The organism is Pseudoalteromonas sp. CH_XMU1449-3, from assembly GCF_037027245.1.
Taxonomy (GTDB): Bacteria; Pseudomonadota; Gammaproteobacteria; order Enterobacterales; family Alteromonadaceae; genus Pseudoalteromonas; species Pseudoalteromonas shioyasakiensis.
Genome location: NZ_JAYMDY010000020.1, coordinates 1 through 57,671, shown reverse-complemented (window position 1 = coordinate 57,671; position 57,671 = coordinate 1). Strand labels below are relative to the sequence as shown.

At 41.7% G+C, this 57,671-nt stretch carries 55 protein-coding genes (1 of these 55 running past the window's edge); 31 read left to right on the top strand and 24 right to left on the bottom strand.

Annotated elements, in window-relative coordinates; genetic code table 11:
- Both WA256_RS18525 and WA256_RS18520 read left to right on the top strand, forming a co-directional pair.
- A protein-coding gene (locus tag WA256_RS18525) for a methyl-accepting chemotaxis protein (protein WP_063529457.1) crosses the window boundary here: on the top strand, positions 1-502 show its 3' end. 1,094 nt of this gene lie to the left of the window's left edge; the window shows 502 of its 1,596 coding nt (coding positions 1,095-1,596); its start codon lies beyond the left edge, outside the window; it ends in the stop codon at positions 500-502.
- Between the two features lie 66 nt (positions 503-568).
- The gene (locus tag WA256_RS18520) at positions 569-1,021 is read left to right on the top strand and encodes a hypothetical protein (protein ID WP_063529458.1); all 453 of its coding nucleotides are present in this window, start codon (positions 569-571) and stop codon (positions 1,019-1,021) included.
- Here WA256_RS18520 and hemF read toward each other — a convergent pair.
- The 6 genes from hemF to WA256_RS18490 all read right to left on the bottom strand — a co-directional run bounded on the left by hemF (position 1,018) and on the right by WA256_RS18490 (position 5,925).
- A complete protein-coding gene (gene hemF, locus WA256_RS18515) occupies positions 1,018-1,968 on the bottom strand; it encodes an oxygen-dependent coproporphyrinogen oxidase (protein WP_335992808.1) in 951 nt (316 codons plus the stop codon). The genes WA256_RS18520 and hemF overlap by 4 nt on opposite strands.
- A gap of 2 nt (positions 1,969-1,970) precedes the next feature.
- Complete coding sequence (locus WA256_RS18510; RefSeq protein WP_062564610.1) at positions 1,971-2,537, bottom strand: L-threonylcarbamoyladenylate synthase; 567 nt, start codon at positions 2,535-2,537, stop codon at positions 1,971-1,973.
- Positions 2,538-2,571: 34 nt separating this feature from the next.
- A complete protein-coding gene (locus WA256_RS18505; RefSeq protein WP_335992805.1) occupies positions 2,572-3,141 on the bottom strand; it encodes a DNA topoisomerase family protein in 570 nt (189 codons plus the stop codon).
- A 71-nt stretch (positions 3,142-3,212) separates the two neighbouring features.
- Positions 3,213-3,686 (bottom strand): DUF494 family protein, encoded by a 474-nt coding sequence (locus WA256_RS18500; protein WP_054563780.1) that lies wholly within the window; start codon positions 3,684-3,686, stop codon positions 3,213-3,215.
- On the bottom strand, positions 3,679-4,776 hold the full coding sequence (gene dprA, locus WA256_RS18495) for a DNA-processing protein DprA (RefSeq protein WP_332394126.1): 1,098 nt from the start codon (positions 4,774-4,776) through the stop codon (positions 3,679-3,681). The genes WA256_RS18500 and dprA overlap by 8 nt, the downstream gene beginning before the upstream one ends.
- Before the next feature lie 30 nt (positions 4,777-4,806).
- Positions 4,807-5,925, bottom strand: a complete 1,119-nt coding sequence (locus WA256_RS18490; RefSeq protein ID WP_054563778.1) for a LysM peptidoglycan-binding domain-containing protein — start codon at positions 5,923-5,925, stop codon at positions 4,807-4,809.
- Positions 5,926-6,043: 118 nt separating this feature from the next.
- On the opposite strand from WA256_RS18490, the gene def reads away from it, so the two are divergent.
- Genes def through trkA form a run of 4 tightly spaced genes read left to right on the top strand, consistent with a single transcriptional unit; the run spans position 6,044 to position 10,196 of the window.
- Entirely contained in the window at positions 6,044-6,553 is a 510-nt protein-coding gene (def, locus tag WA256_RS18485) for a peptide deformylase (RefSeq protein ID WP_054554770.1), read from the top strand.
- A gap of 21 nt (positions 6,554-6,574) precedes the next feature.
- Positions 6,575-7,528: a methionyl-tRNA formyltransferase gene (fmt, locus tag WA256_RS18480; protein ID WP_055199321.1), complete on the top strand. Its 954-nt coding sequence runs from the start codon at positions 6,575-6,577 to the stop codon at positions 7,526-7,528.
- On the top strand, positions 7,521-8,807 hold the full coding sequence (gene rsmB / locus WA256_RS18475; protein WP_105173815.1) for a 16S rRNA (cytosine(967)-C(5))-methyltransferase RsmB: 1,287 nt from the start codon (positions 7,521-7,523) through the stop codon (positions 8,805-8,807). Before fmt ends, rsmB begins: the two co-directional genes overlap by 8 nt.
- A gap of 12 nt (positions 8,808-8,819) precedes the next feature.
- Complete coding sequence (gene trkA / locus WA256_RS18470; RefSeq protein ID WP_054563775.1) at positions 8,820-10,196, top strand: Trk system potassium transporter TrkA; 1,377 nt, start codon at positions 8,820-8,822, stop codon at positions 10,194-10,196.
- Positions 10,197-10,278: 82 nt separating this feature from the next.
- Here trkA and WA256_RS18465 read toward each other — a convergent pair whose 3' ends face one another.
- The 9 genes from WA256_RS18465 to WA256_RS18425 form a co-directional block, all read right to left on the bottom strand.
- Positions 10,279-10,497, bottom strand: a complete 219-nt coding sequence (locus tag WA256_RS18465) for an EF-hand domain-containing protein (RefSeq protein ID WP_054563774.1) — start codon at positions 10,495-10,497, stop codon at positions 10,279-10,281.
- An 86-nt stretch (positions 10,498-10,583) separates the two neighbouring features.
- Positions 10,584-10,799, bottom strand: a complete 216-nt coding sequence (locus tag WA256_RS18460) for a calmodulin (protein ID WP_335992799.1) — start codon at positions 10,797-10,799, stop codon at positions 10,584-10,586.
- A gap of 140 nt (positions 10,800-10,939) precedes the next feature.
- Entirely contained in the window at positions 10,940-11,152 is a 213-nt protein-coding gene (locus tag WA256_RS18455) for a calmodulin (protein WP_054554776.1), read from the bottom strand.
- 67 nt (positions 11,153-11,219) lie between these two features.
- Positions 11,220-11,429 (bottom strand): calmodulin, encoded by a 210-nt coding sequence (locus WA256_RS18450; protein WP_054563772.1) that lies wholly within the window; start codon positions 11,427-11,429, stop codon positions 11,220-11,222.
- Between the two features lie 469 nt (positions 11,430-11,898).
- Entirely contained in the window at positions 11,899-12,555 is a 657-nt protein-coding gene (locus tag WA256_RS18445; protein WP_332394127.1) for a flagellar brake protein, read from the bottom strand.
- A gap of 38 nt (positions 12,556-12,593) precedes the next feature.
- Complete coding sequence (locus tag WA256_RS18440) at positions 12,594-14,045, bottom strand: TrkH family potassium uptake protein (protein ID WP_054563770.1); 1,452 nt, start codon at positions 14,043-14,045, stop codon at positions 12,594-12,596.
- Positions 14,046-14,140: 95 nt separating this feature from the next.
- The gene (locus WA256_RS18435; protein ID WP_062564605.1) at positions 14,141-14,758 is read right to left on the bottom strand and encodes a YigZ family protein; all 618 of its coding nucleotides are present in this window, start codon (positions 14,756-14,758) and stop codon (positions 14,141-14,143) included.
- A 57-nt stretch (positions 14,759-14,815) separates the two neighbouring features.
- Entirely contained in the window at positions 14,816-16,138 is a 1,323-nt protein-coding gene (pepQ, locus tag WA256_RS18430; RefSeq protein WP_058583681.1) for a Xaa-Pro dipeptidase, read from the bottom strand.
- Positions 16,139-16,231: 93 nt separating this feature from the next.
- Positions 16,232-18,118 (bottom strand): transglycosylase SLT domain-containing protein, encoded by a 1,887-nt coding sequence (locus WA256_RS18425; RefSeq protein ID WP_054563767.1) that lies wholly within the window; start codon positions 18,116-18,118, stop codon positions 16,232-16,234.
- Positions 18,119-18,313: 195 nt separating this feature from the next.
- On the opposite strand from WA256_RS18425, the gene fadB reads away from it, so the two are divergent.
- The 3 genes from fadB (at position 18,314) to tusA (ending at position 22,038) form a co-directional block, all read left to right on the top strand.
- On the top strand, positions 18,314-20,473 hold the full coding sequence (gene fadB / locus WA256_RS18420; RefSeq protein WP_335992798.1) for a fatty acid oxidation complex subunit alpha FadB: 2,160 nt from the start codon (positions 18,314-18,316) through the stop codon (positions 20,471-20,473).
- A 5-nt stretch (positions 20,474-20,478) separates the two neighbouring features.
- Positions 20,479-21,645 carry an acetyl-CoA C-acyltransferase FadA gene (fadA, locus tag WA256_RS18415; protein WP_054554784.1) on the top strand — a complete coding sequence of 389 codons (1,167 nt, stop codon included), beginning with the start codon at positions 20,479-20,481 and terminating at the stop codon, positions 21,643-21,645.
- Between the two features lie 153 nt (positions 21,646-21,798).
- Complete coding sequence (gene tusA / locus WA256_RS18410) at positions 21,799-22,038, top strand: sulfurtransferase TusA (protein WP_054554785.1); 240 nt, start codon at positions 21,799-21,801, stop codon at positions 22,036-22,038.
- Positions 22,039-22,167: 129 nt separating this feature from the next.
- On the opposite strand, the gene WA256_RS18405 is transcribed toward tusA, so the two are convergent.
- From WA256_RS18405 to dnaA, 7 genes are all read right to left on the bottom strand, one after another.
- Positions 22,168-22,617, bottom strand: a complete 450-nt coding sequence (locus WA256_RS18405) for a hypothetical protein (protein WP_135923090.1) — start codon at positions 22,615-22,617, stop codon at positions 22,168-22,170.
- A gap of 61 nt (positions 22,618-22,678) precedes the next feature.
- The gene (gene glyS, locus WA256_RS18400) at positions 22,679-24,748 is read right to left on the bottom strand and encodes a glycine--tRNA ligase subunit beta (RefSeq protein ID WP_335992797.1); all 2,070 of its coding nucleotides are present in this window, start codon (positions 24,746-24,748) and stop codon (positions 22,679-22,681) included.
- 8 nt (positions 24,749-24,756) lie between these two features.
- On the bottom strand, positions 24,757-25,656 hold the full coding sequence (gene glyQ / locus WA256_RS18395; RefSeq protein ID WP_054554789.1) for a glycine--tRNA ligase subunit alpha: 900 nt from the start codon (positions 25,654-25,656) through the stop codon (positions 24,757-24,759).
- A 141-nt stretch (positions 25,657-25,797) separates the two neighbouring features.
- Positions 25,798-28,224: a DNA topoisomerase (ATP-hydrolyzing) subunit B gene (gyrB, locus tag WA256_RS18390; protein ID WP_335992796.1), complete on the bottom strand. Its 2,427-nt coding sequence runs from the start codon at positions 28,222-28,224 to the stop codon at positions 25,798-25,800.
- A 12-nt stretch (positions 28,225-28,236) separates the two neighbouring features.
- Positions 28,237-29,331, bottom strand: a complete 1,095-nt coding sequence (recF, locus tag WA256_RS18385; RefSeq protein WP_335992795.1) for a DNA replication/repair protein RecF — start codon at positions 29,329-29,331, stop codon at positions 28,237-28,239.
- Between the two features lie 6 nt (positions 29,332-29,337).
- Positions 29,338-30,441 carry a DNA polymerase III subunit beta gene (gene dnaN, locus WA256_RS18380; RefSeq protein WP_054563760.1) on the bottom strand — a complete coding sequence of 368 codons (1,104 nt, stop codon included), beginning with the start codon at positions 30,439-30,441 and terminating at the stop codon, positions 29,338-29,340.
- Between the two features lie 13 nt (positions 30,442-30,454).
- Positions 30,455-31,852: a chromosomal replication initiator protein DnaA gene (gene dnaA / locus WA256_RS18375; protein WP_058583674.1), complete on the bottom strand. Its 1,398-nt coding sequence runs from the start codon at positions 31,850-31,852 to the stop codon at positions 30,455-30,457.
- Positions 31,853-32,358: 506 nt separating this feature from the next.
- On the opposite strand from dnaA, the gene rpmH reads away from it, so the two are divergent.
- The 4 genes from rpmH (at position 32,359) to yidC (ending at position 34,964) form a co-directional block, all read left to right on the top strand.
- Positions 32,359-32,493: a 50S ribosomal protein L34 gene (gene rpmH / locus WA256_RS18370; protein WP_008488847.1), complete on the top strand. Its 135-nt coding sequence runs from the start codon at positions 32,359-32,361 to the stop codon at positions 32,491-32,493.
- Between the two features lie 7 nt (positions 32,494-32,500).
- Positions 32,501-32,923 (top strand): ribonuclease P protein component, encoded by a 423-nt coding sequence (rnpA, locus tag WA256_RS18365; protein ID WP_058583673.1) that lies wholly within the window; start codon positions 32,501-32,503, stop codon positions 32,921-32,923.
- A 128-nt stretch (positions 32,924-33,051) separates the two neighbouring features.
- The gene (gene yidD / locus WA256_RS18360) at positions 33,052-33,324 is read left to right on the top strand and encodes a membrane protein insertion efficiency factor YidD (protein WP_054563758.1); all 273 of its coding nucleotides are present in this window, start codon (positions 33,052-33,054) and stop codon (positions 33,322-33,324) included.
- A gap of 8 nt (positions 33,325-33,332) precedes the next feature.
- A complete protein-coding gene (gene yidC / locus WA256_RS18355) occupies positions 33,333-34,964 on the top strand; it encodes a membrane protein insertase YidC (protein WP_335992794.1) in 1,632 nt (543 codons plus the stop codon).
- 57 nt (positions 34,965-35,021) lie between these two features.
- Here the strand turns inward: yidC and WA256_RS18350 are convergent, their stop codons facing one another.
- On the bottom strand, positions 35,022-36,227 hold the full coding sequence (locus WA256_RS18350; protein WP_335992793.1) for a PepSY-associated TM helix domain-containing protein: 1,206 nt from the start codon (positions 36,225-36,227) through the stop codon (positions 35,022-35,024).
- Positions 36,228-36,236: 9 nt separating this feature from the next.
- Positions 36,237-38,384, bottom strand: coding sequence for a TonB-dependent siderophore receptor (locus WA256_RS18345; protein WP_335992792.1), 2,148 nt, complete (start codon positions 38,382-38,384; stop codon positions 36,237-36,239).
- Between the two features lie 209 nt (positions 38,385-38,593).
- On the opposite strand from WA256_RS18345, the gene mnmE reads away from it, so the two are divergent.
- The 18 genes from mnmE to WA256_RS18255 all read left to right on the top strand — a co-directional run bounded on the left by mnmE (position 38,594) and on the right by WA256_RS18255 (position 57,277).
- Entirely contained in the window at positions 38,594-39,958 is a 1,365-nt protein-coding gene (mnmE, locus tag WA256_RS18340) for a tRNA uridine-5-carboxymethylaminomethyl(34) synthesis GTPase MnmE (RefSeq protein WP_335992791.1), read from the top strand.
- Positions 39,959-40,105: 147 nt separating this feature from the next.
- On the top strand, positions 40,106-40,846 hold the full coding sequence (locus tag WA256_RS18335; RefSeq protein WP_335992790.1) for an isocitrate lyase/PEP mutase family protein: 741 nt from the start codon (positions 40,106-40,108) through the stop codon (positions 40,844-40,846).
- Between the two features lie 586 nt (positions 40,847-41,432).
- Positions 41,433-41,882, top strand: coding sequence for an FMN-binding protein MioC (gene mioC, locus WA256_RS18330; protein ID WP_063527284.1), 450 nt, complete (start codon positions 41,433-41,435; stop codon positions 41,880-41,882).
- A gap of 429 nt (positions 41,883-42,311) precedes the next feature.
- The gene (gene mnmG / locus WA256_RS18325) at positions 42,312-44,201 is read left to right on the top strand and encodes a tRNA uridine-5-carboxymethylaminomethyl(34) synthesis enzyme MnmG (RefSeq protein WP_054554801.1); all 1,890 of its coding nucleotides are present in this window, start codon (positions 42,312-42,314) and stop codon (positions 44,199-44,201) included.
- Between the two features lie 15 nt (positions 44,202-44,216).
- Entirely contained in the window at positions 44,217-44,837 is a 621-nt protein-coding gene (rsmG, locus tag WA256_RS18320; protein WP_335992789.1) for a 16S rRNA (guanine(527)-N(7))-methyltransferase RsmG, read from the top strand.
- A 13-nt stretch (positions 44,838-44,850) separates the two neighbouring features.
- A complete protein-coding gene (locus WA256_RS18315; RefSeq protein ID WP_054554803.1) occupies positions 44,851-45,636 on the top strand; it encodes a ParA family protein in 786 nt (261 codons plus the stop codon).
- Positions 45,637-45,656: 20 nt separating this feature from the next.
- Positions 45,657-46,568, top strand: coding sequence for a ParB/RepB/Spo0J family partition protein (locus WA256_RS18310; RefSeq protein ID WP_054554804.1), 912 nt, complete (start codon positions 45,657-45,659; stop codon positions 46,566-46,568).
- 159 nt (positions 46,569-46,727) lie between these two features.
- Positions 46,728-47,108 (top strand): ATP synthase subunit I, encoded by a 381-nt coding sequence (locus WA256_RS18305; RefSeq protein WP_054554805.1) that lies wholly within the window; start codon positions 46,728-46,730, stop codon positions 47,106-47,108.
- Between the two features lie 15 nt (positions 47,109-47,123).
- The gene (gene atpB, locus WA256_RS18300; protein WP_054554806.1) at positions 47,124-47,981 is read left to right on the top strand and encodes a F0F1 ATP synthase subunit A; all 858 of its coding nucleotides are present in this window, start codon (positions 47,124-47,126) and stop codon (positions 47,979-47,981) included.
- 56 nt (positions 47,982-48,037) lie between these two features.
- The gene (gene atpE / locus WA256_RS18295) at positions 48,038-48,271 is read left to right on the top strand and encodes a F0F1 ATP synthase subunit C (protein ID WP_004335261.1); all 234 of its coding nucleotides are present in this window, start codon (positions 48,038-48,040) and stop codon (positions 48,269-48,271) included.
- A 42-nt stretch (positions 48,272-48,313) separates the two neighbouring features.
- Entirely contained in the window at positions 48,314-48,784 is a 471-nt protein-coding gene (gene atpF / locus WA256_RS18290) for a F0F1 ATP synthase subunit B (RefSeq protein WP_054554807.1), read from the top strand.
- Between the two features lie 16 nt (positions 48,785-48,800).
- Positions 48,801-49,334 (top strand): F0F1 ATP synthase subunit delta, encoded by a 534-nt coding sequence (gene atpH, locus WA256_RS18285; RefSeq protein WP_054554808.1) that lies wholly within the window; start codon positions 48,801-48,803, stop codon positions 49,332-49,334.
- A gap of 14 nt (positions 49,335-49,348) precedes the next feature.
- Positions 49,349-50,890, top strand: coding sequence for a F0F1 ATP synthase subunit alpha (gene atpA, locus WA256_RS18280; protein WP_054554809.1), 1,542 nt, complete (start codon positions 49,349-49,351; stop codon positions 50,888-50,890).
- Between the two features lie 59 nt (positions 50,891-50,949).
- On the top strand, positions 50,950-51,810 hold the full coding sequence (gene atpG, locus WA256_RS18275; RefSeq protein WP_054554810.1) for a F0F1 ATP synthase subunit gamma: 861 nt from the start codon (positions 50,950-50,952) through the stop codon (positions 51,808-51,810).
- A 32-nt stretch (positions 51,811-51,842) separates the two neighbouring features.
- Positions 51,843-53,228, top strand: a complete 1,386-nt coding sequence (gene atpD, locus WA256_RS18270; protein WP_054554811.1) for a F0F1 ATP synthase subunit beta — start codon at positions 51,843-51,845, stop codon at positions 53,226-53,228.
- A 13-nt stretch (positions 53,229-53,241) separates the two neighbouring features.
- Entirely contained in the window at positions 53,242-53,664 is a 423-nt protein-coding gene (locus WA256_RS18265) for a F0F1 ATP synthase subunit epsilon (RefSeq protein WP_054554812.1), read from the top strand.
- A gap of 272 nt (positions 53,665-53,936) precedes the next feature.
- Positions 53,937-55,295 carry a bifunctional UDP-N-acetylglucosamine diphosphorylase/glucosamine-1-phosphate N-acetyltransferase GlmU gene (gene glmU / locus WA256_RS18260; protein WP_335992788.1) on the top strand — a complete coding sequence of 453 codons (1,359 nt, stop codon included), beginning with the start codon at positions 53,937-53,939 and terminating at the stop codon, positions 55,293-55,295.
- Between the two features lie 143 nt (positions 55,296-55,438).
- Positions 55,439-57,277: a choice-of-anchor I family protein gene (locus tag WA256_RS18255; protein WP_335992787.1), complete on the top strand. Its 1,839-nt coding sequence runs from the start codon at positions 55,439-55,441 to the stop codon at positions 57,275-57,277.
- Positions 57,278-57,671: the final 394 nt, after the last annotated feature.

Sequence of the window (57,671 nt, the reverse complement as noted above, 5' to 3'; positions counted from 1 at the left end):
GGTGATCAGTAGCATTGCCGAACAAACAAACTTACTTGCACTTAATGCAGCCATTGAGGCGGCTCGTGCTGGTGAAGCTGGCCGAGGCTTTGCTGTGGTAGCCGATGAAGTACGTACTTTAGCGACCCGCACTCATGACTCAACGGATGAAATTCGCCGCACTATCGACAAGCTACAAAGTGAAGCGGCACAAACCGTTAATACCATGAATAACTCTTGCGAAGAAGCAGACGAAAGAGCAGTTCAAGTTAAGCAAGTAGCTAAAGCATTACGTGATATTTCTTCACAAATGAGTGAGATAAACCAACTTAACGTGCAAATTGCTGATGCCACTGAACAGCAAAACCTCGCGGCTGAAGAAATTAACCAGAGCGTTATTGCAATTAGTGACAATGCCGAGCACTCATTAGTCGATGCCCATGAAAACCAAAAAGTCAGCGAAGAGCTGTTGTCGTTAGCTCGTTCTCTTGATGAGCAAGTAAGACGCTTTAAATTAAGCTAAATTGCGCGCTTTTCGTGCAACTGCTAGAGTTGTTATATGCATTTCATAGTAAATAAGGATGTTTAAATGAAATTTTTAACAACTCTTTTAGTCTGTATTGGGGTTATTGCGGCGTTACTATTTACCTATCAGCACAGCGTTAACGATACTGCTGATCAACTAAGCACGATTGATCAATATATTTATCAGGATGATATTCAACAGATTGCTCAATCTCTTCTCAGCCAAGGTAAAACCTCACAAAGCGATAAGTATGAACAAAGTATTGTTGGTGGTTTTGATAAGCTTATTCAGCACCCTGAATATTTTGAGGTGAAACTTGATTTCTATGCCTGTGATATCAGTCAATGCTTAACACAGGTTAGCGCACCTATTGATACAACACCTGATAAGCTAAAAATATTAAAAGCAGAAGTGCTATTTAGTGTATTGGCAGAGCTGCCTAGCAGTGACAGTGTTGCCACCCTCGTAGAGGGTGACAACGCAATGTTGGTTCGAGTGGTTTCAATACTTGATTAAAGCAGCCATTGACGTGCAACTAAATCAGATTCTTTGCTATTTAACCAATCTTGCGGGCGTAAATAGTACTGATATAGCTTAGCTTCTGGGCTATCTGCAGCAGGTACATAGTTATATTCCCAACGAGCTAATGGTGGCATCGACATCAAAATTGATTCAGTACGTCCACCTGTTTGTAAGCCAAATAATGTGCCGCGGTCCCAAACAAGATTAAACTCAACATAACGACCACGACGATACAGTTGGAAATCGCGTTGCTGATCGGTTGTTGGCGTGTCTTTGCGGCGCTCAATTATAGGAAGGTAAGCATCTAAAAAACCATTTCCTACCGCCTGCATAAAGGCAAAGCTTTGTTCAAAGCCAAGCTCATTTAAATCATCAAAGAATAAGCCACCAACACCACGTGTTTCACTGCGGTGTTTTAGATAAAAGTAATCATCACACCAGTTTTTATATTTATCGTAAACCTCTGCACCGAATGGCTGACATAAATCGCTAGCCACCTGATGCCAATGTTGTACATCTTCAAAAACAGGGTAATAAGGAGTTAAATCAAAACCACCACCAAACCACCAAATTGGCTCTTCGCCTTCTTTTTCGGCAATAAAGAAACGGACATTGGCATGGCTAGTTGGAATATGTGGATTATTAGGGTGGATCACTAATGACACACCACATGCATGAAAGCTACGACCAGCGAGCTCTGGACGATGCGCTGTTGCTGATGCTGGCATCGAAGCACCAAACACATGCGAGTAGTTTACCCCACCCTGTTCGATGACATTACCACCTTGGATAACACGCGTACGGCCACCGCCGCCTTCTGCACGTTGCCAATTATCTTCAACGAACTTTGCTTTGCCGTCAGCATTTTCAAGGCCCTGACAAATTGTATCTTGTAAGGCCATTAAATAGGTTTTAACTTGTTCGAGTAGCTCGCTTTGCATGTTTATCCTCTAAATACTTTACCGGTCGCTGCGTCTTTAATCACACTTGGTTGGCTGTTGCCACCTAACGGCTCATCAACATAAAAATCTACTGTGTCTGCAAATTCGCTTTTCGCTTGTGCGATAGTCATTACCGTTTCTTGACCGGTTAAGTTTGCACTTGTTGACACCAACGGCTTACCAAATTGCTGACACAGGGCTTTTACCGTTGGATGATCAGTAACACGTACCGCAATAGTATCAAACTGGCCTGTTAGCCACTTTGGCGTTTCTTTTGCTGCAGGCATCACCCAAGTGATAGCACCTGGCCATTGTGAAAAGATATCAGCACGTTTATCCATCGGGATTTTGGCATCATCTACATACTTTAATAACTGGCCATAATTGTCAGCAATTAAAATTAAGCCTTTTTCTACAGGGCGTTGTTTGATGGCTAAAAGCTTTTCAACCGCAGCTTGGTTATCAGGATCGCAACCAAGACCAAAAACAGCTTCGGTTGGGTAAACAATTACACCGCCTTGCTGCAAAGCGTCAATTGCATTGGCTGGTTGTGCAACAGGATCAGACAAAGAAACTCTCCTAAATAAACAAATTACAAGTGCATTAAGATTCGACTAACTTATGCATACACGACTTCTGCGGACATAGTAACACAACACCTGAAGCTGTTTTCTTTTCAGTCATAATTGGCCACTGACAGGCCGGGCACTCGGTCGCCACAGGTTTGTGATTAAGGGTATATTTACAGCGCGGATAGCCATCACAAGAATAAAAGGTTTTGCCAAACTTATTATTACGCGCAACCAGCTGGCCTTTTTTGCATTTAGGGCAAGCAGGTAATTGAGGGGCATCGTCAGGCTCTTCATCATGAGCAATATAGTGGCACTCAGGATAGCCAGTACACCCAATAAACATGCCGTAGCGGCCATTTTTAATTACCAATGGCTTGCCACACTCTGGGCAGGCACTATCTTCGAGCACCTTTATTTGTTGGCTATCATGATGAGCTAATGGGCGGATGTAATCACACTTAGGGTAACTGGCACAGCCTAAAAACGGCCCTGACTTTGAGTTGCGCATAACCAATTCAGAACCGCATTTAGGGCAAACCTCATACTCTTTTTCGAGTGCATGTTTATCTGCAGAAAAAAGAGAATGGTCGATTTTACTCATAAGATTCCTGTGGGGTTGGCTAATTTTCGCCTAATATACCCAAACTCAACAAAGATACAAGCAAAGTCGAATTAATGTAATACATCGGCTGGCTCGTCAAATATTAAGTCTTCCATTTGTGCGTAAGCTTGCTCTGACCCTGGTACATTAAATAACACCATAAGCACCACCCACTTTAGATCTTCCAAAGAAATAAATGGTTTATCAAGAGCGCAAAGTCTATCTATCACCATTTCGCGGGTTACAGTGTTAATCACACCAATTTGCTCGATAAACATTAAAAAGCCGCGACACTCAACACTTAACATTTGGCATTCACTATCAGTGTAAATACGCATGGCATGTTGTGGTTGGGCATTAAGATACGGGTAGATATCGCTTTGTTGTAAGTCAGCAAGTTGCTCTAGCCAGTCAAGGGCTTTGTAGATTTCAGGTTTATTGAAGCCAGCACGAACTAACTCATCGGTAAGTTCGTTCTCTTCAGTAAAGATTTCAGCTTCACTATGGATATAGTTTTCAAAAAGATACATGAGGATGTCAAACATGTTTATGTCCTCCAAGTCTTATATAACCATCTAGTACTCGTTCGATTTTATCTGCGAGCTCTAGGTCGAGTAACCGAGCTTGTACTTCGTCTACAGGTAATTGGCTGCGCTGTGTAATTTGGTCAACACTTGTTACCTCATACCCTATACTTTTGAACACTGGGCAGTCGGGTTCATCTGCTATAGGCTGTTCTATACTATATAGACTGTTTTCACAGAAAAAGCTCACTTCATCAAGAATATCAGTAATATTTTCTGTCAATTTAGCGCCTTGCTTAATTAAAAAATGACTTGCCTCTGAAAGTGGGCTTTTTATCGAACCCGGCACGGCAAACACCTCTTTATTTTGCTCAAGCGCATAGCGCACTGTCACCAATGAGCCACTTTTAATTTGCGCTTCGACAATCAATACACCTAATGACAACCCAGAGATAATGCGGTTTCGGCGCGGAAAATTAGCGGCATTAGCAGCCGTTCCCGGTAAGAACTCAGAAACCAACAAGCCCCGCTCAGCAACCTGTTTAATGAGTAAGCGATGGCGTTTTGGATAAGCAATATCGATACCCGTACCAAGTACGGCAATGGTGTTTCCTGACCCTGCTAATGCGCCTTTATGGGCTGCACCATCAATTCCCATAGCCATACCTGATGTCACCGTCATGCCAACAGCAGAAAGTTGATGGGCAAACTCAGCAGCGACTTCAAGCCCTGTCGGCGTGGCATTACGACTACCGACAATTGCTATTTGCGGTGACAGTAATAGTTCTGTGTTACCTAAACAAAATAATAAGATAGGTGCACTGGCTATTTGCTTGAGTAAGGGCGGATAGCTGCTATCAAAATAGCTTATGACTTTGATTTTAAGTCTTGCTATTAACTCTTGGTAGTGGGCTACTAACTGCCAGTCAGTATTAACTAAGTTATCGGCTTGGCTTTGTGATAAACCCAGCTGCTGAAGCTCTAAACTAGATAGCTTAAATAGCTCATCCAGTGGCCGTCTTTGACTTAATGCAATAAGGCTTTTTATTCCAAGCCCTTTACATAAATAAAAGGCAAGCCAATGGGATAGCTTGCCTGAAACCTGTGCCATGCTCCCTCCTTAGAGCGCCCAAATTGTGAGTTAGTTTATAACTGCATAATCTCCAACTCGGATCGGGTGCTGATTCTTCACAATCAATGCGTAGCTAACGTTGTCATATACCTTAAACACCATTAACTCACCGACTTTTTCCTTTGGCATGTGCCATACATTGCTGTCTTCATCGCTTTCAATTCCTAACACATCATTCGCATCAGTCATGAATTTCTCAAGACTGTTAGAATCTTCGCGGTAACGCGGACCATTGCGGCCGTCATACACTTCAGGTGATTGACGCTGAATATCAAGTACAAAACCTGGTTTCACTTGGTCTGAACCTAAGTTTAGTACAACAATGTCCATGGTACTAAATTCACGCATTTCATTAGCTGCGGCGATAATAGTGCCATCTAAAGTAGCTTCAGGGCGTTTCATAGTGAAATAGGCCGGCAACATTTGCCCTTCCATCGCCGGCATTAAAAAGTCATGCGGCTTAATTTCTTGTTTTACCAGTTCAACTTTAACTGAGGCAGGTACGCCGTTTTCTACGTCACCGCTTCTAAATGCGCGAACAATCGCCACTAATTCCGCTTTATTCGCTAGTACTTCATTGGTATTTGGATCAACAAGATCATTGCCTTTACGGTATACGCCATAAGCTTCGTTAAGTGTTAAGTCACCTTTAACGTAAAGCGTATGGCCCATAGTATTCATTTTGGTATTAACACTGGCACCCAAAATATATGGTTTTTGTGCAATAACATCGGCGCTAATCGCTTGCTCATAACTCAAATATGGGCGCAGCAACTCCAAAGGCAACGTCGGCACTGCTTGCTTGCCTTTTGGTGTAATTCGCCCTTCTGGAGAGAGTTTTTTATAACGCGCATTTTTAACTAAACGAGGATTTCCGTCTTTATCGTAAATTAAAGTGAGCGCATCACCCGGGTATATTAAATGCGGATTCGCAATTTGCGGGTTCATTTGCCATAAATCAGGCCATTGCCAAGGTTCATCAAGATACACGCCCGAGATATCCCAAAGCGTATCGCCTTTTTTGACAACATATTGTTTTGGTGCATCTTTTTTAATTGTTAAAACATCAGCAGCTACCGGAAAAGCACAGCTAATGGCTAACAAAGCCGCAACTAGTGGGTATCTCATTTGGCTTCCTTGAGTTGTTTTTAGATTATTATCGACCAAAACCTGTTAAAGGTGAACACGAATGGCTAAAATAAGAGCATACAATACCCTAAATGAATCACAAGTGTAAAAGGTAACTATGGCTAGGTTAGAAGTTTTGAGATTTCCGGATGAGCGTTTACGTACAATCGCGAAAGAAGTACCAGAAGTAAACGATGAAGTTCGTCAAATCGTCAAAGACATGCTTGAAACTATGTATGACGAAAACGGTATCGGCTTAGCAGCGACGCAAGTAGATATCCACCAGCGAATTGTGGTGATCGACGTATCTGAAGAGCGCGACCAACCGTTAGTGTTAATCAACCCAGAAATCACCAAAAAAGATGGTTCAACTGTGAGTGAAGAAGGCTGTTTATCTGTTCCTTACTCATACGCAAAAGTTGACCGCGCAGAAACAGTCACTGTTAAAGCGCTTAATGAAAACGGTGAAGAGTTCAGCCTTGACGCTGACGAGCTATTAGCGATTTGTATTCAGCATGAGCTTGATCACCTTAAAGGCACCCTATTTATTGATTATCTATCGCCTTTAAAGCGCCAACGTATCCGTAAAAAGCTTGAGAAAGAAGCTAAGCTGGCTGCTAAATCATAAAGTTAATCAATAGGAATATCTGTGACACAACCATTACGCATTATTTTTGCTGGTACGCCGGATTTCGCTGCGCGCCATTTACAAGCACTGATTGACTCAGAGCACGAAGTTGTTGGTGTATATAGCCAACCTGATCGCCCAGCGGGCCGAGGTAAAAAGCTAAAAGCCAGTGAAGTTAAAGAACTGGCACTTGCTCATGATTTACCTGTATTTCAACCGCAATCACTAAAATCAGATGAAGCACTTGCAGAGCTTACCAGCCTGAACGCCGATATTATGATTGTGGTGGCGTACGGCTTACTATTACCAAAAGCGATTTTAGATGCACCGCGCTTAGGCTGCTTAAACGTGCATGGCTCTATTTTACCGCGCTGGCGTGGTGCTGCACCGATCCAACGTGCTATTTGGGCTGGTGACAATGAAACCGGTGTAACAATAATGCAAATGGATGAAGGCTTAGATACCGGCGATATGCTGCATATCAGTCGTTGCCCGATTGATAGCACAGAAACCAGTAGCTCTTTATACGATAAATTAGCTGCACTTGGTCCTGATGCACTGATCAGTACTATCAATCGTCTTGCTGCAGGTGAAATCACCCCAGAAAAGCAAGATGACGCTCAAGCAAATTACGCCAAGAAGCTATCAAAAGACGAAGCCAATATTGATTGGTCAATGGATGCTGCGCAAATTGAGCGTAATATCCGTGCCTTTAATCCATGGCCTGTTTGCTTTACTGAAATGGCAGGACAAACGGTAAAAATTTGGCAAGCCGAAGTTGTATCGCAAACTGCACAAGCCGGTAAAATCATTGCTGCTGATAAGCAAGGTATTACCGTTGGCTGTGGGCAAGATGCACTTAAAATCACCCTTCTTCAACCACAAGGTAAAAAACCAATGGCTGTTACTGACTTTTTAAATGGTCGCAGTGATTGGGTTGAACCTGGCTCAGTATTAGGTCAAAGCAATGAGTAATGTAAGAGCACTTGCTGCTGAAACCCTCTATAACGTGGTCGATAAAGGTGCATCGCTAAATCAAGAACTACCTTTTGCAAGCCAAGGATTATCGCCGAAAGATAAAGCCCTACTACAACAAATTTGCTACGGTGTGCTGCGCTATTTACCTAGCCTAGAAAATTATTGTCAGCAACTTTTAGATCAACCACTAAAAGGTAAGCGCCGTATTTTTCAGTTCTTGTTGTATGTGGGTATTTACCAACTTCAACACATGCGTGTACCGCCTCATGCAGCAATCAGCGAAACGGTTAATGCGCTTCAGCAAATGCGCGCACTGGGTTTAAAAGGTCTGATTAACGCTATTTTACGCAGTTTCCAACGTGAACAAGCTGAGCTTGAAGAAAAAGCAAAGCAAATTCCTGTATGCAAATTTAACCACCCAGGTTGGTTTATCAAACAAGTAACCGCAGCTTACCCTGATAACTGGCAAGAAATCCTTGAAGCGAATCAGCTGCAAGCACCTATGTGGTTACGTGTAAACCAAGCGCAATATAGCACCCAAGAATACAGCGAGATGCTTAAAGCAAATGATATTGAGCATACCCTTAATGCTGATTTTCCTGATGGTATTAAACTAGCTAAACCGTGTGATGTATACGCACTGCCAGAATTTGATACCGGTGCCTGCTCAGTTCAAGATGCTGCGGCACAATTAGCAGCACGCTTTTTAGATCCACAAAATGATGATGTCATTTTAGATGCGTGTGCAGCGCCAGGTGGTAAAACGTGCCATATCCTAGAGCTTGCTGATGCCGACGTATTAGCACTTGATAGCGACAGCGAGCGCCTAGAACGCGTTAAACAAAACTTAGTGCGTATTGGTTTAGCTGCTGATCTACAATGTGCCGATGCTTCACAACCTCACATCTGGTGGGATGAGCAGCAATTTGACCGTATTTTGCTTGATGTGCCTTGTTCAGCTACTGGCGTAATCCGTCGTCACCCTGACATTAAATGGTTACGTCGTGCATCTGATATTGAAGATCTGGCTAATTTACAAGGCGATATCTTAAATAGCATCTGGCCTCTACTTAAGCCTGGTGGTACGTTAGTTTATGCGACCTGCTCTGTATTACCGCAAGAGAACCAACAACAAGTTGCTAAGTTCCTTGCCAATAATCCAAGTGCTGAACACATACCTTTGCATGAAAACGACACCCCTACTTTACCTGGCCTGCAATTATTGCCTGGTGAAAGTGACGGTTTCTATTATGCAAAGCTAGTTAAAAAACACTAATAAGAACAAGCTATGAAAATAATCATACTCGGTGCCGGACAAGTTGGTGGCACACTGGCAGAAAACCTCGTAGGTGAGCAAAATGAGATCACCGTTGTCGATATCGACGGTAACCGTTTGCGTGAGCTACAAGATAAGTACGACTTACAAGGTGTTACTGGCCACAGTGCGCATCCCGATGTATTGCGTCGCGCTGGCGCAGAAGACGCCGATATGATTATTGCCGTAACCAGTTCAGATGAAGTGAACATGGTTGCTTGCCAAGTTGCTTATAGTATTTTTAACACACCAACCAAAATTGCCCGTATTCGCTCAGAGCAATACTTGAAGTACCGTGAAAAGCTATTTCATAACGACGACTTACCTGTTGACCACTACATTGCTCCAGAAGCGCTGGTAACTAAGTATATTCGTCGCTTAATCGACTATCCGGGTGCTTTACAGGTATTACAATTTGCCGATGGCATGTTATCGCTGGTTGCGGTGAAAGCCTATTACGGTGGTTTGCTGGTGGGTTATGCACTTTCAGCCTTGAAAGAGCACATCCCGAATGTGGAAACCCGGGTAGCGGCTATTTATCGTCAAGGTAAAGCGATTAAACCACTTGGCACAACCGTTATCGAAGCGGACGATGAAGTGTTCTTTATCGCAGCAACAAAGCATATTCGAGCAGTCATGAATGAGCTGCAAAAACTCGAACGTTCATACAAAAAGATCATGATTGCTGGTGGTGGTAATATCGGTGCGGGCCTTGCGCGTTCACTTGAGAAAAACCACAGTGTGAAGCTGCTTGAGCGCAATAAAGAGCGCGCAGCACAGCTCTCTGAAATGCTTGATAACACCGTAGTGTTCTGTGGCGATGCCTCTGATCAAGAGCTGTTATCTGAAGAACATATTGAACAAGTGGATGTGTTCATCGCAGTAACTAACGACGATGAAGCAAACATTATGTCTGCGATGCTGGCAAAGCGTATGGGCGCACAAAAAACCATGGTGCTTATTCAGCGTGGCGCTTATGTAGACCTAGTTCAAGGTGGTGAGATTGATATTGCTATTTCACCTCAGCAAGCCACTATCTCGGCGCTGTTAACACACGTTCGCCGTGGTGACATTGTTAATGTTTATTCGTTACGTAAGGGCGCAGCAGAAGCCATTGAGGCTGTCGCTCATGGTGATGAGCATACTTCTAAAGTTGTTGGCCGAGCAATTGCTGATATCAAACTACCAGCTGGAACAACCATTGGTGCAATTGTGCGTAACGATGATGTACTGATTGCCCATGACGATACGGTTATTCAGTCGGGTGACCATGTAATCATGTTCTTGATTGATAAAAAGCACATTACAGTTGTTGAAAAGCTGTTCCAAGTAAGTGCTATCTTCTTGTAAAAAAGCTTATAAACGAAAAAAGCAGCCATGACAGCTGCTTTACGACTCTTGAAGTGAAAGTACCTAACTTTTCTAAAAGATTCTATTGAATTTGAGCGAACTCTTCTTTTGAAAGTTCGCCATTACCATCACTATCTAGCTCTGGAAATAACTTTTCAAGCTGCATATTTGCAGACGCTTCTTCTTTGCTGATCACACCATCACCGTCAGTATCGAATGTTGAAAAGCTTACGCCTTGTGCAAAGGCTGCTGATGACGTTGCTAGTGCTAAAATTGCGATTGTTGTGCTTAACTGTTTCATAATAACTACCTTAAATTTGAAAAGAGTGAAATCCGTTTCTGAGATCCCTGTTTAGTGGAAATTGGTATAACTACGTATTAATTCAGTTATTCGGCTTCAGAGAACTCAGCTTCTGTAAGAACGCCGTCGCCATTCACGTCTAATGTTTTAAACTGCGACATAATTTTTGCGTCAACGGCTGCTTCACTTTTGCTAACCACGCCGTTACCGTCTACGTCTAAAGTGTCAAAATCAGTTGCTGCAAAAACTGCTGAAGAAGATGCAAGTGCGATTAAAGCTAATGTTTTGTTTACTGTTTTCATAATCATATTCCTTCAATTTTAAGAGTGTTAGCTGATCACACTTCCAGTGTTGTCCTTTGTCATGGATTCCCTTATCCATTTAGGCTGTCTTTGGCAGCTCAGAACTAATCAGCTAAATAAACTGGTTTTGCTTAATCACATTAAGCTTTTGAAAATTCTTGTTTCGATAACTCACCGTTACCGTCAGTGTCTAATTCACTGAATTTGCTCATTAGCTCTGCATCTACCGATGCTTCGCTTTGGCTGATAACACCATTGCCATCAACATCTAGAGTATCGAAATCACTCATCGCAAACGCTGCTGATGAAGATACAAGTGCCATAAGTGCTAGTGTTTTATTTACTGTGTTCATAATGTCATTCCTTCAAAATGTGTTGTCTTGAGTTAGAAGTCCCTTTCAGTGTGTCCTTACAATGAAATTAAGCTTTTGAGTACTCTTGTTTAGACAGCTCACCGTTGCCGTCTGTATCAAGCTCTTTAAATTGGCTCATTAACGTTTCGCTTACTGATGCTTCGCTTTTGCTGATAGCGCCATCCCCATTAACATCCAGTGTGTCAAAGTCAGCGGCAAACGCTGCTGATGAAGTTGCAAGAGCTACAAGTGCTAAAGTTTTGTGTAACGTTTTCATAATCACTATTCCTTCAATGTTGTCTCAACTGTGATAAAGGATATGTTCCTGAATCAGTTTTTCTCTGTGTTCGCTAAGACTATTTTCAACTTCGATGCCAAAGTTAAAAAGAACAATAAAATCAGTGTATTAAATTAAAATATCGAGAATTAGGGGGAAATAACGCGATTTATTTGTTGCTGTTTTGCAACAAGCTCGGTGGTTGGTTTTACGCTTCTTTTAAAATCAATAAGTTACAAAGATTAAAATGGAGACAATAGCGATTAACTCGGATTAGAAAACAGAAAAATTAGAAATTTGAAAATAAACTCTATCTGAACAACAAAACTTAAAGAAAAAAATCGAAATTAATTTAATTAATAAAACATTGATTTAATTGGTTATTTGAATTTATTAATAAATTAATTTTGATATTTATAGGGTTAAATCGGGGGAAATAGCCATTTTGTTGCAAAATGGCGAATTGGTATTAGTTATCCAACACTGAAAGGTCAATTAAGTGCTCTTTCATAAACGCTTTCATTTCATCTTCACTCGTATCAAGCTGTACACCGAACATAAAACCGCCTGCTCTTTTGCGCACGCTACATACTGTGCCATTAAACTCACGTTTACTAAGTGTGATTTGGCAGCTTTGCCCTTTAAAAGCGCTTAAGTTCTCCTTGCTATTAAGATCAAACTGCACGCCTGTTAGTGAAATATCTTTAATAAGCCCAGCCAATTTTTGCTCTGCAATGACTAAGTTTGCAGGGAATAACGTAGGAATACGTGCTTCACTACGTAAGCTATAAAGCTGCACTTGCTTAGGAAACTCGAGAAAAATTAAACGGTGAGGATGCGATGCCAAGGCGCTTATTTGCTGACGAAAAGCAATTACTTGCCCACCACCCGCTTCAAGTACCGCGCGTATAACGACCATCACCCCATCTTTGATGAAATCACTACCATTTGCTAAACGCTTTGCTGATGGGTAATTGATAATGATGTACTGATCATTCATCAAACCAATAAATTCTGTTTTTACGCGTTTACTGTCGGTTGGTGTGGTAATTTCAACATCTACCAAGCTACCCGCAGGGATACAGGTTAGCTTTTCTAGATTACGTTGTTTTTGAGTTTTTGGCACAGTAATGCCTCCACTTCTAGATAATCACCTTACTATGTTTAGCCTCGCCAGAAGGTTGGCGTAAACAACACTAACAGGGTGAATATTTCTAAACGACCAAATACCATCGCAATAGTAAGTAGCCATTTTGCCGTATCAGAAATCGCTCCGTAATGAGCAGCGACTTCACCTAAACCTGGGCCTAAGTTATTTAAGCAAGCAGCTGTTGCTGAGAATGCACTGATGTTATCCATGCCGGTGCCCATCAGCGCCAACATAATAATGACGAACACTAACGCATACGCAGAGAAGAAGCCCCAAACAGCTTCTACAACTTTATCTGGAAGTGCTTTTCGGCCTAATTTAATTGAATAAATAGCTCTTGGGTGCACAAGACGATTGAGCTCACGAATACCTTGTAAGTAAAGTAAGAACACTCGCACGACCTTCATACCACCACCGGTAGAGCCGGCACAGCCGCCAATAAAACTTGAGAAGATAAGTAAAATAGGTAGGAACAGTGGCCATGCTGAGAAGTTGTCTGTCGCAAAGCCCGCGGTGGTACTCATTGATACCGCTTGGAACATAGCTTGATCGAGAGTCTCATCACCATCGGCATAGATATTATTTGAAGACAGTACAGTAAAGCAGACAATGACCAATGCTAATTGAATCAACAAGAACACTTTAAATTCAGGGTCGCGTAAATAAACACGAATATTGCGTGAAGCTACCGCCGCATAATGCAGCGAGAAGTTAATGGCTGCAATCAGCAAAAACACTACGCAAATAAAGTTAATTAATGGGCTATCAAACTGCCCCATTGATGCATCGTAGGTAGAGAAGCCGCCTATCGCAATCGTAGAGAACGCATGACAGATTGCATCAAACCAATCCATTCCTGCAGCCCAATACGCAAGCGTACAGGCTATCGTCAGCGATACATAGATATACCAAAGATGCTTTGCGGTATCGGCAATACGCGGTGTCATTTTTGAGTCTTTAACCGGACCAGGTGTTTCTGCACGGTATAGCTGCATGCCACCGACCCCTAGCATAGGCAATACCGCAACCGCGAGTACGATGATCCCCATACCACCTAGCCATTGCAGTTGCTGGCGATAAAAGAGGACTGATTTAGGTAGGTATTCTATGCCCGTAAGTACGGTAGCCCCTGTTGTTGTCAGCCCAGAAAAGGCCTCAAATACGGAGTCAGCTAAGGAAAGATTAGGCTCTTGTAAGAACACTAAAGGCACCGCAGCGAAGGTACCTAGTACCAACCAGAACAAGACTACAATCAAGAAGCCTTCACGGGCTTTAAGATCACCATGCTCATGACGGTTTGGATAATAAGCCGCTAAACCAATCACAACACTAAAGATAAAAGCGAGAACGAATGGCACACCACCACCGTCTTTGTAGATCAAAGACACCAGTGCCGGTGGCACCATAGTGATACTAAATAACGCCACCAGCTGGCCGAGAATTTTTATTATGGTACGAAATTGCATCTAGGCGTATCGCTTTCTTATTAAATGTTTAGCTAATACAGTTTATTGTCTTACAGCCTTAATTGTAAGTAAACGGAATGTATTATTTTTACATTTCAAACTTTTCTGACTTTTAGGCTAACTTCGCCATGAGTCAATTCATGGATATCATCAATCGCTTGCTCTGCCTGACGGCTATCGATTTCAATTTGCCATGTGATGTTCTCTGCAAATTGTTTTTCGATATTAAGCACCTGATACTGATTTTTTAATAACTGCTCAATTGCACCTTGTACGCTGTAATCACTTTGGCCAACCAGTTCAACACTCGGTACCTTGGTAATGGTTTTAAGCTCTCGCATGGCATTATTTAAACTACCGCCGTATGCGCGAACTAGCCCACCTGTACCAAGCTTGATGCCCCCGAAATAACGGGTTACCACCGCTGTAATTTCACCAATACCAGAGCCTGTTAATACATTAAGCATTGGCTTACCTGCTGTGCCATTGGGCTCACCATCATCAGAAAAGCCATACACATGACTACCACCGGGATTACCCGCAACATGTGCCCAGCAATTATGACGAGCATCGCTGTATTTATCTTGAATCTCTTTGATAAAGGCTTTTGCTGCCGCAAGATCTGGGGTGTGGGCAATATGCACAATAAAGGTGCTTTTCTTGATTTCTTCTTGGTAAAAAACCGGCTCAGCCGGATATTGGTATTCAGACATAATTGCTTATCTAAAAAAATGGGGCCTATTGGCCCCAATATTCACTAACCTTTATCGTTAATCTAAGTGTAGATCACGAGTCATGTTTTCTAGGCTATCTTCATGAACGATAATATTATCTTCAATACGGATACCGCCAAATGGCTTAAACTCTTCAACTTTTTCCCAGTTAATAAACTGTTTGTTGTCAGTTTGCGCAAGGTCACCTAATAACGAGTCGATAAAGTATAAACCAGGTTCAATAGTAAATACTTGGTTCTTTTCGATTAAGCGAGTGCAACGTAGGAACGGATGACCTTCAGGTGGTGCTTGGTGCGCACCTGTATCATCAGCCATAAAGCCACCCATATCGTGAACTTGTAAACCAAGATGATGACCAAGACCATGCGGGAAGAACGTCGACGTAATACCACGCTCAACAATTTCAGCGGCTGGTAACTTCACAATATTAAAGTCGCTTAGTACTTGCGCTACACGCTGGTGACAATCTAAATGCAATTCACCGTATAACAAACCAGGCTTTAATGCTTTACCTAAAGCGATTTGATGCTCAGTCATTACTTTAATTAAGTCGCTAAACTCACCTGACTTTTTAAAGTCATAAGTACGTGTGATATCAGCAGCATAACCATTAAAGTTTGCACCTGCGTCAATAAGGAAAGAGTGATGCGTTTGCGGCGCTTTAGGCTCAAAATGCGTGTAATGTAAAATTGCACAATTCTCATTTAGTGCAACGATATTGCCGTAAGGCATCTCGTTTTCACTCTGGCGGGTAGCCATGAGGTAAGCTTGCTGAATATCAAACTCTGAACCACCAGCAAAAAACGTATCGCGTGCTGCTTTGTGGCCATCTACCGCGATACGGTTAGCTTGGCGTAAACACTCAAGCTCATACTGCGTTTTATAAGCACGATGAAAATGAAGGTAGTTCATAACTGGCTCTGGGTTCATAATACTAAAGCCCAGCGCTTGCGCTACTTCTAGGTATTCACCGATATAGGCAAACTTTTCTTTATCGTAAGGCAGTAGCTTTTCTACCTGATCTGGCTGTACTAATAATTCAATATCAAAATACTCAGCCCAAAAATCACGTGGTTCGTCAGGCACTTTATGCCAAAAGTCCACTGGACGATAAAAAATCAGTTTCGGCTTAGATGCACCATCAACCACAATCCAACAATGTGGGTTGTCGATCACAGGTAACCAAGCTTTAAATTGCGGATTCACCTTAAACGGATAATACATGTCATCTAAAAACTGACGTTTAGCCTGACCTGAGTGAATTACTAACCCTTCTAAACCTTCACGCTCTGTAATTGTTCGAGTGCGTTGTTGCAAGGTTGCAATATGTTCGGCGTATAACACCGCTAATTTATCCATAGTAAACCCATCTTTAGTAAATTTAACTTGTTGGCAGTCTATCATAGCCAGCACTATCCCCCAACTGAGGGAGGATAGTGTGACAAATCGAGTTTAACCACCCATCGACATATCAAGAATTGGCGCTAGAACATTGCCATCGCGCCCTAATCGAGTGTGATAAACCTGTCTGTAAGCAAATACATTCTTAACGTAGTTTCGTGTTTCTGTATAAGGAATTAACTCAATCCACAGCTCAGCTGGCATAGCTTGCTCTGGGATCCAACGTTTAATACGATGATAACCCGCATTATAAGAAGCCGTTGCCAAGATTTCGTTGCCATGATTTTTCTTTTTCAAATACTGCAAATACTCACTACCTAGGCGAATATTAGTACGAGGCTGGTATAACTGTTTTCGTGATACAGAGCTTTTATTCATATACTTAGCAGTGCTTGGCAACAACTGCATTAAACCATGGGCATTGGCATGAGAACGCGCATCGGGCGCAAAAGAACTTTCACGGCGTGAAATTGCAATGCTCCAAGCAACATCAATATGGCTGCGACTGCTATATGTTGCAAATACATCTTTGAACGCAAATGGGAAACGTAAGTCGACATAGTCCCACTCTTTTAACTGCGCCAAGGTGTAGATAGTACTGTCGTACCAATCAAGTTCAGCAGCAAGCAATGACGCAGCAAGCTTTTCTTCTTTGGTTGATGTACCCGTTAAATAATTCCACTCACGACGCGCAGATGTAAAGCGCTCAAGCTCATATAAAGCACGAGCTCGCTTAAAGCCTGGAGCATTCGCCACTTCAAGCTTTAGCTTATTACTAATATTTATCTCTTTATTATTTAAGCTAACCGGAATACCTAAGCGTGCAGATGCTAAAAAGCCGTAATAATCACGCTCTTTAGCCACTGTTTGCCAGATTTCACGAGCACGCTCGACTTCACCACGTTGGTTTAAGCTATATGCCAACCAATATTGTTGACCTAGGCTCAGGTTTTCTTTGCCTGTAAAAAACGCCACAATACCAGACCAATCTTGTCTCTCTAACATATTGCCAAGTTGCCATTGCATTAACTTTCTAGTTTGACGGTCTTTAGGCACTTTATTTAACCAAAAGCGCGCTTGTTGGTGGCCACTTGAAGCAAGCGACAAGGCAAAACTGTAGTAAACATCCGCTTTTTGCTCGTCTGTGTAATCGAACATGGTTTCGAGCTTTTCCCAGGCACGCAGTGCAAGATCTTTATCTCGCCATACTAGGCGTTTAACTCCATAAATCGCAATCTGCCCTTCTTTAGCAGATTTTTTCTTGTAGCGATAAAGGCCCGCTGAAGCACTCGGATCTTTGCGTACCTTTAAATATAAATCAGCTAAATATTGGTCAGCACGAGGCAGTAATGTTTTTAAGTATGGAATTAAACTTGATGAGCCCCCTTCGGCAGCTAAGCTAATGCGCTGCCAAACCCGCTCTTCGGTCTGGTAACCTTTTTTCTTCCAAAGAGAGAACAACTTATCGCACTCTTTTGGTTGTGATTTTCCTACCACCCATAAATCAGTCACTTGATTCATGATGGCTTTTTCAGGCGCACCTAAGTCCAATTGAAAACTTAAATAAGGACAGGTCAATTCGTTATTGCTTGTTTCGCGATAGTTACGAATATAAGCCGCTTTTTTATTGTACTTTTTTAAGTAATTAAGCCATGCCTTACGTACAGGCCACTCTAGTGGCGTGTTTTGGTAAACATTGAGGTAGTTTTCGATTTCTGTCTGGTGTTTAAGGCTCGGATTACGTTGCCAATAAGCCTTTTCGACATAAGGCTTCAAAGGGTGATCAAGCCCACTTGCCGCCTCTTTCATGTCTTGATAATCACCGTAACGCGCCTTTTTTTCTGCTTTTAAAAAAGCGTCATGTTTATCGTTGGCTTCAGCTGCAAAAAAAGGAAAAAGTAATGCGGCAGCTGTCCAACCAAGGAGTTGTTTTTTCATGATGACCTTTAACAAAAATTAAAGAATTAATAACAAAAAACTTCTCCTACACCTTAGCACCAAACCAGCTATATTTTAACCAATCGCGATAAAGCGTAGTAATTTTTTCGTTGCATTTTCATTTTAAAGCAAGCACACTGATTGAAATGCAAACTCATCGTACCAGTCTTAGTTAATAAACTAGGGAGAATAATAATGTTATATAAAAGCGATTCATTTGAAGTTGCTTTCATCAAGGACAACATCGCCGAGTTTAAGTTCTGTGCAGACGGCTCAGTAAATAAACTTTCGCAGCAAACCTTGCAAGATTGCGCTTTAGCATTAAAAGAATTGGCAACAAACTCAGATATCAAAGGCATGGTGTTCACCAGCGATAAAGATCATTTCATTATCGGTGCCGACATTTTCGAATTTTTACCTACCTTCACTAAACCTCAAGAAGAACTTGTTGCATGGATCAAAAATGCAACTGACGTTTTTGATGCAATTGAAGATTTACCTTTCCCAACGCTAAGTGCTGTAAACGGCATGGCGCTTGGCGGTGGATGTGAGTGGGCACTTGCTACCGACTACCGCGTTGCTAGCTCTAACGCTAAAATTGGCCTACCTGAAGTTAAACTAGGCATCATGCCTGGTTTTGGTGGTACAGTTCGCCTTCCACGCCTTATTGGCGCTGATAATGCGATGACATGGATCACTACAGGTAAAGAAAACCGCGCTGCTGATGCCTTAAAAGTAGGTGCTTTTGACGCAGTAGTTAGTGCTGACAAACTTTTAGAGTCAAGTATTGCAACACTTGAGCAAGCAATTGCTGGCAAGCTAGATTGGCAAGCAAAACGACAAGTAAAATTACAGCCACTGAAAATGAACCGTGTTGAGCAAGGTATGAGCTTTGCGATGGCTGAAGGCATGGTAATGGGTCAGACAAAAGGTCACTACCCAGCACCTGTTATGGCTGTAAAAACAATCAAAGCTGCAGCAAACTGTGAACGCGCTGAAGCAATGGCGATTGAAAACGCTAACTTTGCTAAATTAGCAGCAACAAGCGAAGCTGCTGCACAAACAGGTATTTTCTTAGCTGACCAATACATTAAAGGTAAAGCGAAGAAGCAAGCTAAACACAGTGAACTTGAGATCAAACAAGCAGCTGTATTAGGCGCAGGTATTATGGGCGGCGGTATTGCATATCAGTCTGCTTATAAAGGCACACCTATTATCATGAAAGACATCAACCAAGATGCTCTTGATTTAGGTATGGGTGAAGCATCTAAGCTACTCGGCAAAAAAGTACAACGTGGCCATATGGCGATGGATAAGATGGTTGCTACCTTAGGCAAGATCAAACCAACACTAAACGATGCGGACCTACAAAGCGCAGACATCGTTGTTGAAGCTGTGGTTGAAAACCCTAAAGTGAAGCAAGCTGTTCTTGCGGGCCTTGAAAAAGACTTACCAGCGGGCACTATCCTAACTTCAAATACCTCAACAATTCGTATTGACGAGTTAGCATCGGCACTTGAAAAACCAGAAAATTTCTGTGGTATGCACTTCTTTAACCCAGTGCCAAAAATGCCATTAGTAGAAATCATTCGTGGTGAAAAAACATCAGAAGCTACTATTAATGCGGTTGTTGATTACGCATTAAAACTTGGTAAATCACCAATCGTTGTAAACGACTGTCCTGGTTTCTTTGTAAACCGCGTACTATTCCCTTACTTTGCAGGTTTCAGCAAACTTGTTGTTGAAGGTGCTGACTTCGCAAAAGTTGATAAAGTGATGGAAAACGTATTTGGCTGGCCTATGGGTCCTGCCTATCTTCTTGATGTTGTGGGTATCGATACAGCTTACCACTGCACTGGCGTAATGGCTGACGGCTTCCCTGAGCGTATGGCTCGTCAAGACAAAGACCCAGTAACTGTATTTGCAAACGAAAAACGTTTTGGTCAGAAAAATGGTGCTGGTTTCTACCAATACGCGCCAGACCGTCGTGGTCGCCTGAAAAAAGCAAAAGATGCAACAGCAACAGAGTTACTAAGTGCTATCACTGATGCACCTAAAGATTTCGACAAACAAGAAGTCATTGACCGTTGTATGATCCCTATGATCAACGAAGTACTACTTTGTTTACAAGAAGGTATCGTAGCGTCTCCACAAGAAGCTGACATGGCGCTAATTTACGGCATTGGTTTCCCTCCATTTAGAGGCGGTGCATTCCGTTACTTAGATCAAACTGGTTTAGCGAACTTTGTTGCGACAGCAGACAAATACGCTCACTTAGGTGCGATTTACCAAGTATCAGATGAAACTCGCAAGTGGGCCGAAGAAGGCCGTGTATTCTATAAGGTGGAAGGATAAGAAACATGAATAATCCAGTAATCGTAGATTGTATCCGCACACCAATGGGTCGTTCAAAGAACGGCGTATTCAAAAATAAGCGTGCGGAAGATTTAAGTGCTCACTTAATGAAAGGTTTGTTAGACCGTAACCCAGCCGTTGATCCAGCATCAATTGATGATATTTACTGGGGCTGTGTACAACAAACTTTAGAGCAAGGTTTTAACATTGCTCGTAACGCAGCACTACTAGCCGGTATCCCTCACTCAGTACCAGCTGTCACAGTTAACCGTTTATGTGGTTCATCAATGCAAGCATTACACGATGCAGCACGCGCGATTATGACTGGCGCTGGTGATACCTACATCATTGGTGGTGTTGAGCACATGGGTCACGTACCTATGACTCACGGTAATGATTTTCACCCAGGTCTATCGACGTCTGTAGCACAAGCTGCTGGCGTAATGGGTTTAACTGCAGAATACCTTGCTACGCTTCACGGCATTAGCCGCGAGCAACAAGATGAATTTGCTTACCGTTCACACCAACGTGCACACGCTGCAACTGTTGAAGGTCGTTTCCGTCGTGAAATCCTGCCAATGGAAGGTCACGATGCAGATGGTTCTTTAATCTTAGTTGAAGACGATGAAGTAATCCGTCCTGAGACAACTGTTGAAGGCTTATCGCAACTACGCCCTGTATTCAATCCAGCATCAGGTAGCGTAACCGCAGGTACTTCTTCTGCACTTTCTGACGGCGCGTCAGCAATGCTTGTAATGAGCGAAGAGAAAGCAAAAGAACTTGGTTTACCAATTCGCGCGCGTATTAAATCAATGGCTGTTGCAGGTTGCGATCCATCAATCATGGGTTACGGCCCTGTTCCTGCTTCGCAAAAAGCACTTCAACAAGCAGGTATCACTATTGACGATATCGATGTTGCAGAGCTTAACGAAGCATTCGCAGCACAATCTCTACCAGTGTTAAAAGACCTAGGTCTGATGGATGTGGTAGATGAAAAAGTTAACCTAAATGGTGGTGCAATTGCACTTGGTCACCCACTTGGTTGTTCTGGTTCACGTATTAGCACAACGCTTGTTCACCTAATGGAAGACAAGAACGCTAAATACGGTCTAGCAACTATGTGTATTGGTTTAGGCCAAGGTATTGCAACTGTATTTGAGCGCGTAGAATAACGAGCTCACACCAAACATCTTGGTGATAAAAAGGCGCACTGAATTGCTCAGTGCGCCTTTTTTATTTGCTTTGCTTTCACTTATTGAAACTGGCGGCAATAGAAAGTTAAAATAGCCGCTTAATAATCGTCTCTTTCACCTAAAAGGTCAGCCATGAGTTTTGATAATCCCGATCACCAATTAGATGCACTTGGCCTACGTTGTCCAGAACCTGTTATGATGGTGCGTGGCGCAGTACGAAAAATGAAAGATGGCGAAACCTTACTGATCATCGCCGATGACCCATCAACCACCCGCGATATCCCAAGCTTTTGTACTTTTATGGATCACACTCTCGTGGCAAAAGATGTAGAACAAGCACCGTACCGATACTTGGTGAAGAAAGGGTTATAACAACGAGTTTCGAGTTTCGAGTTTCGAGTTTCGAGTTTCGAGTTAATCAATTAAAATTAAAAGTGAGCATTTATCAATATTAAACGCTCACTCGATCGGCTTAAAACTGACAGCTGAAAGCTTATAGCTTTACTTTCGAGTTACTGTCACTTTTGGTTGATTGCTATTGCGGTAATCAAAGCTCACTACATACACGCCTTTTGCAGCGGGTTTAAAGCTGAAATAATTGTAGATGGTATTACAGTCGGCATTGGCGGCTTGGCCTAGAACCAATGATTGCCCTGCTGGGTCCATATCACTGTAACCACAGTTATAGCCTTCGCTAAAATCAGCATCTGCTACTTTGAATTCATATACCTTACCAGGCGTTGAAAACTTAACCTCGGTTTGGAATATGCCTGGTGCAACTTGCTCTAATTGATACTGCGGCTCGGCATCCCACAAGGTAAAATCACCACGTAAGTACATAGTACGGTCAAGCTCTTTGCTTGGCAGAATATCGTCGATGCTTGGCATTTGCATTTGGCTAGAACAGGCAGTTAATAAGCCTGCTAATGCTAAAGTAATTACACGTTTCATTACTGTTCCTTTTGCTACAAAAAAGCCAGCACTGAGCTGGCTTTTATTAATTGGCTACTGCTTACTTCTGAAGTACAGAAATATCAGCAATATCTAAAAACAGACGGCTTAGTTGGCTTAACAATGCTAAACGATTTTGTTTAACCGCTTCGTCATCAGCCATTACCATGACGTTATCGAAGAAGTTATCAACACTCTCACGGATACCCGCAAGTTGTGACAATGCTTCTTGGTAATCGCCATTTGCATATAAAGGTGCAAGCTCAGTTGCAAACTTAGCAACGTGTGACGCTAATACTTTTTCTGCGTCATCGCTTAATAGGCTCTCATTCACATCACCTTGTGTTGTGATGTCATTCTTAGCCAAGATGTTGCTTACTCGTTTATTTGCTGCTGCAAGCGCTTCTGCTGCGTCTAATGTACGGAAGTGACTTACCGCTTTAACACGGCGGTCGAAATCAACTGCTTTAGTTGGGCGACGTGCTAGCACTGCTTGAATGACATCAACTTCGATACCTTCATCTTGATACCATGCGCGGAAACGACCTAGCATAAACTCAAACACATCTGTTGATACGTTTAGGTTCGTTAGCTTTTCACCGAATAGCGTTTGTGATTTAGCAACAAGGTCTAAGATATCTAGCGGTAATGATTTTTCAACCATGATGCGTAATGCACCAATTGCTGCACGGCGAAGTGCAAATGGGTCTTTGTCGCCTTTTGGTGCTTGACCAATACCAAAAATACCCACCAGCGTATCAAACTTATCAGCAATAGCTACCGCACAGCTGATCACATTTGTTGGTAAGTTATCACCCGCGAAGCGAGGCATATATTGTTCGTTTTGCGCTAGTGCAACTTCTTCAGCTTCACCGTCGTGACGAGCGTAATGCATACCCATTACACCTTGTACGTCGGTAAACTCCATAACCATTTCGGTCATTAAATCTGTTTTACTTAGTAAACCTGCTCGTTTAGCAAGCTCAGCATCGGCACCTAATTGCTCAGCAATGTAACCTGCAAGTTCACTAATACGCTCAGATTTGTCTTTCAGCGTACCAAGTTGCTTTTGGAATAAAACAGTATCTAGAGACTCTAAGCGACTCTCTAGCGTTTTCTTCTTATCTGTTTCGTAGAAGAACTGCGCATCCGCTAAACGAGGACGAACAACTTTTTCGTTACCAGCAATTACCACGCTTGGATCTTTACTTTCGATATTAGAAACAAATAGGAACTTGTTAAGTAAGTTGCCATCTTGGTCTAATAGCGGGAAGTACTTTTGGTCGTCCTTCATGGTATAGATAAGCGCTTCTGAAGGAACATCTAAGAATGCTTCTTCGAATGTTGCAGTCAGCGTTACTGGCCATTCAACCAAGGATGTTACTTCTTCAAGTAAGTCTTCATCCATCGCTACTTTTGCATTTACAGCGCTAGCTGCTGCTTCAATCTGTTCACGAATTTGTGCTTTACGTGCTTCGAAGTCAGCGACAACGTAAGCAGATTTCAGCACATCAAACACATCGTCAGCGTGGTTGATTGTGACTTTTTCTGGATGATGGAAACGGTGACCTTGTAATTGGTTGCCAACTTGCTTACCAAGGATTTCGCCTTCGATTAGCGTGCTACCAAACAAAATAGTTGCAGTGTGTACTGGGCGAATAAATTGTGTTTTATTTGCCCCCCAACGCATTGGTTTAGGGATAGGTAATTTTGCAAGAGCTTTGTTTACTGCATCACTCATAAGCGATGTAGTTGCTTGACCTTCAACCTGTGCTTTATGTAATAACCAAGCGCCTTTATCTGTCTCAAGTGTTTGTGCATCGCTTACATCGATACCACAACCACGAGCCCAACCCATTGCTGCTTTAGTTGGATTACCATCGGCATCAAAAGCTGCTGCAACTGCAGGACCACGCTTTTCTACAACCTTGTCACTTTGTTTTGCTTCAAGTGCACTAACACGTAAACCTAAACGACGTGGTGATGCGTACCAGTTAACGCCTTGGTGATTTAATTCTAAGCTTGCAAGCTCAGTTGCTAAGTTCTCAGCAAACGACTCAGCAAGTTTACGAAGTGCTTTCGGTGGCAACTCTTCAGTGCCAATTTCTACTAATAAATTTTCTGCTGACATGCTAATTCTTAATCCTTACAAAGCGGGAAACCAAGAGCTTCACGGGCATCATAGTAACTTTGCGCACATGCTTTAGATAAAGCACGAACACGTAAGATATAACGTTGACGTTCTGTTACAGAGATAGCGTGACGAGCGTCTAATAAGTTAAACGCATGTGATGCTTTCATTACTTGCTCATAAGCTGGTAATGGTAAGCCTGCTTCAATTAGCTTTTCGCTTTCTTTTTCACAGTGATCGAACTGTGCAAATAAGAACTCAACATCCGCTTGTTCGAAGTTATAAGCTGACTGCTCTACTTCATTTTGATGGAATACATCACCGTATGTCACACGACCCATAGGACCGTCTGCCCATACTAGGTCATAGATACTATCTACGCCTTGAATATACATAGCTAAACGCTCAAGACCATAAGTGATTTCACCGGTTACTGGTGAGCACTCTAAGCCACCTACTTGCTGGAAGTAAGTGAACTGAGTTACTTCCATGCCGTTTAACCAGATCTCCCAACCTAGACCCCATGCACCTAATGTAGGCGACTCCCAGTTGTCTTCTACGAAGCGAACTTCATCAGTTAGTGTATCAATACCAACAGCAGCTAAAGAGCCTAAATAGAGCTCCTGAATGTTTTCTGGTGATGGCTTTAATACAACTTGGAATTGGTAGTAATGCTGTAAACGGTTCGGGTTTTCACCATAGCGACCATCAGTTGGACGGCGGCATGGTTGAACATACGCGCTCGACATTGGCTCTGGGCCAATTGACTTTAAGAAAGTTAACGGATGAAATGTCCCTGCTCCCACTTCCATATCGAGTGGTTGAGCAATCACACAGCCTTGCTGTGCCCAATAGTCCTGTAAAGCCAGGATCAAACCTTGAAAGGTTTTAACGTCATATTTTTGCATATTTGGCTTATAGTATCTGGTGCGTTTAGTCTGAAAATTGCTCTCAGTATACCTTGTGTGCAGTAAGGTTTTAAGCAGTTTGTGCTTTTTCAGCAAGAAAAAAAGGAGCCAGTTGGCTCCTTTTTAATTCTTAATTTCGCGTTATACGTCTAGGTTAACTACACGTAGCGCATTCGTTTCGATGAAGTCACGACGCGGCTCAACTTGGTCACCCATTAGAGTCGCAAACAATTGGTCTGCCGCTACTGCATCTTCAATTGTTACTTTCAACATACGACGAGCATCTGGGTCCATAGTGGTTTCCCAAAGCTGATCTGGGTTCATCTCACCAAGTCCTTTATAGCGTTGGATATAAAGGCCACGCTTCGATTCATTGATTAACCACTCTAATGCATCCACAAAGTTATCAACAGTAAGAGTTTTCTCACCGCGTTGAACATATGCCCCTTCTTCAAGTAAGTTAGCAATGTTTACGCCTGTCGCTGCAATGCGTTTGTAGTCACGCGATGTGATGAAGTCATGGTTTAGTACATGAGCTTTATCCACACCATGCTGACGAATATTCACAACAGGATAATACATGTTGCGCTCAGTATCGTACTCAGTGCCCGCATGGAAGATAGTTGCATCTTCATCACGTGCAATTAAGTCGTCAACAAGAGTGTTAGTCCACTCTTTAACTTTTGCTTCATCTGCTAAATCAGCTTCGGTAATTTCGCTTTGATAAATTAAACGTTCCATAACCGAGTTTGGATATTTACGTTTTAAGCGCTCAATCACTTTAACTGTATTTTGATAGTCGTGAACGATTCTTTCTAGCTCTTCACCTTCAAGTGCAGATGCACCTTCGCTTGTATAAAGTGCAGCATTGTTTAATGCTAATGATGTTAAGTAATCAACAAGCGCTGGGTCATCTTTAATGTAGCGTTCTTGCTTACCTTTTTTCACTTTATAAAGTGGTGGCTGCGCAATATAGATAAAGCCTTTTTCTACAATCTCTGGCATTTGACGGTAGAAGAAAGTCAGTAGTAAGGTACGAATGTGAGAACCATCCACGTCCGCATCGGTCATGATAATGATACGATGATAACGTAGTTTTTCTGGGTCATATTCATCACGACCAATACCACAGCCTAATGCAGTGATTAGAGTTGCTACTTCTTGAGAAGAAAGCATCTTATCAAAGCGTGCTTTTTCTACGTTAAGAATCTTACCTTTAAGTGGCAAAATTGCTTGGTTTTTACGGTTACGACCCTGCTTAGCTGAACCACCTGCAGAGTCACCCTCCACTATGTATAGTTCAGAAAGTGCTGGATCTTTTTCTTGGCAGTCTGCCAATTTACCTGGTAAGCCAGCTAAATCCATTGCACCTTTACGGCGTGTCATTTCACGTGCTTTACGTGCTGCTTCTCGAGCTCGTGCTGCATCAATAATTTTGCCAACAACTGTTTTAGCATCAACAGGGTTTTCTAATAAGAACTCTGTTAATTTTTCTGCCATTGCTTGTTCTACAGCAGACTTAACTTCACTTGATACTAGTTTGTCTTTAGTTTGTGATGAGAACTTAGGATCAGGAACTTTAACACTTACAACCGCAGTTAAGCCTTCACGAGCATCATCACCCGTTGCATTACTTGTTGTTTTCGCTTTTTTGTTAAAGCCTTCTTTTTCCATGTAGTTATTTAGCGTACGTGTTAATGCTGCTCTAAAGCCAGCTAAGTGCGTACCACCATCACGCTGTGGAATGTTGTTTGTGAAACAGTAAATGCTTTCTTGGAAACCATCGTTCCATTGCATTGAAACTTCTACACTAATACCGTCTTCTTCACGCTCATGGGTAAAGTGGAAAACACTTTTATGTACAGGTGTTTTGTTACGGTTTAGATATTCTACGAATGCTTGGATACCACCATCATATTTGAAGTGGTCATTCTTAGATTCTTCGCGCTCATCAGTAAGAATGATACTTACACCAGAGTTTAAGAACGAAAGCTCACGTAAACGCTTTGCTAAAATATCGTAGTGAAAGTTAAGGTCAGTGAATGTTTCACCACTTGGCCAGAAACGTAATTCGGTACCTGTGTCTGTTGCGTCACCAATTACAGCCAATGGCGCATCTGGTACACCCATAGTATATGTTTGTTGGTGAATTTTTCCTTCACGACGAATGGTCAGTTGCAGCTTTTCAGATAGTGCATTTACTACCGAAACACCTACACCGTGTAAGCCACCAGATACTTTATAAGAGTTATCATCGAACTTACCACCAGCGTGAAGTACCGTCATGATAACTTCAGCCGCTGAAACACCTTCTTCTTCGTGAATAGATGTAGGAATACCACGACCGTTATCTCTTACAGAGACTGAACCGTCTAAGTGAATCGTTACAAAAATATCATCACAATGACCAGCTAAGGCTTCATCGATAGAGTTATCAACAACCTCAAACACCATATGGTGAAGGCCTGTACCGTCATCGGTGTCCCCTATATACATTCCTGGACGCTTTCTTACTGCGTCTAATCCTTTAAGTACTTTAATACTCGACGAATCGTAATTCTCAGACATGGTTAATCCCACTTATCTTGTTATTAGGTTGCCATGTTTCACGTGGAACATTTTTAGTTCTCGTTGCATGGGTTCCACCACAGCAGAAATACTTTCAGATAAAATTGATGAGATAAAAAGTTGCGAATCGCAATGAGTCAAAAGTTGACCCACTTTTTCTTTTGTATCTTCACCTAGTTCTGAAGGTAAGTCATCTATTAGCAATATAGATTGCTTATCTGTTTCTGACTCAATTAAGCTATTTTGCGTTACTTTTAACGCATAAAGCAAGAGCTTCAATTGACCGCGAGAAAAGGTATTTTCTACACTGTTACCAGAAGCACTAAAACTAAAATCAGCTTTATGCGGACCTTTACTTGTGAAACCTTGTTTGGCATCACGTTCAAAGCTTTGCTCAAGCGCCTCTGAGAGCGTTTCACTCTCTTTCCAACCCGCATGAAAGTTAATTTCTAAATCGCTTACAAGCGTTAATTCTGCACACATTTTATCAAAAAACTGCTGCTTAAACCTACTTATATACGCGATTCTTAGATTATTTATTTGTTCAGCTAGTCTAACAAATTCTTTATCCCAAAACTTGATCTGTTCGAAATAATCTCGAGGTTTACTTTTTAATAAAGCATTACGTTGTTTTAGTACTTTATTAAAAGACTGCCACAAGTAAAAAAAGTCATGTTCCACGTGGAACAATCCTAAATCGAGAAATTTTCTACGCTCTTTTGGGCCACCAAAAAACAACGAATAGCTTTCTGGAGTAATAACTTGCACCGGCACTAGTTGAGCTAATTCAGAGATTTTACGGCTCGTTTTTCCCTGAATCTTTAAAGACGTTTCACCCGCTTGGTTTTTACTTATACCAATCGGAATAGACAAATCATGCAGCGCTTTGCGACCATGAATCACAAACTTGTCTTGTTGATGCTGAATGATATTTTTATGTTTGGCGGTACGAAATGATTTACCGTGAGAAAGGAAATATATCGCCTCAAGGAGACTGGTTTTTCCGCTGCCATTTTCGCCATAGATAATGTTTATGCCATTAACCGGCTCAAGTGTCAGCGCCTCAATATTCCGAAAATTATTGAGGCTTAAATGACTTAAACTCATATAAGCTTATAGGCGCATCGGCATTACAACGTACATAGCTTCTTCGTCACCTGCACCTTCAATTAGCGCACTGCTATTAGAGTCTGCAAGCGTAAAGGTTACATCTTCTGTTTTTAATGTATTCAGTACATCAAGCACATAAGAAACGTTAAAGCCAATTTCAAGTTCGCCGCCTTGGTACATTACTTCAACCACCTCTTCAGCTTGTTCTTGCTCAGGGTTGTTTGCTGTAATTTTTAATAAACCTTCAGACAGATTTAAACGTACACCACGAAACTTTTCATTCGATAAAATAGACACACGTTGGAAAGCACTACGAAGCCATTCACGATTAGCAGTAATCACTTTGTCACCACCACGCGGCAATACTCGACGATAATCAGGAAAACGACCATCAACTAGTTTACTAGTAAATGTAAACTCAGTATCAATAATACGAATATGGTTAGCACCAAATTGAATGGTTACTAGCTCATCATCAGCCACCATTAGGCGCATAATTTCTTGCACACCTTTACGTGGAATAATTAACTGACGCTGTGTATTTAAAGACTGCGGTAATTGCTTTTGTGCAATTGCCAAACGGTGGCCATCTGTAGCCACTGTTTTGATATCTGCGTTATCAACTTCAAATGACATACCGTTTAAGTAATAACGTACATCTTGATTCGCCATAGAAAAGTGCGTGCTCTCTAAAAGTTTACGCAACTCTAAACGCGTTAGTTGAAACTCAACTTCACCATCCCACTGCTCAAGATTCGGAAAATCTTCAGCGGCCAGCGTAGTTAAAGAAAAACGGCTTTTACCACTTGTTAGTAGTAACTGATGATCTTGGCTACTTAACGTAAGGTCTGAGCCATCAGGTAAACTTTTACAAATATCGAGTAACTTTTTAGCTGGTAAAGTGAGTTGCGTATCTGTGGTATCTTCACCGACAAACACACTCGCCACTAACTCAATTTCAAGATCAGTACCCGTCATCGAAAGTTGTCCGTTTTCAACAACTAACAGTACGTTCGATAAAATCGGTAAGGTGTGCTTACGCTCAATCGCACCAGACACTTGAACTAAAGGTTTTAAAAATTGCTCTCTTGATATTGTTATTTGCATAATAAAGTCGGCCTTAAGATGACAAGGTTCTTATTAAGTTTTGATAATCTTCTTTCACTTCGTGGCTTTCGTCACGTAGTGATTTAACTTTACGACAAGCGTGTAATACAGTTGTGTGATCACGACCACCAAAGGCGTCGCCAATCTCAGGTAAACTGTGATTTGTAAGTTCTTTTGATAATGCCATGGCCACTTGACGTGGTCTTGCTACTGAACGGCTACGGCGTTTAGAGAGTAAATCTGACACACGAATACGGTAATACTCAGCAACAGTGCGTTGAATATTATCTATCGTTACCAGTTTATCTTGCAGCGCAAGTAAGTCACGTAGCGCTTCTTTTACAAAGTCGATTGAAATCGGACGACCAGTAAAGTTTGCATTAGCAATAACGCGGTTTAACGCCCCTTCTAATTCCCGCACGTTTGAACGCAACTTTTTAGCGATAAAAAAGGCAACTTCGTGAGGTAAATTGATTTTACTTTGCTGCGCTTTTTTCATCAAAATAGCAACGCGCGTTTCAAGCTCTGGCGGCTCAATAGCAATTGTTAAGCCCCAACCAAAACGTGATTTAAGGCGATCTTCAACCCCTTCTATCTCTTTTGGATAGCGGTCTGAAGTTAAGATAATCTGTTGATTTCCTTCAAGTAAAGCATTGAAGGTATGAAAGAACTCTTCTTGTGAGCGTTCTTTATTAGCGAAAAATTGAATGTCATCGATCATCAATGCATCAACACTTCGGTAATAACGTTTAAATTCTTCGATTGCATTATTTTGTAACGCTTTAACCATGTCTTGCACAAATCGCTCAGAGTGCATATAAACAATTTTCGCGTCTGGCTTATTAGCCATAATACCGTTACCAACAGCGTGTAATAAGTGAGTTTTACCTAAGCCAGTACCACCGTATATAAATACAGGGTTAAATGCTGAACCTGGGTTATCTGCAACTTGAGTCGCTGCAGCTTTTGCTAATTGGTTTGATTTACCTTCAACAAAGCTATCAAAGGTATAATTTTCTTTAATGTTTGATTTATAGCCTGATTTTGGTGCAGGTTCGACCGCTGCTTTTTCAGGTTTTGGCTGTTGCTTTTCAGCAGTTTGTTGTGGAACAGATGCGCTTGTTTCTGCTGCAGCCGGTGCAGATGCCACTTGGGCATTTAAAATAGGTTTACTACCAACATCAAAACGTAATTCAGGTGCTTCATCACCACAAATTTCAACGAGTAGTTCATTAATACGGTTTAAATACTTTTCTCTCACCCAATCCAAAACAAAACGGTTAGGTGCATATATAGTCAACGTATCTTCGGTACTTTCTGCTTGAAGTGGTCTTACCCACATACTGAATTGCTGTGAAGGCAATTCATCTTGCAATACATATAAACAACTTTGCCAAACCGACAGATACACAGTTAAACTCCCAGAGATTTAATTTTTATTCCCGTTCATCTTTAATGATGGAAAATCAAACATTTATTGCTAATCTTTGACCAACTTTCATGGCCCAGACCGACTATTATGAAGGTACTTTATCCACAAGTACAAGATTGATTTTTATGAAAAATATGATCTCAGCAACATAAAACAATAAAACACTGATTTTTAAGAAAATTATTTTTTAAGCTCGAACAGTGATCATAACAAATCTGCAGCCAGATCGCGATCAAATTCTACGATCGAATTGGCTTTTCCCAAGCTTTTATTCACTTTTTATACAGAGGCTGTGGAAAACTTCTTATTTATGATGATCCTATATGATCAGTTAAAAGGATCCTTTATAATTACGGCCTCTGCAGCGTTTTAATGATTGACTTTTGTTGTCTTCATCTATAATATCTCGCGCTCGCAATGGCACCTGTGCCAGGATCGCGACCTGCATAGGATGTTTTAACCTTAACCGATCGGATGGAATTGTTATGAAAAGAACTTTTCAACCTAGCGTTTTAAAACGCAAACGTACACACGGTTTCCGTGCTCGTATGGCAACAGCAAATGGCCGTAAAGTATTAGCTCGTCGTCGTGCTAAAGGCCGTAAAGTTCTTTCTGCTTAATATATAAGTGGAAGACTTTAGCTTCAGCAGGGAGTTACGTCTGTTAACTCCCTCGCATTACTCTCGAATCTTTAATGAACCAGCACGCGCTGCGACTCCTTTCTTTACCCTATTAGCTAAACGCAATGACCAAACTAATCCTCGATTAGGTCTTACGGTCGCAAAAAAACGCGTTAAAAAAGCCTGTCAACGTAATCGAATTAAACGACTTGCTCGCGAAAGTTTCCGTTTAAATCAACATAAACTCGATAACATTGATATTGTGCTTATGGTTAAAAGTGGTATTGATGAACAGTCCAACGAAGAGCTAACAAAGCAACTAAATAAATTGTGGCGAAAAATTAACGAACGCTGCAAGCCTGGTGCACCTAAACCACCACCATTTAAAAAACGCCCGAATAAATCAGCTAAATCTAATAAACAAGCCTGATAGCAATAGAATTACAGGCTTAATTAAGGTATCTTTAGCTCACCTTTTAATCATGCATTTAAAATTCTACGATGGGAATTTAAATTCATGGTATCCATTGACTAAATTAACGCAGGGGCAGACACATCATGAGGTTACTTAAACCACTTGTTGCTATTCCAAAGCGCTGTTTAGTCATGCTAATACGCGGCTATCAAAAATGGATAAGCCCACTATTAGGCCCGCATTGTCGTTTTAATCCAACCTGCTCTAGTTACGCTATTCAAGCAATTAATTTGCATGGAAGTGTAAAAGGCAGTTGGTTAGCTGTTAAACGCATATTAAAATGCCACCCTTTACATGCTGGTGGGGATGATCCCGTACCGGCAAAAAATCATATTAACCACCAACACGAGAAATAAGAGCTGTTATGGAATCGCAACGCACGTTTTTATTAATCGGCTTGATGCTTGTGTCGTTTTTATTATTTCAAGAATGGAATAACGACTACAACGCACCAAAGGCTGATCCAAGTGCCACAACACAAACACTAGGCGCAACAACACCAGAATCTGATGACTTTATTCCTGCATCATCTGACGGTGAAGTTCCAGCTGTAACGACAGCAAAGCGCTCAGTTATCGATGTAACAACTGACGTATTCACTGTTAAAATTGACACCCGTGGTGGTGACATCATTGAAACAGACTTACTTCAGTACGAAGAGGTAAAAGGCAGTAACACACCTTACATGCTATTAGGTGAGTTCGATGGTAAGCAATACTTCTCGCAAAGTGGCTTAATTGGTTTAAATGGTCCTGACGCAACTGTTGCTGGTCGCCCTGTTTATAAAACCACACAAAAAGCATTCACTTTAACGGGTGATGAGCTACGTGTACCACTTGAGTTTACTGACAGTAAAGGTGTGACGTTTACTAAAACTTATATCTTCAAAAAAGGCGACTACGCTGTAGATTTAGAGTACACAGTAAACAACGTAACAGCTGATCCAATTCAAGTTCAGTTATACACGCAAGTAAAACGCACAGTACAAGAAAAAGGTAGCTTAGTAGATCAAAACTACTTAGGCGCAGCATTTGGTACTGAAGAAGAGCCATACGAAAAGTACAGCTTCTCAGACATGGCTGATAAAAACCTTAACATCACTACAGCTGGCGGCTACATTGCATTTATCCAACACTACTTTGTAAGTGCGTGGGTACCAAAGCAAGACCAACAAAATACCCTTTACAGCAAATTAGTTGCTGGTAATGCGGCAATTATTGGTACTAAAGGTGAAGCAGTTAACGTACAAGCTGGTACGCAAGCAACACTTAGATCAACTTATTACATGGGCCCGAAAGAGTCTGACGTACTAGAAGCAATCCACCCAGACTTAGACCTAACTGTAGACTATGGTTGGTTATGGTTTATCTCACAACCATTATTCGTACTACTTAAGTGGTTACACAGCATCCTAGGTAACTGGGGTCTAGCTATCATTGCAATCACGGTTATCGTTAAAACGGCAATGTACCCGCTTACTAAAGCACAATACACGTCAATGGCTAAGATGCGTGCCTTACAGCCTAAAATGGCTGCACTAAAAGAGAAGTATGGTGATGACCGTCAAAAATTCGGTCAAGCTATGATGGAAATGTACCGCAAAGAAAAAGTGAACCCTATGGGTGGCTGTTTCCCACTGTTACTACAAATGCCAATCTTCTTAGCGTTATTCTACGTATTCTTAGAATCAACTGAGCTACGTCATGCTGAATTCGTTTTATGGTTAAATGACTTATCAGCAATGGACCCATACTACGTATTACCTGTTTTATTTGGTTTAAGTATGTTCATCACTCAAAAGCTGCAACCTATGACGGTTACTGACCCTATGCAGCAAAAAATGATGACCTTTATGCCAGTTGTATTCTCTATTTTCTTCTTATGGTTCCCATCTGGCCTAGTACTTTACTGGTTAGTATCGAACCTTATCTCAATCGCACAGATGCTAATCATCTACCGCGGTATGGAGAAAAAAGGTATTAAGGTAAGAGGCTAAACTCTTAACCCAATAAAAAAGGCGCTAACTGCGCCTTTTTTAATGCCTGAAAAAAAACTAACCGAGAATAGGAGAATAAACTTGATTGGGCACACTGCGTTCAGTAAAGCTCAAACTTGTTGTTAGTAACGAAGCAACTACCAAACCGATTGCAACCACCCCAGATAAACCAAGCCACTTTCCAGTCGTTGTTTTACGCTTAACCCTAAGCCAACTCATATAGATGCCTGCAGCGCTTACAAAGCTCATTAATGCACCAAATACACCCCAAATAAGCTTAGTACCAATTCCTGCAAAGTTACCAAAGTGCAGCGGATCAGCGGTGTCTTTAATTCGTGGAAGCAGGTTTAGTTCTTCCCCTTTTTGTATGCCTAGAACTTCACCGGAACTTGGTTTTAAATAAACCCGGTTAGCACGAAGGCGTAGTAAAATATCATCGTTATAACCACGTACTTCAATAGGCTGTTCCGCTTTATTAGGATAACGAATATAGCGAATATCAAGGCTAGGAAATGCCTGTTGAGCGGCTTCATAAGTAGCAGCTAAACTAATTGGCGATAGATCTTTGCGAGGGCTTTGTTTTTTAAACTCACTCACGGCTGGTGGACTAGAGACATAGTGAGGTACCTTCGCAGTTTGCAGCCCATGTTCTACCAGATACCAACCCCCTGTGATGGCCATCACAGCAATAAACCATAAACTCCAAAGCCCTAACAGCTTATGCCAATCAGACCAACTACTACGTTTATCAAGGCTTAGCGCAGCAGGCTTTTTCATAAAGCCTTGCCACCAGCGCCGATACACATAAAAACTCGAGACCAATAAAATAACGAGTAAAATACTCAAACTGGTGACGATTAGTTTACCCATCCAGCCCATCGACAAGTTCATATGCCAGTTACGTAAAAACCGCGATATCCGCGCCCACTCTCCTTCACCGAGTAAGCGACCCGTTGCAGCATCTAAATAAACAAAGCGAAATGAATCACCGACTTTAAGAGCCGCTTCAGTGGCAAGGTAATCTTGCTTATGACGTTGAATATAAAGTAACTGAGCTTGCGGATAATGCTTATTAAGGGTGTTTTCGAGAGCTGGGTAGTTAGTCGAAGCAGAAGAGGTTAAAGCACGGTACTTAGCGTCTGTTAAGTACTCGAGTTCATGACTTAACGTAGCGAGTGTTCCCGATACGCAGGTAACAAAAAGCAGGACTCCAACAAAGAGTCCTGCCCAAGAATGTAAGTTAAACCAACTTTTAGCGTTCACACGCCACCATTAAAAGCTGTATTTAGCACTTAAATAGACACGGCGTGGCTCACCAGGAAAGTGCCCTGTTCGCTCGATAAAGCCACTGCTTGCGTATTCTTTATCAAATAGGTTCTTAACTGATAGCTGCCATTGCCAGTTATCAACGGTTGTTTGCCACGCCATGTTGTAAACAGTATAAGGTTTAACACGTTGACCGCCTAAACTAAGCTGTTCATCAACATAATCTAAGCCAGCAGAAATAGATGACGATAAGCTAGGTAGCTCATAGCGTGTCCATATACCTAGGGTATTTTGCGGCGCGTTAGCAAATTTATCGCTATCAGGAATTTGGTTACGAATGCTGTCGTTGGCTTTAGTAATACGGGTATCATTATAAGCGTAGCTTGCAGTAACTACCCAGCGCTCAGTGATGTCACCAACCACTTCAAGTTCAAAACCCTTACTTTGTACTTCACCAACGGCAACTAGGTCATCAACGCCGTCACCTGCAACATCACCTAATAAGCTAGGCTGCAGGATGTTTTCGCGGACAATATCGTACACAGCCATATTAACAGCAAGTGTGTCTGCTAATAGCTTGGTTCTTAAACCTAACTCGTTAATGCGGCTAGTCTCCGGCGAGAACGGACCGCCCTTTGCTGTTTCTTGATTACTCGCACTTTGCGGCACAAAGCCAGTGCCATGTAGCGCATAAGGGAAGAACATATTATTAATGTTATAGCTGGTACCAATACGGTAGGTTAAGTCGCTATCAGAAAACTCGGTTTGATTTAACAGATCTTTATCTTCAAAGCGGTCATACCTTAAGCCAGCTGTCACACTCCAATTAGCGGTGATATCTAGTTGATCTTGCAAGTAGGCACCAAAGCGGGTGCTATTCGTTTTACCAAGCCGTGGGGTAATACTATCAAGGTCATAATCATCAACAGAGGTTAAACCATACTCAGGGTTGTTAAGATCAAGTCCTGGTACTGGGCCACCTTTACTTTGTTGCGTAGCTGTACGGTAGACGCTTTCAAAATCATGTTCATACCAATCACTACCAAACAGCACTTGATGCTGCATATTAGCAAATGCAAACTCTGCAATCGCATTAGCTGTTAAGCTAAAACCTTCGTTCTCACGTACTTGATCACGAAACTCACGATGGCTCCAATCAACAATACCGTCGTCATCTGTATCAACGAGGCCTCTTGGTTCATGGTAGTTTTGCACTTCTTTGTTATCAAAATAACGTGCTGTGACATCTGTGCGCCAAACATCATTAAACTCATGTTTTAAAGTTGCCTGATAGACATGGGCTTCAACATTTTGAAAGTCTGTCGCCTCGTTATGATTCCAGCTAATATCAGTTAAAAAATTGCCATTATCATCAGCAGGTACACCACGTAAACGTGCCCCACCCAACTCTTGCTCTATATAGGTATACTGAGTGGTCAATTCGGTTGCACTATTGATAAGCCACGTATAACCAAGATCAACAATGGTATTATCGCCGCTAGTATTAGCACGGAATGGCTTTTCAGTATCACGGTAAAGACCAACACGGTAAGCATGATTATCAAGTGATTCACTCAATGTTCCTGTGCTTTCTAATGCACCACTGAAGAAGTCATCATTACCTACTTCAACTTCAATACTGTGTTCACTGGTGAATTTAGGCTTCTTAGTTACATAGTTAATAATACCACCCGGATTACCACTACCGTATATAGCGCCAGCAGGTCCTTTTAAAACCGCAACTTGTTCAATATTAAATAATTGCGGTACAGCAAAGCCATTGAAAGGGTCGCCCTTTACGCCATCGTATAAAATCTCATCTTGGCGAAAGCCACGAAATGTCACGCCGGAATAACTAAAGGCATTAACGCCAGCAATATTGCTATAAAGGTCGGTAATTTGGCGAGCAGCCTGATCACTGATCAGCTCCTGCGGCAAAATTTGAATTGACTGAGGAATTTTCTCTAAGGGTGTATTGGTACGAGTAGCAAAACTTGACTCGGTTGGGCGATATAAAGAAAACGCACGGCCAACAACTTCTATTTTTTCGAGTTCTTTAGAATCATTTTGATCAGAAGTAGTCACTTCAGTTTGAGCATGGGCAACGCCCGAAAAACCAGCAGCAAGTGCAATAAAAACAGCAGAAAGACGCATAATAAAAAACGATAAGATTTAGAATGCGCAATATGGTAATGAATATAATTATCATTTGCAATGGTCGTTTATTATTAATTAAAGCTAAATAAAGTATTACTTACATCAGACTTTTGCTACCTCATTACTCAAACAGCTATTCGCATGAAATTAAGCCATAGGTTACAATAGAGCCAGCATTCATTCTTTTATTGGCATTATTTCATCGCATGATTAATCAAGACACAATTGCAGCACAAGCGACCGCACCAGGACGTGGTGGGGTTGGTATTATTCGCGTCTCTGGCAGCTTAGCTAAAACAGTGGCAGAACAGATTATTGGCCGTTGTCCTAAAACACGTTACGCAGACTATGTACCATTTAAGAGCTTGAGCGGTGAACAGCTTGACCAAGGTATTGCTATTTACTTTCAAGGGCCAAATTCATTTACCGGCGAAGACGTACTAGAACTACAAGGTCACGGCGGCCCTGTTGTACTTGATATGCTATTAAAAGAAATTAGCCAAATTGACGGTGTACGTTTAGCAAAACCGGGTGAGTTCTCTGAGCGCGCATTTATGAATGATAAGCTTGATTTAACTCAAGCAGAGGCAATTGCTGACCTTATCAATGCAACCAGTGAACAAGCAGCAAAAAGCGCCCTCCAATCACTGCAAGGTGAATTTTCTAAACATATCGAAACGCTGGTGGAAAAAGTCATTCACCTACGTATGTATGTAGAAGCCGCGATTGATTTTCCTGATGAAGAAATCGACTTTTTATCAGACGGTAAAGTATCCGCAGATCTCAATGCCATTATTGCTCAATTAGAGAATGTAACTCAGCAAGCTAAACAAGGTAGCATCATGCGTGAAGGTATGCGTGTTGTTATTGCGGGTCGCCCTAACGCTGGTAAATCAAGCCTACTTAATGCGTTAGCTGGCCGTGATGCAGCCATCGTTACCGAAATAGCGGGTACAACACGTGACGTATTACGCGAACATATCCACATTGATGGTATGCCACTACATATTATTGATACCGCAGGCCTGCGTGAAAGCCCAGATAAAGTAGAGCAAATTGGTATTGAACGCGCATGGGATGAAATTAACCAAGCCGATCGCGTACTATTTATGTTAGACGGCACTGATACATCAGCCACTGATCCTCATGATATTTGGCCAGAGTTTATGTCCAAGTTACCAGAGGGTATGGGTGTTACTGTGATCCGAAATAAAGCCGATATTTCCGGTGAAAATGTCGGTATGGATGAACATGATCAATATCCGGTGATCCGTTTAAGCGCTAAAAATGCAGAGGGTATAGAGTTAGTTCGTACTCACTTAAAGGCATGTATAGGTTTCCAAGGTGCCACAGAAGGTGGATTTATGGCACGCCGTCGTCACTTAGATGCACTTGATCATGCAGCCTATCATTTAAACACAGGCAAAGAGCAATTAGAGATGCATATTGCTGGTGAGATCTTGGCTGAAGAATTACGCCTAACGCAACAGTTCTTAAATGAGATAACAGGTGAATTTACCTCTGATGACCTACTTGGGAAAATCTTTAGTTCGTTCTGTATCGGTAAATAAATTCCGGTCATCAATATTATAAAAAAGAGTCGCAAGACTCTTTTTTTGTTTTTACTCCAACTAATCAATTATCGGTTCAGGGCCGAAACCAGCCAGTAATAAACCTCATATCAATTAGTCTAGCGATGTCATTAAACGGAGGACATCATGGACAAATATCAACTCTTTCACCAATTACACCACCAGCATGGGGGCTTTGTACTCGCTAATGCGTGGGATCTTAGTTCAGCACAATTCATCCAAGCTGCGGGAGCTAAAGCAGTAGCAACAACCAGCTGGGGAATTGCTGCCAGTTTAGGGTTAGCTGATGGTGAAAACATCTCTTTTAAAACTCAATTAGCACTGGCTAAAAGCTTAACCGAACACCTTCATATTCCACTCTCTGTCGATATAGAGTCAGGCTACAGTAACGATCCGCTGCAAATTAGCGAAAACGTTTTAGCGTTAGCAAGATTAGGAGTTGTAGGCATCAACATAGAGGACTCAGATAAAGACACTAACGCACTGAGATCTATCGAACAGCAATGCACTATTATTAGTGAAATAAAGAAAGTACTTAACGAAAATGGCTTCGGTGGTTTATTTATAAACGCCAGAACCGATACCTACTTTGTTAGTGACTCCCCTTTTCAAGCAACATTAAAGCGAGCAAAAGCGTATCAAAATGCAGGTGCAGACGGTCTGTTTGTGCCCGGCTTAACTAACATAGAGCACATAACCAGCTTAGCTAACACAGTAGATATGCCATTAAATGTTATGGCAATGAGCAATTTTAACTCAGCAAAAGCCGCTTTCGCTGGTGGTGCAAAACGGTTTTCATTGGGTAATTCACTCTATGATCTAGTCGGTAATACAATAAAAACCAGTTTAACTCAGATCGAAAACTAACTTAGCGAGCTAAAAAATTAGATCAAAACAGCTTTTAAGATCGAATTTAGCTAAAAATGTTATCCACATTTGGGGCTTTTTTAGATCTAAAGGCTGATTTGATCATAAAAAAACGCGGAAATTTGAATTTATTTTCATACAACAGCCCTTTTTGATAACTAATTTTCTTAAAAACAGCATTTATTAGCGCTTATTTAAGTTTTTTTCGATCTATTTTATTGATCGCAAATTGCAAACCGATCGTTATCAACAAGCGATCTATCCACAAAACGATCATACTCAATATTTTTATCAGATCTGAAAAATTAAGCGCTTACACATAATTAAAGATCAACAACTTAGCAAAGTTATACAGTTTCCAATATTTAGCTTGATCAGAACTTTCCCCAAATTTATTAACAGCTTGATCAAAGGGTTTAATTTATGAATAAATATAAAAAACTATTAAAAACAGTAGATTATAAAAAACAATGAATTAAAGCTGTCATTTTAAGCAGAAAAACTTATTCAGATCGTAATTCAACGCTTTACTCACACCCTAACTTAGTTATCATGTGGCCACTTATTTCTATACATGATCAATCACATGCAATCAGTAAATATTATCGTTGGCAGCCAAATGGGATCTGCAGAATACGTGGCTGAGCAACTAGCAGAAGCCCTTGAACAACAAGGGATCCAAGTCCAGCTTCATGAACAGCCTGTATTTGATGATATTGATCAGCAAGATACTATTTGGTTGTTATGTACTTCTACATACGGCGCGGGAGACTACCCAGAGAACCTACTGCCATTTGTTGAGTCTATTAACCAACAGGCTGATCTTAAAGGATTAAACTACAGTGTGATCGGATTAGGTGACACTAGTTACGACACCTATAACTATGCAGGCCGTAATCTAGATGAGTTATTAGCTAATAAAGGCGCAAACCGCGTGGCAGAACGCTTAGAGCTAAATATTCTTGATGAAGCATTGCCAGAAGACACGGCATTAGCCTGGTTACCAAGCTGGATCGAATCAGTGGGGCTTAATTAAGCCGATCGGTGTTGATCGTTGTTATAAAAGTTACCCACAATTTACTGATAATTTAGATCGGATTGTGGATAAACACTGATCTAACTGCGATTTTAACCTAGTTTATCCCTTGGATAAGATCCAATCGATATTGCCCTGTGTATAAATAGCCCTTTTGATCAAAGCTTTTACGCGGGAAGATCCGATCATATTAACACCTTTAGATCTGCGTTAAGATCATGTTTTAAATGGTAAAGCGAACATTATCAACAGATCTAGCCGTTACTAGTAGTAAGAGTAATAAAAGATCTCTTTAAAAGATCCTTTATATTATTAGAGATCACCCACTTAGATCTTGAGCACTGTTTAATCATTTATCTTCTCTAAATTTCTAGGTAGAATACGCTCCCTTTACAAAGTTTTGCTGGTCGATTAAGTAGGATCCCATAAATGATTTTTCACGAACGTTTTGATGTTATTGTTGTAGGTGGTGGACATGCAGGTACTGAAGCTGCATTAGCATCTGCTCGCATGGGCATGAATACCCTATTGCTAACTCATAATATGGATACCCTTGGTCAAATGTCTTGTAATCCGGCAATTGGCGGTATTGGTAAAGGCCATTTAGTTAAAGAGATCGATGCACTTGGTGGTGCAATGGCTCAGGCTATTGATAAAGGCGGTATTCAATTTCGTACTTTAAACTCATCTAAAGGCCCTGCAGTACGTGCTACACGTGCTCAAGCTGACCGTGCTTTGTATAAAGCAGCTATTCAACACACTTTACAACATCAAGAAAACTTAAAGATCTTCCAACAATCATGTGACGATCTAATCGTTGAAGGTGATCGAGTAATCGGTGTTGTAACGCAAATGGGTCTACGTTTTAGCGCGCCTTCAGTGGTTCTTACCGTAGGTACTTTCTTAGGTGGTCAGATCCATATTGGTTTAGAGAACTTCAAAGGTGGTCGTGCTGGCGATCCACCTTCAATTGCACTTGCAGAGCGATTACGTGAATTACCTTTCCGTGTTGATCGCTTAAAAACAGGCACACCTCCTCGTATTGATGCGCGTACTGTTGATTTTAGCAAGATGCAAGAACAGCCAGGTGATACCCCAACACCTGTATTCTCATTTATGGGTAAACAATCGGATCACCCACAGCAGATCCCGTGTTACATCACTTATACAAATGAAAAAACACATGATGTGATCCGCAATAACTTACATCGCTCACCTATGTATTCAGGTGTAATTGAAGGTATTGGTCCACGTTACTGCCCTTCAATCGAAGATAAGATCGTACGTTTTGCTGATAAAGACAAACATCAAATCTTTGTTGAGCCTGAAGGTTTAACATCATACGAATTATATCCAAATGGTATTTCAACGAGTTTACCGTTTGATGTACAACTTGAAATTGTGCAATCAATCACTGGTTTTGAAAATGCACACATTTGTCGTCCTGGTTATGCGATTGAGTATGACTTCTTTGATCCGCGCGACTTAAAGCAATCATTAGAAACTAAGTTTATTAATGGTTTATTCTTCGCAGGCCAAATCAATGGTACAACCGGTTACGAAGAAGCAGGCGCACAAGGTTTAATTGCGGGTATGAACGCCGCATTACAAGTACAAGGCAAAGAGTCTTGGACACCTCGTCGTGATGAAGCATACACAGGTGTACTCATTGACGACCTAGCAACATTAGGTACTAAAGAACCGTACCGTATGTTTACTAGCCGTGCTGAATACCGTTTATTACTTCGTGAAGATAATGCCGACATTCGTTTAACTGAAAAAGGCCGTGAACTTGGCTTAGTTGACGATGCTCGTTGGGCTGCATTTAACGAAAAAATGGAAATCATCGAAAAAGAAACGCAACGTTTAAAAGAAACATGGATCCACAAAGATCACGTTGCTGTTGATCAAGTAAATGCATTATTAAAAACACCACTGACTCGTGAAGCGAGCCTTGAAGATCTGATCCGTCGTCCTGAAATTCGTTATAACGACTTAATGGCAATCGATGGTTTAGGTTCTGAGTTTGATAACCAGGCTGCACTTGAGCAAGTTGAGATCCATACTAAGTACGCAGGCTATATTGCTCGTCAGCAAGATGAGATCAATAAGCAGCTACGTCATGAACAAACTGTATTACCAAAAGACTTTGATTATTCAACTGTTTCTGGTTTATCAAATGAGGTTATCGCAAAGCTTACTGATAGTCGTCCAGATACAATTGGCCAAGCGTCACGTATTTCAGGTATCACCCCTGCTGCTATTTCGCTATTATTAGTCTATCTGAAAAAGCAAGGCTTACTGCGCAAGACTGCGTAGTTGGTGAGGAATACAGTGTTACAACAACAATTAACTTCGCTGTTAGCGCAAACTGATATTACGCTAACAGAAAAACAGCAACAACAACTTGTGCAATATGTTGAATTATTAGACAAGTGGAACAAAGCGTATAACTTAACCTCTGTTCGTTTACCTGAAGAAATGATGGTTAAACATATTATGGATAGCTTAGTTGTTGCACCACACCTTAAAGGCAAACATTACATTGATGTAGGTACGGGTCCTGGTTTACCGGGTATCGTATTAGCCATCGCTTTACCTGATACACAATTTGTATTGTTAGATAGTTTAGGTAAACGCGTACGCTTTTTGATGCAGGTAAAACATGCACTTGGTCTTGAAAATGTAACCCCAGTGCAGTCTAGAGTTGAAGAATATCAACCAAGTGTTAAATTAGATGGTGTATTAAGTCGTGCATTCGCCTCTTTACAAGATATGGTTGACTGGTGTGCGCACTTGATTGATCATTCAGGTAAATTTATCGCCTTAAAAGGCGTATTTCCAAGCGAAGAACTAGACTCATTACCTAAAGGTATTAAGTTTGATGAAAAAATCAGCTTGGAAGTACCTGAGTTAGATGCGCAAAGACATCTAATCATTCTATCTAAAGACTAGGGATCAGAGCACTGTGGCAAAAGTCATCGCATTAGCAAACCAAAAAGGTGGTGTTGGTAAAACAACCACCGCTGTGAATCTCGCGGCATCGATGGCCGCGACGAAGCGTAAAGTGTTATTAATCGATCTTGATCCGCAAGGAAACGCTACCATGGGTAGTGGTGTCGATAAATACGGTGATGTTGCGACTATTTACGATTTATTGATTGAAGAAACACCAATCGATGAAGTGATCAATAAAGAAACCTCAGGTGAGTATCACTTAATTGCTGCAAATGGCGATGTGACTGCCGCTGAAGTTAAACTAATGGAATTGTTTGCTCGTGAAGTGCGTTTACGTAATGCGCTTGAACAAATTCAAGACCAATACGATTTCATTTTTATCGACTGCCCGCCTTCACTTAACATGCTTACAGTTAATGCTATGGCTGCCGCAGATTCGATTTTAGTTCCGATGCAATGTGAATATTATGCCCTTGAAGGTTTAACGGCATTAATGGATACCATTACTCAGCTATCTAAGCTAGTAAATCCAGCGTTAACAATTGAAGGGATTTTGCGCACCATGTATGATCCGCGCAATCGCCTTGCAAATGATGTATCAGAACAACTCAAACAACATTTTGGCGATAAAGTATATCGTACCGTTATCCCACGTAATGTCCGTTTAGCAGAAGCGCCGAGTTTTGGTGCCCCTGCCATGTATTATGACCGTGCATCAAGTGGTGCTAAAGCTTACTTAGCCCTAGCCGGCGAAATGTTACGTAGAAAAGAGAAAACATCTTCAGCAGTAGCCTAACTTCGAGGTAAAAAAATAACATGTCTGCTAAAAAACGCGGTTTAGGCCGAGGACTCGACGCTTTATTAAGTTCATCAAAACCTGCCCCAAGTGCAAATAATCAGCAACAAGCGACAGCAACACCAGAGCAAGTCTCTGAAGTTGTTGCAGAGCAAAGCAAAGGTGAGCTGCAAAAGTTAGCGATTGAGTTTTTACAATCGGGTAAATATCAACCGCGTAAAGACATGTCTGAAGAAGCGCTAGAAGAGTTAGCCAGCTCAATTCGTGCTCAAGGCATCATTCAGCCAATTGTTGTGCGCCAAATTGGTGCAGACAAATATGAAATTATTGCTGGTGAACGTCGTTGGCGTGCTGCTCAACTTGCAAAATTAGATGCTGTTCCATGTATCATCAAAGATGTGCCAGATGAAGCAGCCGTTGCAATCGCATTGATTGAAAATATCCAACGTGAAGACCTAAACGCGATGGAAGAAGCGATTGCATTGAATCGTTTACTTAACGAATTTGAACTCACTCATCAACAAGTCGCCGAAGCTGTTGGTAAATCGCGTACGACTGTGACTAATTTACTACGCCTAAATAATCTTAACGAAGATGTTAAAATCTTGTTAGAGCATGGCGACATCGAAATGGGTCATGCACGTTGTTTATTGGCACTTGAAGGCGAAGCGCAGTCAGATGCTGCTAGATTAGCGGTTGCTAAAGCGTTGACTGTTCGTGAAACTGAGAAATTAGTTCGCTCTATCTTAGAACCAGCCCCGAAAAAAGAAGTGCAAGAAAAAGATCCAGATGTCAAACAGTTAGAACAAAAACTTGCTGAAAATTTAGGCGCCAAAGTAGAAATAAACTACAATAAAAAAGGCAAAGGCAAACTGGTTATCTCTTATACAACTCTTGATGAGTTGGATGGCATTTTAAGCCGTATAAATTAAGACTATTCCCGTCATTAATTAATAACATGTCCAAAAAGAGACATTTGTGGTGTTTTTGCACTACAAAGGGTCGACTCAAGTTGCAAAACTGGTAGGAATCAGTATAATTTCGCCAGTTTTCATACCCTGACAATTTAACGTTCTAAAGGTTAACAAAACGTGACTAATAGGTTAGCAAGGCCGTATAGGCTTGCCGCATTTAAATTAATTTGTCTTCAGGGTATCGTAGCATTAATCGCTGCAGTAATTGTTTTTATAGGTTGGGGAGTCAATGCCGGCCAGTCAGCGCTTGCTGGCGGAGCTGTTGCACTACTCCCTAATTTTGTATTTGCTGTCTATGCATTCCGTTATATGGGTGCAAGTCGAGTAAATCAAGTGTATGCCTCGCTAAAGCGCGGCAACGGATTAAAATTTATGCTAACAATCGTTTTGTTTGCACTGATACTGAAGTCTTACACGGTCGTTTTATTACCGTTTTTCTGTGTTTATGTATTGGTGTTATTTAGCGGATTGTTTGCGCCCGTTTTTTTTAATCATTAACTTTTGGGATATAACATGGCTGCAGAAGAAGTAACTCTATCAAGCCATATTCAGCACCACTTAACTAACGCTAAGATGTGCTCGACCGACGCTGGTCTTGCCTTCAACAAAGCGTGTGCAGACAGTGGTTTCTGGACATGGAATATAGATACCCTCGCATGGTCAATCGGTCTAGGTCTTGTATTTTTATGGATCTTCCGTAGTGCCGCTAAGAAAGCAAATACCGGTGTACCTGGTAAATTTCAGTGTTTCATTGAAATGATCGTTGAGTTCGTTGGCGACAACGTACGTGACACATACCACGGTAAAAGCGCATTAATCGCTCCATTAGCTCTAACGATTTTCGTTTGGGTGTTCTTAATGAACTTAATGGACTTGATTCCGGTTGATTTCCTACCTGCATTCGCTGGCTTCGTTGGCGAGCAAGCATTTGGTATGGATTCTCACGACGTTTACATGAAGATTGTACCTACAACAGACATTAACATGACTGCTGCACTTGCTATTGGTGTATTCATTCTGATGATCGGTTACGCAATCAAAATCAAAGGGATTGGCGGATTCTTAGCTGAATTAACGCTTCACCCGTTTAGCTCTAATAACAAGCTAGCAATGGTGTTCTTAATCCCATGTAACTTATTACTAGAAACAATCGCTTTAGTTGCTAAGCCGTTCTCGTTAGCACTGCGTTTATTCGGTAACTTATATGCTGGTGAGTTGATTTTCATCTTGATCGGCGCAGTTGGTTTAATGCAACTACCGTTGCACTTTATTTGGGCTGTATTCCACATCTTAGTAATCGTACTGCAAGCATTCGTATTCATGATGCTTACAATCGTATACCTAAGCATGGCAAGCTCAGATAATCACTAATTTTTTACACTTTTAAAATTTAATTTTAATTTACAATTGAAACTTTGGAGAAAAAAATGGAACTAGTATTAGGTCTTAAGTATATCGCTGTTGCTCTACTTATCGGCTTCGGTGCAATCGGTACTGCAATCGGCTTCGGTAACATGGGTGGTAAATTCCTAGAAGCTTGTGCTCGTCAACCTGAACTTGCACCTTCATTACAAGTTAAGATGTTCATCCTTGCTGGTCTAATCGATGCCGTAGCTATGATCGGTGTTGGTATCGCAATGGTATTGTTGTTCGTACTTTAATATTATTTTTTGAACAGCTTACTATTTTAAGGAGGAGCGGTCGTGAACTTAACAGCCACTCTTATCGGTGAATTAATTGCATTTACGGTTTTCGTACTTTTCTGTATGAAATACGTATGGCCACCACTAAATGGTGCAATTGAAGCTCGCCAGAAGAAAATCGAAGATGGTTTAGCTGCCTCTGATAGAGCCGAAAAAGACTTAGAACTTGCGCAAAAGAAAGCTGCTGAGCAGCTTAAAGAGGCAAAAGCTCAAGCGGCTGATATCATTGAACAAGCTAAAAAGCGTGCCACGCTAATCGTTGACGAAGAAACTGTTCGTGGTCAACAAGAGCGTGAAAAAATTATTGCTCAAGGGCACTCTGAAATCGAAGCAGAGCGTAACCGTGTAACAGAAGAACTACGTAAACAAGTAGCGACGCTGGCAGTGGTTGGTGCTGAGAAGATTTTAGAGCGCGAAATCAATCAAGCCGCACACAGTGACATCGTTGAAAAACTTGTCGCTGAGCTGTAATTAGGAGGGTATGAGCATGTCTGAATTGGCTACTATCGCTCGCCCATACGCTAAAGCGGCTTTTGAACTTGCCGTTGAAAAAGGCACTGTTGAAAGTTGGAACGACATGCTGTTCTTTGCTGGCCATGTTGCCAGCAATGAGCAAGCCGCTGCCGCGCTAGCTGGATTGCCTACTGCTACTGAACAAGCAGATCTGTTTATCAAGATCTGTGCAGAGCAGCTCAACGAACAAGGTCAGAACCTAATCAAGGTGATGGCTGAAAATGGACGTTTAGTTGCACTGCCTGCTGTTGCTGAGTTATTCGCTGAATTTAAAGCGGACTACGACAAAGAAATCGACGTTGACGTGATTTCTGCAACACCGCTTGCTGCTGAGCAGCAAGCAACATTGGTAGCGGCACTTGAAAAACGTTTCGCACGCAAAGTTAAGCTGAATTGTAGTGAAGATACTACAGTTGTTGGCGGTCTTATCATTAAGGCGGGTGACACTGTAATCGACGGCTCAGTACGTGGCAAATTAGCCCGCTTAGCTACATCACTACAATCGTAATTGGGAAAAAGAGCATGCAACTTAATTCCACTGAAATTTCAGATCTGATCAAACAACGTATTGAGCAGTTCGAAGTTGTAAGTGAAGCTCGTAACGAAGGTACTATCGTATCTGTTACTGACGGTATCATCCGCATCCACGGTCTTGCTGACTGTATGCAAGGTGAGATGATCGAGCTTCCTGGCAACCGTTATGCTATCGCACTAAACCTTGAGCGTGACTCAGTAGGTGCTGTAGTAATGGGTCCTTACGCTGACCTTAAAGAAGGCGTAAAAGTTAAATCAACTGGTCGTATCCTAGAGGTTCCTGTTGGTCGTGGTCTACTTGGTCGTGTTGTTAACACACTAGGTGCACCTATCGACGGTAAAGGCGCTTTAGATAACGACGGTTTTGAACCTGTTGAGAAAATCGCACCAGGCGTTATCGAACGTCAATCAGTAGATGAGCCAGTACAAACTGGTTATAAATCTATCGATGCGATGATCCCAGTAGGTCGTGGTCAACGTGAGCTTGTGATCGGTGACCGCCAAACTGGTAAAACTGCATTAGCAATCGATGCTATCATCAACCAAAAAGGTACAGGCGTTAAGTGTGTGTACGTTGCAGTTGGTCAAAAAGCATCTACTATCGCTAACGTAGTACGTAAATTAGAAGAGCACGGTGCATTAGAAAACACGATTGTTGTTGTTGCATCTGCTTCTGAATCTGCGGCACTTCAGTACCTAGCACCATTCTCTGGTTGTACTATGGGTGAATACTTCCGTGACCGTGGTGAAGACGCGCTAATCGTATATGATGATTTATCTAAGCAAGCTGTTGCTTACCGTCAAATCTCATTACTACTTAAGCGTCCACCAGGCCGTGAAGCATACCCAGGTGACGTATTCTACCTTCACTCACGTCTTCTAGAGCGTGCATCACGTGTAAACGCTGATTACGTTGAGAAGTTCACTAATGGTGAAGTGAAAGGTAAAACAGGTTCATTGACGGCATTGCCAATCATTGAAACTCAAGGCGGCGACGTTTCTGCGTTCGTACCGACAAACGTTATCTCTATCACCGATGGTCAGATCTTCTTAGAAACTGACTTATTCAACTCAGGTATCCGTCCAGCTGTTAACGCTGGTATCTCGGTATCTCGTGTTGGTGGTGCAGCGCAAACTAAAATCGTTAAGAAACTAGGTGGTGGTATCCGTCTAGCGTTAGCTCAGTACCGTGAATTAGCTGCGTTCTCGCAGTTCGCGTCTGACCTTGACGATGCAACACGTGCTCAATTAGAGCATGGTGAGCGCGTAACAGAGCTAATGAAGCAGAAACAGTACGCACCAATGTCTGTTGCTGAAATGTCTCTGTCGCTATTTGCTGCTGAAAAAGGCTACCTAAAAGACATCGAAATCGCGAAAATCATGGATTTCGAAGCTGGCCTAATTTCTTATGCAAACAGCACATACGCAGAGCTAATGGCTCAAATCAATGAAACTGGTAACTACAACGCTGAGATTGAAGCTCAACTTAAAGAACTTCTAGAGAAGTTCAAGTCGACGCAAACTTGGTAATTTAGTTATGAATGGTGAGCTTTAGGCAACTAAAGCCCACCTGATTCGGAGAGAGAGTCATGGCCAGCGGAAAAGAGATTAAAAGCAAGATCGGGAGTATCAAGAATACTCAAAAGATCACCAGCGCAATGGAAATGGTTGCTGCGTCTAAAATGAAAAAAGCGCAGGAACGTGTGGCGTCAAGCCGTCCATACGCTGAAAACTTACGCCAAGTGATTGGTCGTGTTGCTCAAGCAAATCTTGATTTTACTCACCCTTTCTTAGAAGAGCGTGAAGTAAAACGAGTTGGTTATATTGTTATCTCTACTGACCGTGGTCTATGTGGTGGCTTGAACTCAAACGAGTTCAAAAAAGTTGCCCTAGATGTTAAAGCGTGGAAAGAAAAAGGCGTTGAAGCTGAATTTACTACTTTAGGTAGCAAAGCAGCTGGCTTTTTCCAACGTTTTGGCGGTAAGTTAGTCGCTAAAAAAGCGAACTTAGGAGATACACCTTCACTACAAGACGTTATTGGTCCTGTAAAGACAATGCTAGATGCATACTCTGAAGGTAAAATTGACCGCTTATACGTAGTATTTAACAAGTTCGTTAATACTATGAAGCAAGAGCCAACAATCGATCAGTTACTCCCTTTGCCAAAAGCTGAAGAAGAAGTATCTCAACATTCTTGGGATTACTTATATGAGCCAAACCCAGAAGCGATTTTAGAAGCTCTGTTAGTACGCTTTATTGAGTCTCAAGTATACCAAGGTGTAGTTGAGAACGCTGCCTCTGAACAGGCTGCCCGTATGGTTGCAATGAAAGCTGCAACTGATAACGCTGGCGACCTTATGGATGAGTTACAGCTTGTTTATAACAAGGCTCGTCAAGCTGCAATCACACAAGAAATTAGTGAGATTGTTGGCGGTTCGGCAGCAGTTTAACGCTTCGGCAAAGTTTAATGAGAGGAATAGACATGAGTTTAGGTAAGGTCGTCCAAATTATCGGCGCCGTTGTGGATATCGAATTTCCACAAGACAACGTGCCAGCCGTATATGACGCACTAAAAGTAACAGATGGCGACTTAGCTGGTTTAACTTTAGAAGTTCAACAACAGCTAGGTGGCGGTGTGGTACGTGGTATCGCACTTGGTACTACTGACGGTTTACGTCGTGGTACTGCAGTAGAAGGTACAGGTCAGCCAATCCACGTTCCAGTAGGTACGAAGACACTAGGTCGTATCATGGACGTATTAGGTAACCCTATTGATGAAGCTGGTCCAATTGGTGAAGAAGAGCGTATGTCTATTCACCGTGCAGCACCTTCTTATGAAGAACAATCAAGTTCAGTAGAACTTTTAGAGACTGGTATCAAGGTAATCGACCTTGTATGTCCATTCGCTAAAGGTGGTAAAGTTGGTCTATTCGGTGGTGCCGGTGTTGGTAAAACCGTAAACATGATGGAACTTATCCGTAACATCGCAATCGAGCACAGCGGTTACTCAGTATTCGCAGGTGTTGGTGAGCGTACTCGTGAGGGTAATGACTTCTACCATGAGATGAACGACTCAAACGTACTAGATAAAGTATCTCTAGTATACGGTCAAATGAATGAGCCACCGGGTAACCGTTTACGCGTAGCGTTAACTGGTCTTACTATGGCTGAGAAGTTCCGTGACGAAGGTCGTGACGTACTTTTCTTCGTTGATAACATCTACCGTTATACTCTAGCGGGTACAGAGGTATCAGCACTTCTAGGTCGTATGCCTTCAGCAGTAGGTTACCAACCAACTCTTGCTGAAGAAATGGGTGTACTTCAAGAGCGTATCGCATCTACTAAGACGGGTTCAATCACTTCAATCCAAGCGGTATACGTACCTGCGGATGACTTAACTGACCCATCTCCAGCAACAACGTTTGCTCACTTAGATGCAACAGTAGTACTTTCTCGTGATATCGCTTCACTTGGTATCTACCCTGCGGTAGACCCACTTGATTCATCTTCACGTCAACTTGACCCACTAGTAATCGGTCAAGAACACTACGATACAGCGCGTGGCGTTCAAACAGTTCTTCAACGTTATAAAGAACTTAAAGACATCATCGCAATCCTAGGTATGGACGAGCTTTCTGACGAAGATAAGCAAGTTGTATCTCGTGCACGTAAAATCCAGCGTTTCCTATCTCAGCCGTTCTTCGTTGCTGAAGTATTCACAGGCGCGCCTGGTAAATACGTGTCACTTAAAGACACAATTGCTGGCTTCAAAGGTATCTTAAACGGTGAGTTTGATGATATGCCAGAGCAAGCGTTCTACATGGTTGGCTCTATTGAAGAAGCTCAAGAAAAAGCCAAAAGCATGTAATTAGGAGGGTAGTATGGCGGCTATGACTGTACATCTTGACGTAGTAAGCGCAGAAGAGAGCTTGTTCTCTGGTCTGGTTGAATCGATTCAAGTGAGTGGTAGTGAAGGTGACCTTGGTGTTAACTATGGCCACGCTCCATTATTAACTGCCCTAAAACCTGGTATGGTACGTTTAGTTAAGCAATTTGGTCACGAAGACGTGATGTATATTGCTGGCGGCACGCTAGAAGTTCAACCGGATCGCATCACGATTCTTGCAGATACTGCAGTACGTGGTGAAGACCTAGACGAGCAAGCGGCTGAAAAAGCTAAACGTGATGCTGAAGAGCAAATGGCGAATACGTCAACTGCTGAGTTAGATTATCAACAAGCTGCAGTGCAACTTGCTGAAGCAATCGCTCAACTTCGCGTAATTCAACAATTACGTAAAAAGTAAGCCTACTCGGTTTTCGAAAAGCCCACTTAATGTGGGCTTTTTTGTGTCTAAAATTCACCGCTTAGCGCCCTACTTTATATTTATACTTATATCCTTCATCAAAGCTCGCTACAATAGTGTAAATTAATAGTGAATAGCTGTTTCATTCAAGGTTCAGTCCAACACATTAGGATTGAGTATTTACACATGATGTGACTTACACAACTTTGTATGTTTTCCAGAACTCACAAAATATTGCACACCTAAAACAAAGAAAGAAGGATATTGTTTTAATGTCTCTGACTACCGTTATTCTTGCTGCGGGTAAAGGCACCCGTATGCGCTCTGCTCTACCTAAGGTATTACACAAAGTTGCTGGTAAACCTATGGTGCAGCACGTTATCGATAATGCCACTGCCCTTGGCGCTCGTGAAACAAATCTTGTTTACGGTCATGGCCGTGAGCAGCTTCAAGAAGCCCTATCGCACAACCAAGTAAACTGGGTATTACAAGAAGAGCAACTCGGTACGGGTCATGCTGTTGCTGTTGCTAAAGAACACATTGCCGATGATGACACCGTATTAATTCTCTATGGTGATGTGCCACTAACAAAACGCGCGACCTTAGAAAAACTACTTGCTGTGACTCCAGAAAAAGGTTTAGCGGTGTTAACGGTTACCTTAGATGACCCATCAGGTTATGGCCGAATGATCCGTGAAAATGGCAAGCTAGTAGGTATTATCGAACAAAAAGATGCTTCACCTGAGCAACTTGCGATTAAAGAAATCAATACCGGTATTATGGCTGCTAATGGTGCGCTACTTAAACGCTGGTTAGGTAACCTATCTAACAATAACGCCCAAGGTGAATATTACTTAACAGATATTGTGGCGATGGCACACAGTGAAGGTGTTGAAATTACTTCTGCACAGCCTGAGCATCCGATGGAAGTTGAAGGTGCTAATAATCGCGTACAACTTTCAGCGCTTGAACGTGCATACCAAGCATGGCAAGCAGAAGAGCTAATGCTAAACGGCGCAACACTTGCTGATCCTGCTCGTATTGATGTACGTGGTGAAGTAACGACTGGCGAAGACGTACTGATCGACGTTAATGTTATTTTCGAAGGTAAAGTAACGCTTGGTAATAACGTACAAATTGGGCCAAATTGCGTACTTAAAGATTGTACTATCGGCGATAACGTTGTTATTAAGGCTAACTCACTTGTTGAAGAAGCCAGTGTTGCTGCTAAATGTACTTTAGGCCCATATGCCCGTCTTCGCCCTGGTGCGATTATGGAAGAAGACTCACACATTGGTAACTTCGTTGAGATGAAAAAGACTCGCTTAGGCAAAGGCTCAAAAGCAAATCACCTAACCTACTTAGGCGACACTGAAGTTGGCGAAAAAGTTAATATTGGCGCAGGTACTATTACTTGTAACTATGATGGCGTAAATAAATCAAAAACCATTATTGGTGATAATGCCTTTATCGGTTCTAACTCATCACTGGTAGCCCCTGTTAATATTGGCTCAATGGCAACGATTGGCGCAGGCTCTGTTATCACTAATACTGTTGAAGATGAGCAGCTTGCAGTCGCTCGTGGTAAACAACGTAACCTTACTGGTTGGAAGCGCCCAACTAAAAAGTAATGAGCTACCCTACTAATTTATAAATAAAAAGCGAGTTTATACTCGCTTTTTTTATGACTAAATTTTGTTCTCATAAAAGTGCCATATAGTTGTAATGCCTGCGTGTTGTAATTGCCTCAATACAACTCCAAGGAAAAATAATAATGTTAAAAAGATCAATTATTGCGCTATCACTTTTAACCATTCTTTCTGGCTGCTCATTAGACGGTGACGACGGCAAAGACGGCCTACAAGGTGAACAAGGTCCTGCAGGTCAAAATGGTACTAATGGAACTGATGGGGTAAATGGCACCGATGGTGCAAACGGAACTGACGGAACAAGTGGTACAGATGCAAACGCTGCTTTAACTATAAATCTTATCGGCCGTGCAGTGCTGAACGCAGAAAGCCCTGAAGGTGCTGCGGAAATTGTTGCTTACCAAGCATCTAAACAACGAATATTTGCTATCAATAGTTCCGGTGATTCTGCGGTCGTTAATATCATGAAAGCCGATAGCTTTGACCGTGCAGCTTTAGTTAAAGATAACGAAGGGGTAATAAACGGCACTAATTTAAGCTCAGAGATTACCCTTGCACTTAATGAGCACAGTGTGGGCGATGCAAACAGTATCGCTATTGATGCTAATAATGAACTTTTAGCCGTTGCAATGGCTGCAAGTAATACCGGTGATGCCGGTTTAATCGCATTTTATGATATTAGTGGCGACGAGCCTCAGTTTATTAAAAATGTCACTGTAGGTGCCCTGCCCGACATGGTTACTTTTAGCCATGATGGCAATAAAGTATTGGTTGCAAATGAAGGCGAACCTAATGGTGATTACAGTATTGACCCTGAAGGCTCTATCAGCATTATTAATATCAATAATGGTGTAATTGCAGATACTGCTATTAGCCTTACTTTTTCAGCTTATAACGACAAACAAGCAGAGCTTGAAGAACTTGGGATTGTATTTGCTAACCCGACAGGTCGAACAATCAACGGTAACTTGATTAATACAACCGTAGCTATGGATTTAGAACCTGAATACATCAGCGTTTCGAAAGACAATAAGTTTGCCTACGTGTCACTACAAGAAAATAACGCCCTTGCTATCGTCAACCTTGAAGATAATAGCCTCGAGCTTAAAGGCTTAGGTTTTAAGGATTGGTCTAATTTACTTTTTGATGCATCTGATAAAGACGGTGGCGTTAACTTTAAATCGTACCCTGGTCTCTATGGCATGTATCAACCAGATACTATTTCAAGCTTTACCTGGAAAGGTGCTAACTTTATTGTCACAGCGAACGAAGGTGATGCACGAGAATACTTCTTTGATACAACCGACGAAGCTGATTGTTTAGCAAAAGGTGGTCTTGATTACGATGAAGATGATGGTTGTTTATCATATATAGATGAAACCAGAGCTAAAGACTTAACACTGGCAAGCAATTTTGACTACCTGAACAATGACAACAGTGATATTGGCCGTTTAAAAGTGACCACTGTTAAAGGTGATGAAGATAATAATGGCGAATATGAATCACTCTATGCATATGGTGCCCGCTCTTTTACCATTTGGGATAGTAACGGCATGGTGGTTTTTGACTCTGGCGATCAAATCTCACGCATTACTGCATCAGTTCACGGAGCAGCATTCAATAATAACGAAGATGAAAATGACGGTGATAGTCGCTCTGATGACAAAGGTGCAGAACCAGAAGCGTTAGCACTGGGTACGATTGGCGAACGTACATTTGCATTTATTGGTTTAGAGCGTATGGGGGGCATTATGGTGTTTGATATTACTAATCCATACAATGTGACATTCCAAGATTACTTTTTTAATCGTGGCCTAGAAGCTGATGCAGATATAACAGGTGATCTTGCTCCTGAAGGTATGGCATTTATACCTGCAGAACAAAGTGCAACGAATGAAGCATTGCTAGTTGTTGGTAATGAAATTTCGGGTTCAATCGCTGTTTGGGAAATTTCTACTAACTAATCCGCCTTATAAAAATAAAAAGCGACATAGCTAATTTAATGTATGTCGCTTTTTCTATGCCATTTTATCCTCACATAAATGACTGCTTTTTGAGCTAAAACCCCTCTGCAGCCCTTTATTTGTATGGTTATTGTACTAATTTGAAAATAATCAAAAAAACCTTCAAAAAGTGCTTGCGTTAATTCTTCGCATCCCTATAATGCGCATCCACTGACACGGCGGGCAGCAATGAAAAGCGCTGAACAAAGTGACGGAGAGTTAAGTAAAACTTCGGTTTAAAACGGTCTAAAAAGAAAGTTTAAAATTAAGTGTTGACTCGAAAAATTAAGGATGTATTATACGCATCCCTAGCGACAACGTCGCAACGTTCTTTAACAATATAAAGCAATCATCT

What these genes read in the sequence shown, in the direction of transcription:
- WA256_RS18460 (WP_335992799.1), bottom strand. Translation starts at nt 10,799, where the DNA reads ATGAAAACAGTAAACAAAACATTAGCTTTAATCGCACTTGCATCTTCT.
- WA256_RS18335 (WP_335992790.1), top strand. Translation starts at nt 40,106, where the DNA reads ATGGACAAATATCAACTCTTTCACCAATTACACCACCAGCATGGGGGC.
- WA256_RS18435 (WP_062564605.1), bottom strand. Translation starts at nt 14,758, where the DNA reads ATGTCTGAATACCAATATCCGGCTGAGCCGGTTTTTTACCAAGAAGAA.
- tusA (WP_054554785.1), top strand. Translation starts at nt 21,799, where the DNA reads ATGAGTTTTGATAATCCCGATCACCAATTAGATGCACTTGGCCTACGT.
- atpE (WP_004335261.1), top strand. Translation starts at nt 48,038, where the DNA reads ATGGAACTAGTATTAGGTCTTAAGTATATCGCTGTTGCTCTACTTATC.
- yidC (WP_335992794.1), top strand. Translation starts at nt 33,333, where the DNA reads ATGGAATCGCAACGCACGTTTTTATTAATCGGCTTGATGCTTGTGTCG.
- mnmG (WP_054554801.1), top strand. Translation starts at nt 42,312, where the DNA reads ATGATTTTTCACGAACGTTTTGATGTTATTGTTGTAGGTGGTGGACAT.
- glyQ (WP_054554789.1), bottom strand. Translation starts at nt 25,656, where the DNA reads ATGCAAAAATATGACGTTAAAACCTTTCAAGGTTTGATCCTGGCTTTA.
- yidD (WP_054563758.1), top strand. Translation starts at nt 33,052, where the DNA reads ATGAGGTTACTTAAACCACTTGTTGCTATTCCAAAGCGCTGTTTAGTC.
- atpD (WP_054554811.1), top strand. Translation starts at nt 51,843, where the DNA reads ATGAGTTTAGGTAAGGTCGTCCAAATTATCGGCGCCGTTGTGGATATC.
- mioC (WP_063527284.1), top strand. Translation starts at nt 41,433, where the DNA reads ATGCAATCAGTAAATATTATCGTTGGCAGCCAAATGGGATCTGCAGAA.
- glmU (WP_335992788.1), top strand. Translation starts at nt 53,937, where the DNA reads ATGTCTCTGACTACCGTTATTCTTGCTGCGGGTAAAGGCACCCGTATG.
- atpB (WP_054554806.1), top strand. Translation starts at nt 47,124, where the DNA reads ATGGCTGCAGAAGAAGTAACTCTATCAAGCCATATTCAGCACCACTTA.
- def (WP_054554770.1), top strand. Translation starts at nt 6,044, where the DNA reads ATGGCTAGGTTAGAAGTTTTGAGATTTCCGGATGAGCGTTTACGTACA.
- pepQ (WP_058583681.1), bottom strand. Translation starts at nt 16,138, where the DNA reads ATGGATAAATTAGCGGTGTTATACGCCGAACATATTGCAACCTTGCAA.
- WA256_RS18310 (WP_054554804.1), top strand. Translation starts at nt 45,657, where the DNA reads ATGTCTGCTAAAAAACGCGGTTTAGGCCGAGGACTCGACGCTTTATTA.
- WA256_RS18345 (WP_335992792.1), bottom strand. Translation starts at nt 38,384, where the DNA reads ATGCGTCTTTCTGCTGTTTTTATTGCACTTGCTGCTGGTTTTTCGGGC.
- dprA (WP_332394126.1), bottom strand. Translation starts at nt 4,776, where the DNA reads ATGGCACAGGTTTCAGGCAAGCTATCCCATTGGCTTGCCTTTTATTTA.
- WA256_RS18490 (WP_054563778.1), bottom strand. Translation starts at nt 5,925, where the DNA reads ATGAGATACCCACTAGTTGCGGCTTTGTTAGCCATTAGCTGTGCTTTT.
- fadA (WP_054554784.1), top strand. Translation starts at nt 20,479, where the DNA reads ATGAATAATCCAGTAATCGTAGATTGTATCCGCACACCAATGGGTCGT.
- fadB (WP_335992798.1), top strand. Translation starts at nt 18,314, where the DNA reads ATGTTATATAAAAGCGATTCATTTGAAGTTGCTTTCATCAAGGACAAC.
- glyS (WP_335992797.1), bottom strand. Translation starts at nt 24,748, where the DNA reads ATGTCAGCAGAAAATTTATTAGTAGAAATTGGCACTGAAGAGTTGCCA.
- WA256_RS18405 (WP_135923090.1), bottom strand. Translation starts at nt 22,617, where the DNA reads ATGAAACGTGTAATTACTTTAGCATTAGCAGGCTTATTAACTGCCTGT.
- dnaN (WP_054563760.1), bottom strand. Translation starts at nt 30,441, where the DNA reads ATGCAAATAACAATATCAAGAGAGCAATTTTTAAAACCTTTAGTTCAA.
- WA256_RS18500 (WP_054563780.1), bottom strand. Translation starts at nt 3,686, where the DNA reads ATGTTTGACATCCTCATGTATCTTTTTGAAAACTATATCCATAGTGAA.
- WA256_RS18520 (WP_063529458.1), top strand. Translation starts at nt 569, where the DNA reads ATGAAATTTTTAACAACTCTTTTAGTCTGTATTGGGGTTATTGCGGCG.
- WA256_RS18265 (WP_054554812.1), top strand. Translation starts at nt 53,242, where the DNA reads ATGGCGGCTATGACTGTACATCTTGACGTAGTAAGCGCAGAAGAGAGC.
- trkA (WP_054563775.1), top strand. Translation starts at nt 8,820, where the DNA reads ATGAAAATAATCATACTCGGTGCCGGACAAGTTGGTGGCACACTGGCA.
- rpmH (WP_008488847.1), top strand. Translation starts at nt 32,359, where the DNA reads ATGAAAAGAACTTTTCAACCTAGCGTTTTAAAACGCAAACGTACACAC.
- gyrB (WP_335992796.1), bottom strand. Translation starts at nt 28,224, where the DNA reads ATGTCTGAGAATTACGATTCGTCGAGTATTAAAGTACTTAAAGGATTA.
- atpG (WP_054554810.1), top strand. Translation starts at nt 50,950, where the DNA reads ATGGCCAGCGGAAAAGAGATTAAAAGCAAGATCGGGAGTATCAAGAAT.
- atpH (WP_054554808.1), top strand. Translation starts at nt 48,801, where the DNA reads ATGTCTGAATTGGCTACTATCGCTCGCCCATACGCTAAAGCGGCTTTT.
- WA256_RS18455 (WP_054554776.1), bottom strand. Translation starts at nt 11,152, where the DNA reads ATGAACACAGTAAATAAAACACTAGCACTTATGGCACTTGTATCTTCA.
- hemF (WP_335992808.1), bottom strand. Translation starts at nt 1,968, where the DNA reads ATGCAAAGCGAGCTACTCGAACAAGTTAAAACCTATTTAATGGCCTTA.
- mnmE (WP_335992791.1), top strand. Translation starts at nt 38,594, where the DNA reads ATGATTAATCAAGACACAATTGCAGCACAAGCGACCGCACCAGGACGT.
- WA256_RS18255 (WP_335992787.1), top strand. Translation starts at nt 55,439, where the DNA reads ATGTTAAAAAGATCAATTATTGCGCTATCACTTTTAACCATTCTTTCT.
- WA256_RS18440 (WP_054563770.1), bottom strand. Translation starts at nt 14,045, where the DNA reads ATGCAATTTCGTACCATAATAAAAATTCTCGGCCAGCTGGTGGCGTTA.
- atpA (WP_054554809.1), top strand. Translation starts at nt 49,349, where the DNA reads ATGCAACTTAATTCCACTGAAATTTCAGATCTGATCAAACAACGTATT.
- rsmB (WP_105173815.1), top strand. Translation starts at nt 7,521, where the DNA reads ATGAGTAATGTAAGAGCACTTGCTGCTGAAACCCTCTATAACGTGGTC.
- recF (WP_335992795.1), bottom strand. Translation starts at nt 29,331, where the DNA reads ATGAGTTTAAGTCATTTAAGCCTCAATAATTTTCGGAATATTGAGGCG.
- WA256_RS18465 (WP_054563774.1), bottom strand. Translation starts at nt 10,497, where the DNA reads ATGAAACAGTTAAGCACAACAATCGCAATTTTAGCACTAGCAACGTCA.
- WA256_RS18425 (WP_054563767.1), bottom strand. Translation starts at nt 18,118, where the DNA reads ATGAAAAAACAACTCCTTGGTTGGACAGCTGCCGCATTACTTTTTCCT.
- WA256_RS18505 (WP_335992805.1), bottom strand. Translation starts at nt 3,141, where the DNA reads ATGAGTAAAATCGACCATTCTCTTTTTTCTGCAGATAAACATGCACTC.
- WA256_RS18450 (WP_054563772.1), bottom strand. Translation starts at nt 11,429, where the DNA reads ATGAAAACGTTACACAAAACTTTAGCACTTGTAGCTCTTGCAACTTCA.